General features: G+C 58.4%; 56 protein-coding genes and 1 tRNA gene (2 of these 57 cut by a window edge). 30 read left to right on the top strand and 27 right to left on the bottom strand.

The window, feature by feature from the left end; translation table 11 throughout:
* Nucleotides 1–131, bottom strand: the start of a protein-coding gene (locus G5149_RS10795) for a cupin domain-containing protein (RefSeq protein ID WP_005341995.1). 412 nt of this gene lie to the left of the window's left edge; the window shows 131 of its 543 coding nt (coding positions 1–131); it begins with the start codon at nucleotides 129–131; its stop codon lies beyond the left edge, outside the window.
* Between the two features lie 186 nt (nucleotides 132–317).
* On the opposite strand from G5149_RS10795, the gene G5149_RS10790 reads away from it, so the two are divergent.
* From G5149_RS10790 to G5149_RS10765, 6 genes are all read left to right on the top strand, one after another.
* Complete coding sequence (locus tag G5149_RS10790) at nucleotides 318–1,649, top strand: aspartate aminotransferase family protein (RefSeq protein ID WP_421212422.1); 1,332 nt, start codon at nucleotides 318–320, stop codon at nucleotides 1,647–1,649.
* Between the two features lie 81 nt (nucleotides 1,650–1,730).
* Entirely contained in the window at nucleotides 1,731–3,227 is a 1,497-nt protein-coding gene (locus G5149_RS10785; protein ID WP_167566080.1) for a CoA-acylating methylmalonate-semialdehyde dehydrogenase, read from the top strand.
* 86 nt (nucleotides 3,228–3,313) lie between these two features.
* Nucleotides 3,314–4,042 (top strand): glutamine amidotransferase-related protein, encoded by a 729-nt coding sequence (locus G5149_RS10780; RefSeq protein WP_421209099.1) that lies wholly within the window; start codon nucleotides 3,314–3,316, stop codon nucleotides 4,040–4,042.
* 155 nt (nucleotides 4,043–4,197) lie between these two features.
* The gene (locus G5149_RS10775) at nucleotides 4,198–5,169 is read left to right on the top strand and encodes a LysR substrate-binding domain-containing protein (RefSeq protein ID WP_033114758.1); all 972 of its coding nucleotides are present in this window, start codon (nucleotides 4,198–4,200) and stop codon (nucleotides 5,167–5,169) included.
* 106 nt (nucleotides 5,170–5,275) lie between these two features.
* Complete coding sequence (locus G5149_RS10770) at nucleotides 5,276–6,115, top strand: PfkB family carbohydrate kinase (RefSeq protein WP_216952307.1); 840 nt, start codon at nucleotides 5,276–5,278, stop codon at nucleotides 6,113–6,115.
* A 356-nt stretch (nucleotides 6,116–6,471) separates the two neighbouring features.
* A complete protein-coding gene (locus G5149_RS10765) occupies nucleotides 6,472–6,924 on the top strand; it encodes an Rrf2 family transcriptional regulator (RefSeq protein ID WP_005341983.1) in 453 nt (150 codons plus the stop codon).
* Nucleotides 6,925–6,992: 68 nt separating this feature from the next.
* Here the strand turns inward: G5149_RS10765 and G5149_RS10760 are convergent, their stop codons facing one another.
* Nucleotides 6,993–7,514, bottom strand: a complete 522-nt coding sequence (locus G5149_RS10760; RefSeq protein ID WP_216947716.1) for a ferredoxin-type protein NapF — start codon at nucleotides 7,512–7,514, stop codon at nucleotides 6,993–6,995.
* A 140-nt stretch (nucleotides 7,515–7,654) separates the two neighbouring features.
* Between G5149_RS10760 and G5149_RS10755 the strand changes: the two genes are divergently transcribed.
* A complete protein-coding gene (locus G5149_RS10755) occupies nucleotides 7,655–7,870 on the top strand; it encodes a hypothetical protein (protein WP_033114762.1) in 216 nt (71 codons plus the stop codon).
* Nucleotides 7,867–9,207, top strand: coding sequence for a DNA recombination protein RmuC (gene rmuC / locus G5149_RS10750; RefSeq protein ID WP_421212421.1), 1,341 nt, complete (start codon nucleotides 7,867–7,869; stop codon nucleotides 9,205–9,207). The genes G5149_RS10755 and rmuC overlap by 4 nt, the downstream gene beginning before the upstream one ends.
* 151 nt (nucleotides 9,208–9,358) lie before the next feature.
* Here the strand turns inward: rmuC and add are convergent, their stop codons facing one another.
* The 5 genes from add to glnA all read right to left on the bottom strand — a co-directional run bounded on the left by add (nucleotide 9,359) and on the right by glnA (nucleotide 15,172).
* Nucleotides 9,359–10,360 carry an adenosine deaminase gene (add, locus tag G5149_RS10745; RefSeq protein WP_421212420.1) on the bottom strand — a complete coding sequence of 334 codons (1,002 nt, stop codon included), beginning with the start codon at nucleotides 10,358–10,360 and terminating at the stop codon, nucleotides 9,359–9,361.
* Between the two features lie 141 nt (nucleotides 10,361–10,501).
* Nucleotides 10,502–11,920 carry a nitrogen regulation protein NR(I) gene (gene glnG / locus G5149_RS10740; protein ID WP_005339666.1) on the bottom strand — a complete coding sequence of 473 codons (1,419 nt, stop codon included), beginning with the start codon at nucleotides 11,918–11,920 and terminating at the stop codon, nucleotides 10,502–10,504.
* 9 nt (nucleotides 11,921–11,929) lie between these two features.
* Nucleotides 11,930–12,985 carry a nitrogen regulation protein NR(II) gene (gene glnL / locus G5149_RS10735; RefSeq protein ID WP_005356202.1) on the bottom strand — a complete coding sequence of 352 codons (1,056 nt, stop codon included), beginning with the start codon at nucleotides 12,983–12,985 and terminating at the stop codon, nucleotides 11,930–11,932.
* Between the two features lie 80 nt (nucleotides 12,986–13,065).
* Nucleotides 13,066–13,647 (bottom strand): DUF4124 domain-containing protein, encoded by a 582-nt coding sequence (locus G5149_RS10730; RefSeq protein WP_421212419.1) that lies wholly within the window; start codon nucleotides 13,645–13,647, stop codon nucleotides 13,066–13,068.
* 115 nt (nucleotides 13,648–13,762) lie between these two features.
* Nucleotides 13,763–15,172 (bottom strand): glutamate--ammonia ligase, encoded by a 1,410-nt coding sequence (gene glnA, locus G5149_RS10725; protein ID WP_005339672.1) that lies wholly within the window; start codon nucleotides 15,170–15,172, stop codon nucleotides 13,763–13,765.
* Nucleotides 15,173–15,523: 351 nt separating this feature from the next.
* Here glnA and typA point away from each other — a divergent pair, with 351 nt between their 5' ends.
* Complete coding sequence (gene typA / locus G5149_RS10720; protein WP_421212418.1) at nucleotides 15,524–17,335, top strand: translational GTPase TypA; 1,812 nt, start codon at nucleotides 15,524–15,526, stop codon at nucleotides 17,333–17,335.
* A gap of 239 nt (nucleotides 17,336–17,574) precedes the next feature.
* On the opposite strand, the gene G5149_RS10715 is transcribed toward typA, so the two are convergent.
* The 5 genes from G5149_RS10715 to def form a co-directional block, all read right to left on the bottom strand.
* A complete protein-coding gene (locus G5149_RS10715; RefSeq protein ID WP_421212417.1) occupies nucleotides 17,575–19,017 on the bottom strand; it encodes a TrkH family potassium uptake protein in 1,443 nt (480 codons plus the stop codon).
* A 96-nt stretch (nucleotides 19,018–19,113) separates the two neighbouring features.
* Nucleotides 19,114–20,490 carry a Trk system potassium transporter TrkA gene (gene trkA / locus G5149_RS10710; RefSeq protein ID WP_005339689.1) on the bottom strand — a complete coding sequence of 459 codons (1,377 nt, stop codon included), beginning with the start codon at nucleotides 20,488–20,490 and terminating at the stop codon, nucleotides 19,114–19,116.
* Between the two features lie 87 nt (nucleotides 20,491–20,577).
* Nucleotides 20,578–21,870 (bottom strand): 16S rRNA (cytosine(967)-C(5))-methyltransferase RsmB, encoded by a 1,293-nt coding sequence (gene rsmB / locus G5149_RS10705; protein ID WP_201947326.1) that lies wholly within the window; start codon nucleotides 21,868–21,870, stop codon nucleotides 20,578–20,580.
* Between the two features lie 60 nt (nucleotides 21,871–21,930).
* Nucleotides 21,931–22,875: a methionyl-tRNA formyltransferase gene (gene fmt / locus G5149_RS10700; RefSeq protein WP_005341962.1), complete on the bottom strand. Its 945-nt coding sequence runs from the start codon at nucleotides 22,873–22,875 to the stop codon at nucleotides 21,931–21,933.
* Between the two features lie 12 nt (nucleotides 22,876–22,887).
* Complete coding sequence (gene def, locus G5149_RS10695; protein ID WP_421212416.1) at nucleotides 22,888–23,400, bottom strand: peptide deformylase; 513 nt, start codon at nucleotides 23,398–23,400, stop codon at nucleotides 22,888–22,890.
* A 108-nt stretch (nucleotides 23,401–23,508) separates the two neighbouring features.
* Between def and G5149_RS10690 the strand changes: the two genes are divergently transcribed.
* The 9 genes from G5149_RS10690 to G5149_RS10650 all read left to right on the top strand — a co-directional run bounded on the left by G5149_RS10690 (nucleotide 23,509) and on the right by G5149_RS10650 (nucleotide 30,271).
* The gene (locus G5149_RS10690) at nucleotides 23,509–24,600 is read left to right on the top strand and encodes a LysM peptidoglycan-binding domain-containing protein (RefSeq protein WP_337073272.1); all 1,092 of its coding nucleotides are present in this window, start codon (nucleotides 23,509–23,511) and stop codon (nucleotides 24,598–24,600) included.
* Between the two features lies 1 nt (nucleotide 24,601).
* Nucleotides 24,602–25,717, top strand: a complete 1,116-nt coding sequence (gene dprA, locus G5149_RS10685; RefSeq protein WP_421212415.1) for a DNA-processing protein DprA — start codon at nucleotides 24,602–24,604, stop codon at nucleotides 25,715–25,717.
* Nucleotides 25,710–26,183 (top strand): DUF494 family protein, encoded by a 474-nt coding sequence (locus G5149_RS10680; RefSeq protein ID WP_005341954.1) that lies wholly within the window; start codon nucleotides 25,710–25,712, stop codon nucleotides 26,181–26,183. Before dprA ends, G5149_RS10680 begins: the two co-directional genes overlap by 8 nt.
* 55 nt (nucleotides 26,184–26,238) lie before the next feature.
* Nucleotides 26,239–26,796: a type I DNA topoisomerase gene (locus tag G5149_RS10675; protein ID WP_216979900.1), complete on the top strand. Its 558-nt coding sequence runs from the start codon at nucleotides 26,239–26,241 to the stop codon at nucleotides 26,794–26,796.
* A 74-nt stretch (nucleotides 26,797–26,870) separates the two neighbouring features.
* A complete protein-coding gene (gene purE, locus G5149_RS10670) occupies nucleotides 26,871–27,374 on the top strand; it encodes a 5-(carboxyamino)imidazole ribonucleotide mutase (RefSeq protein WP_005341951.1) in 504 nt (167 codons plus the stop codon).
* 133 nt (nucleotides 27,375–27,507) lie between these two features.
* A complete protein-coding gene (locus G5149_RS10665) occupies nucleotides 27,508–28,068 on the top strand; it encodes an L-threonylcarbamoyladenylate synthase (RefSeq protein ID WP_421212414.1) in 561 nt (186 codons plus the stop codon).
* A gap of 112 nt (nucleotides 28,069–28,180) precedes the next feature.
* A complete protein-coding gene (hemF, locus tag G5149_RS10660) occupies nucleotides 28,181–29,089 on the top strand; it encodes an oxygen-dependent coproporphyrinogen oxidase (RefSeq protein WP_216979902.1) in 909 nt (302 codons plus the stop codon).
* 103 nt (nucleotides 29,090–29,192) lie between these two features.
* Nucleotides 29,193–30,014 (top strand): shikimate dehydrogenase, encoded by an 822-nt coding sequence (gene aroE, locus G5149_RS10655; RefSeq protein WP_216979903.1) that lies wholly within the window; start codon nucleotides 29,193–29,195, stop codon nucleotides 30,012–30,014.
* The gene (locus G5149_RS10650) at nucleotides 30,011–30,271 is read left to right on the top strand and encodes a DUF1488 domain-containing protein (protein WP_019445781.1); all 261 of its coding nucleotides are present in this window, start codon (nucleotides 30,011–30,013) and stop codon (nucleotides 30,269–30,271) included. The genes aroE and G5149_RS10650 overlap by 4 nt, the downstream gene beginning before the upstream one ends.
* 775 nt (nucleotides 30,272–31,046) lie before the next feature.
* Here the strand turns inward: G5149_RS10650 and yihA are convergent.
* Nucleotides 31,047–31,703: a ribosome biogenesis GTP-binding protein YihA/YsxC gene (yihA, locus tag G5149_RS10645; RefSeq protein ID WP_005339709.1), complete on the bottom strand. Its 657-nt coding sequence runs from the start codon at nucleotides 31,701–31,703 to the stop codon at nucleotides 31,047–31,049.
* A 142-nt stretch (nucleotides 31,704–31,845) separates the two neighbouring features.
* Here yihA and G5149_RS10640 point away from each other — a divergent pair, with 142 nt between their 5' ends.
* The 4 genes from G5149_RS10640 to hemN all read left to right on the top strand — a co-directional run bounded on the left by G5149_RS10640 (nucleotide 31,846) and on the right by hemN (nucleotide 35,744).
* Complete coding sequence (locus G5149_RS10640) at nucleotides 31,846–32,463, top strand: c-type cytochrome (protein ID WP_005341942.1); 618 nt, start codon at nucleotides 31,846–31,848, stop codon at nucleotides 32,461–32,463.
* Between the two features lie 837 nt (nucleotides 32,464–33,300).
* The gene (gene yihI / locus G5149_RS10635) at nucleotides 33,301–33,888 is read left to right on the top strand and encodes a Der GTPase-activating protein YihI (RefSeq protein WP_337073276.1); all 588 of its coding nucleotides are present in this window, start codon (nucleotides 33,301–33,303) and stop codon (nucleotides 33,886–33,888) included.
* A gap of 11 nt (nucleotides 33,889–33,899) precedes the next feature.
* A complete protein-coding gene (locus G5149_RS10630; RefSeq protein WP_337073314.1) occupies nucleotides 33,900–34,340 on the top strand; it encodes a DUF2489 domain-containing protein in 441 nt (146 codons plus the stop codon).
* Between the two features lie 30 nt (nucleotides 34,341–34,370).
* Nucleotides 34,371–35,744, top strand: a complete 1,374-nt coding sequence (hemN, locus tag G5149_RS10625; RefSeq protein ID WP_337073277.1) for an oxygen-independent coproporphyrinogen III oxidase — start codon at nucleotides 34,371–34,373, stop codon at nucleotides 35,742–35,744.
* Between the two features lie 722 nt (nucleotides 35,745–36,466).
* Here hemN and G5149_RS10620 read toward each other — a convergent pair.
* From G5149_RS10620 to G5149_RS10610, 3 genes are all read right to left on the bottom strand, one after another.
* Nucleotides 36,467–36,835, bottom strand: a complete 369-nt coding sequence (locus G5149_RS10620) for a hypothetical protein (RefSeq protein ID WP_005339715.1) — start codon at nucleotides 36,833–36,835, stop codon at nucleotides 36,467–36,469.
* 1 nt (nucleotide 36,836) lies between these two features.
* On the bottom strand, nucleotides 36,837–37,484 hold the full coding sequence (locus G5149_RS10615) for an AAA family ATPase (RefSeq protein ID WP_005339716.1): 648 nt from the start codon (nucleotides 37,482–37,484) through the stop codon (nucleotides 36,837–36,839).
* A gap of 97 nt (nucleotides 37,485–37,581) precedes the next feature.
* Complete coding sequence (locus G5149_RS10610; protein WP_216979907.1) at nucleotides 37,582–37,758, bottom strand: hypothetical protein; 177 nt, start codon at nucleotides 37,756–37,758, stop codon at nucleotides 37,582–37,584.
* Nucleotides 37,759–38,505: 747 nt separating this feature from the next.
* Between G5149_RS10610 and arcA the strand changes: the two genes are divergently transcribed.
* The 4 genes from arcA (at nucleotide 38,506) to G5149_RS10590 (ending at nucleotide 43,329) form a co-directional block, all read left to right on the top strand.
* Nucleotides 38,506–39,726 (top strand): arginine deiminase, encoded by a 1,221-nt coding sequence (gene arcA, locus G5149_RS10605; RefSeq protein ID WP_139412110.1) that lies wholly within the window; start codon nucleotides 38,506–38,508, stop codon nucleotides 39,724–39,726.
* 62 nt (nucleotides 39,727–39,788) lie between these two features.
* Entirely contained in the window at nucleotides 39,789–40,715 is a 927-nt protein-coding gene (gene arcC / locus G5149_RS10600) for a carbamate kinase (protein ID WP_216979908.1), read from the top strand.
* A 79-nt stretch (nucleotides 40,716–40,794) separates the two neighbouring features.
* A complete protein-coding gene (gene argF, locus G5149_RS10595) occupies nucleotides 40,795–41,799 on the top strand; it encodes an ornithine carbamoyltransferase (protein ID WP_005339721.1) in 1,005 nt (334 codons plus the stop codon).
* A gap of 123 nt (nucleotides 41,800–41,922) precedes the next feature.
* The gene (locus tag G5149_RS10590; protein WP_005339725.1) at nucleotides 41,923–43,329 is read left to right on the top strand and encodes a YfcC family protein; all 1,407 of its coding nucleotides are present in this window, start codon (nucleotides 41,923–41,925) and stop codon (nucleotides 43,327–43,329) included.
* Between the two features lie 131 nt (nucleotides 43,330–43,460).
* Here G5149_RS10590 and G5149_RS10585 read toward each other — a convergent pair whose 3' ends face one another.
* The 5 genes from G5149_RS10585 to G5149_RS10565 all read right to left on the bottom strand — a co-directional run bounded on the left by G5149_RS10585 (nucleotide 43,461) and on the right by G5149_RS10565 (nucleotide 46,370).
* The gene (locus tag G5149_RS10585; RefSeq protein ID WP_005339728.1) at nucleotides 43,461–43,952 is read right to left on the bottom strand and encodes an arginine repressor; all 492 of its coding nucleotides are present in this window, start codon (nucleotides 43,950–43,952) and stop codon (nucleotides 43,461–43,463) included.
* A 200-nt stretch (nucleotides 43,953–44,152) separates the two neighbouring features.
* Complete coding sequence (pyrI, locus tag G5149_RS10580; protein ID WP_005339730.1) at nucleotides 44,153–44,617, bottom strand: aspartate carbamoyltransferase regulatory subunit; 465 nt, start codon at nucleotides 44,615–44,617, stop codon at nucleotides 44,153–44,155.
* A gap of 15 nt (nucleotides 44,618–44,632) precedes the next feature.
* Entirely contained in the window at nucleotides 44,633–45,553 is a 921-nt protein-coding gene (gene pyrB, locus G5149_RS10575) for an aspartate carbamoyltransferase (RefSeq protein WP_005339735.1), read from the bottom strand.
* Nucleotides 45,534–45,728 carry a hypothetical protein gene (locus G5149_RS10570; RefSeq protein ID WP_013724188.1) on the bottom strand — a complete coding sequence of 65 codons (195 nt, stop codon included), beginning with the start codon at nucleotides 45,726–45,728 and terminating at the stop codon, nucleotides 45,534–45,536. The genes pyrB and G5149_RS10570 overlap by 20 nt, the downstream gene beginning before the upstream one ends.
* A gap of 99 nt (nucleotides 45,729–45,827) precedes the next feature.
* Nucleotides 45,828–46,370: a hypothetical protein gene (locus G5149_RS10565; RefSeq protein ID WP_421212413.1), complete on the bottom strand. Its 543-nt coding sequence runs from the start codon at nucleotides 46,368–46,370 to the stop codon at nucleotides 45,828–45,830.
* A 201-nt stretch (nucleotides 46,371–46,571) separates the two neighbouring features.
* Between G5149_RS10565 and G5149_RS10560 the strand changes: the two genes are divergently transcribed.
* Both G5149_RS10560 and G5149_RS10555 read left to right on the top strand, forming a co-directional pair.
* Nucleotides 46,572–46,648: transfer RNA gene (locus tag G5149_RS10560), tRNA-Trp, on the top strand.
* A gap of 260 nt (nucleotides 46,649–46,908) precedes the next feature.
* Nucleotides 46,909–48,801 (top strand): methyl-accepting chemotaxis protein, encoded by a 1,893-nt coding sequence (locus G5149_RS10555; RefSeq protein ID WP_421212412.1) that lies wholly within the window; start codon nucleotides 46,909–46,911, stop codon nucleotides 48,799–48,801.
* A gap of 64 nt (nucleotides 48,802–48,865) precedes the next feature.
* On the opposite strand, the gene G5149_RS10550 is transcribed toward G5149_RS10555, so the two are convergent.
* The 6 genes from G5149_RS10550 to G5149_RS10525 form a co-directional block, all read right to left on the bottom strand.
* The gene (locus tag G5149_RS10550; RefSeq protein ID WP_421212411.1) at nucleotides 48,866–49,330 is read right to left on the bottom strand and encodes a gamma-glutamylcyclotransferase family protein; all 465 of its coding nucleotides are present in this window, start codon (nucleotides 49,328–49,330) and stop codon (nucleotides 48,866–48,868) included.
* Nucleotides 49,327–49,974 carry a pyroglutamyl-peptidase I gene (gene pcp / locus G5149_RS10545; protein ID WP_421212410.1) on the bottom strand — a complete coding sequence of 216 codons (648 nt, stop codon included), beginning with the start codon at nucleotides 49,972–49,974 and terminating at the stop codon, nucleotides 49,327–49,329. Before pcp ends, G5149_RS10550 begins: the two co-directional genes overlap by 4 nt.
* Before the next feature lie 14 nt (nucleotides 49,975–49,988).
* Nucleotides 49,989–50,912: a DUF979 domain-containing protein gene (locus tag G5149_RS10540; protein ID WP_421212409.1), complete on the bottom strand. Its 924-nt coding sequence runs from the start codon at nucleotides 50,910–50,912 to the stop codon at nucleotides 49,989–49,991.
* An 11-nt stretch (nucleotides 50,913–50,923) separates the two neighbouring features.
* Nucleotides 50,924–51,607, bottom strand: coding sequence for a DUF969 domain-containing protein (locus G5149_RS10535; RefSeq protein ID WP_421212408.1), 684 nt, complete (start codon nucleotides 51,605–51,607; stop codon nucleotides 50,924–50,926).
* A gap of 429 nt (nucleotides 51,608–52,036) precedes the next feature.
* A complete protein-coding gene (locus G5149_RS10530) occupies nucleotides 52,037–52,549 on the bottom strand; it encodes a lipocalin family protein (protein ID WP_005356301.1) in 513 nt (170 codons plus the stop codon).
* Nucleotides 52,550–52,564: 15 nt separating this feature from the next.
* The gene (locus tag G5149_RS10525) at nucleotides 52,565–53,467 is read right to left on the bottom strand and encodes an AraC family transcriptional regulator (RefSeq protein ID WP_421206339.1); all 903 of its coding nucleotides are present in this window, start codon (nucleotides 53,465–53,467) and stop codon (nucleotides 52,565–52,567) included.
* 157 nt (nucleotides 53,468–53,624) lie between these two features.
* On the opposite strand from G5149_RS10525, the gene yqhD reads away from it, so the two are divergent.
* Both yqhD and pntA read left to right on the top strand, forming a co-directional pair.
* Nucleotides 53,625–54,788 (top strand): alcohol dehydrogenase, encoded by a 1,164-nt coding sequence (gene yqhD / locus G5149_RS10520; protein ID WP_040070066.1) that lies wholly within the window; start codon nucleotides 53,625–53,627, stop codon nucleotides 54,786–54,788.
* A gap of 507 nt (nucleotides 54,789–55,295) precedes the next feature.
* Nucleotides 55,296–56,000: the beginning of a Re/Si-specific NAD(P)(+) transhydrogenase subunit alpha gene (gene pntA / locus G5149_RS10515; RefSeq protein WP_040070064.1), read on the top strand. 822 nt of this gene lie beyond the right edge of the window; 705 of the gene's 1,527 nt are visible here — the first part of the coding sequence; the start codon lies at nucleotides 55,296–55,298; its stop codon lies off the right edge, out of view.

Below are 56,000 nucleotides of genomic sequence, written 5' to 3'. Positions count from 1 at the left end.
ACTGACGGGCTCACCTGATTCTTTTCGATCTGGGAGATGAATCCGTTGGTCACGCCCGAACGTTTGGCCAGCTCACGCTGGGAGAGGGCCGCCTTGGTGCGAACCGCCTTGAGACGGTGACCGATATCCATCGATAGACACTCCTTGACTGTTTACTATTATTAAATTTGTGTTAAATATCTTATACCACCCTGTAGAGCCATCTAGCTAGGGGTGGCATCAGACAGGGCGATCATGAGCCCTTTTTTATGGATTCAGGTGTTTAATTTAATGGGCAATAGCCAATAGTTGCTAAACACCTTAAGGATGAGGTGACCATGAAACCGATCAGCGACATCAATACCCCCTCCGACATGTCCGCTTTCTGGATGCCGTTCACCGCCAACCAGCAGTTCAAGGCGGCGCCGCGCATCCTGAAGTCGGCAGAGGGGATGTATTATCACTCAGAGGATGGCCGCAAGATACTGGATGGCACTGCCGGACTCTGGTGTTGCAACGCGGGCCATGGTCGGCGCGAGATTGCCGAGGCGGTCTCCCAGCAGATTTCCCACCTCGATTTTGCCCCCACCTTTCAGATGGGCCACCCCCTGCCGTTCGAGCTGGCTAACCGGCTGGTGGAGATCGCTCCCCAGGGCTTTGGCCATGTCTTCTACACTAACTCCGGCTCAGAATCGGTCGATACCGCGCTCAAAATCGCACTGGCCTGGCAGCGGGCCCGTGGTCAGGGCACCCGTACCCGGTTGATTGGCCGCGAGCGGGGCTACCATGGCGTCGGTTTTGGCGGCATCTCGGTGGGGGGCATTCCCGGTAACCGCAAGTGGTTTGGCTCCCTGCTGACCGGCGTTGATCATCTGCCCCATACCCTCAACATCGCCAAGAATGCCTTCACCAAAGGACTGCCCGAGGAGGATGTGGCGCTGGCCGACGAGCTGGAAAAGATCGTCTTTCTGCACGATGCCAGCAATATCGCGGCGGTGATCGTCGAGCCCATCGCTGGCAGTACCGGTGTGCTGATGCCGCCCAAAGGCTATCTCAAGCGGCTGCGGGAGATCTGTACCAAACACGGCATCCTGCTGGTTTTTGACGAGGTGATCACCGGTTTCGGTCGTCTTGGCTCCCCCTTTGCCGCACAGGAGTTCGATGTCATCCCCGACATGATCACCTGCGCCAAGGGGCTCACCAACGGCGCTATCCCCATGGGAGCTGTGTTGGTGCAAAAGCATATTTATGACGACATGATGGCGGCAGGCAAAGGAGCCATCGAGCTGTTCCATGGTTACACCTACTCTGGCCATCCGGTGGCTGCCGCTGCCGGTCTCGCGACCCTCGAGATCTATCGCAATGAGAACCTGCTTAGCCGCGCCGCGGATCTGGCGGGCTACTGGGAGGAGGCGGCCCATTCGCTGAAGGGCTGCAAGCATGTGAAGGATGTGCGCAACTACGGGCTGGTGGCCGGTATCGAACTTGAATCCATGCCGGATGCGCCGGGCAAGCGCGCCTATGAGGTGTTTGTCCGCTGCTTCGAGAAGGGGGCGCTGATCAGGGTGACCGGCGACATCATAGCCCTGTCGCCACCCCTCATCATCGAGCGCAGCCAGATCGATGATCTCTTCACCCTGCTGCAGGATGCCCTGCAGGCACAACCCTAACCCATTGGATGGCCCCGCGCTGGCGGGGCCTTGCGTTGTCTTGTTCAGCGCAATCACCACATCAATTATCACGGAGGATACATGACATACAGGGTCAGCAACTTCATCAACGGCCAGCCGCAGGAGAGTCGTAGCGAGCGCCAGGGTGCCATCTTCAACCCAGCCTGCGGCAAGCAGCAGGGAAGCGTCGGGCTTTCCAGCGCCGCCGAGTGTCAGGAGGCGATCGCCATTGCCGAGCGCGCCTTTGCCGACTGGTCACAAACCCCGCCGCTGGTGCGGGCCCGGGTTTTTTTCCGCTTCAAGGAGTTGATGGAGCAGCACAGGGACGAGCTCGCCCAGCTCATCAGCCGCGAGCACGGCAAAGTCTTCTCCGATGCGCAGGGTGAGTTGACCCGCGGGCTGGAGGTGGTGGAGTTTGCCTGCGGCATCCCCCATCTGCTCAAGGGGGAGCACTCCCTCAACGTCGGTCGCGGGGTAGACAGCTACTCCATGATGCAGCCGGTCGGGGTTTGCGCCGGTATCACGCCGTTCAACTTCCCGGCCATGGTGCCGCTCTGGATGTTCCCGGTCGCCATCGCCTGCGGCAATACCTTTATTCTCAAACCCTCCGAGAAGGATCCCTCCCTCTCGCTGCGGATGGCCGAGCTGCTCAAGGAGGCCGGTCTGCCGGACGGGGTGCTCAACGTGGTGAACGGTGACAAGGAGGTGGTGGATGTGCTGCTGACCGACCCGCGGGTCGGCGCCGTGTCGTTTGTCGGCTCCACCCCCATCGCCCAGTACATCTATGCCACCGCCTCTGCCCACGGCAAACGGGTACAGGCGTTGGGCGGCGCCAAGAACCATATGGTGGTGATGCCGGATGCGGATCTCGATCAGGCGGTCTCCGCCCTGATGGGGGCTGCTTATGGGGCAGCGGGTGAGCGCTGCATGGCGATCTCGGTAGCCGTGGTGGTGGGGGACGAGACCGCCGATGCGCTGGTGGCCAAGCTGACGCCGCTGGTGGAAAAACTGCGGGTGGGCCCGGGGCTGGGCCAGAGCCCGGAGAACGAAATGGGGCCGCTCATCAGCAAGGAGCATCTGGCCAAGGTGCGCGGCTACGTGGATCAGGGGGTGGCCGAAGGGGCCGCGCTGCGGGTCGACGGTCGCACGCTGAGCCACGACGAGGGTTACTTTATCGGTGGCTGCCTGTTTGACGAGGTGACCCCCGAGATGCGCATCTACCGCGAGGAGATCTTCGGCCCTGTGCTCTCCATCGTGCGGGTGCCGGACTACGAGACGGCACTGCGCCTTATCAACGAGCACGAGTACGGCAACGGTACCGCCATCTTTACCTGTGACGGCGACACCGCGCGGGACTTCACGGCGCGGGTGCAGGTCGGTATGGTAGGGGTGAACGTTCCCATTCCGGTGCCGATGGCGTTTCACAGCTTTGGCGGCTGGAAGCGCTCCATCTTCGGGCCGCTCAACATGCACGGGCCGGATGGGGTTCGCTTTTATACCCGGATGAAGACGGTGACGGCGCGCTGGCCCCAGAGCCTGCGCAGTGGTGCCGAGTTCTCCATGCCAACCATGAAGTGATGAGCCCAGGGCTCACCACCATGATTTGATTCTCTTGCCCCCGCAGATCGCTGGTCTGCGGGGGCACTTCTGTAAAGGAGCAACAGATGCGATTGGGAATTCTCGATTGTGACCGGCTGGATCCCGATCTGGCGGATCGTTTTGGCCCCGTCTACTCCGAGATGTTTATCAGGGGGTTTCAGCCGCTGGCACCCGAGCTGGAGTTTCGGGTCTGGTCAGCCATCGATGGCGAGTTGCCGGAGGATATGCATGAGTGCGATGCCTGGCTCATCACAGGTTCACGCCACGATGCCTACAGCGATATCCCCTGGATCCAGGCACTGCGTGGCTGGATCCGCCATGCCCATGATGCCGACGTCAAGCTGGCCGGGATCTGTTTCGGCCATCAGGTGATCGCTCAGGCGCTCGGTGGCGAAGTGGTGAAATCAACCAAGGGGTGGGGGCTGGGGGTGTCGGTTCACCCCATGCTGGAAGATGCCCCCTGGATGGCGCCGGCGCGGGATCATATCCGCATTCTGGCGAGCCATCAGGATCAGGTGGCGTTGCTGCCACCCGGAGCAACCCGGCTGGCGGGCAACGATTTTTGTCCCAACTTCATGTTCCTGCAGGGGGACAACATAGTGGCCATTCAGGGGCACCCCGAGTTCTCTGTGGAGTACAACCGGGCGCTGATCGAACGGCGCCGTGGCCTGCTGCCCGACGAGCGTTACCAGAGCAGCCTCTCCTCGCTGGAGGGGGAGGTGGATTCGACCACCATGATGCAGTGGTTGCTGCAGTTTTTGGGGATCCTGCCGCTGCGGGCTGGCGCGGCCTGAGTGCGGTTTGTCAGCGACCCCCTTCGGGTGCTAGATTTTGTAGCAAAATGAAGGATCAAGCGCTGCGATGTCGGGATCGGATGATACACTGGCCGCCCTTTGTGGCGGCCTGTTTGTCTGGCGTGATCGCCGCACCAGCTTGAGAGGGTGAAGCCTTGAAACTACAGCAATTGAAGTACTTGATCGCGATCCGGGACCACAACCTCAACGTCTCGGTGGCGTCCGATGCGCTCTATACCAGCCAGCCCGGGGTCAGCAAGCAGATTGGCCTGTTGGAGAGCGAGCTGGGAGTGCGGATCTTCGAGCGCCGTGGCAAGCATCTGCACCGCATTACCCCGGTAGGCGAGGAGATCATCAAGTGTGCCGAGGCGATGCTCAATATCGAGAGCAAGATCAAGGCGATCTCCCGCGAGTATCTGGACCCGACCGTGGGCACCCTCAACATCCACACTACCCACACCATCGCCCGCTATCTGCTGCCCAAATCGGTTACCTACTTCACCAAGAAGTACCCCAAGATCTCGTTCCACCTCCATCCGGTGATGTCGGCGAGCAAGGAGCAGATCAGCAAGGGTTACTCCGATTTCTCCATCGTTGCCCACGAAATTGGCTTCGACAAGGAGCTGATCGCGCTGCCCGCCTACCTCTGGACCCTCTCGCTGGTGGTGCCGCAGGATCACCCGCTGGCCAAGGTGAAGAAGCCGACGCTGGAGCAGCTCTGCCACTACCCGATCCTCAGTTACGAGAGCGGAGCCACCGGTCGGCAGGTGCAGGACGAGGTGTTTCAGGCGGCGGGGCTGACCCCGAGCTACTACATGACGGTAATGGATGCCGGAGTGATCAAGCGCTACGTGGAGCTGGGCTTTGGCATCGGCATTATCTCCTCGCTGGTGGCCAACGACACCGACAGCCCCGGGCTGGTCTCCATCAATCTGGAGCACCTGTTCAAGCCCTGCCCGGCCCAGATCTGCTTCAGCAAGAGCATCCTGCTGCAGAACTACATGTATGACTTCATCAGCTCCTTCTCGCCCCACCTCACCAAGGAGGTGATCCAGAGCGTGATGCAGCAGCCGACCCAGGCGCGCATCGACGAGCTGCTGGCCGGGGTGGAGCTGCCCATCTATTGATCCTGATCGGATTCCCGATCGCTGCCGGTTGTCTCTTCTGTCAGGCTGGGCTCTACTCGGGGTTCAGCCTGTCTCTTTTGGGCTATATCCATCGTCCGAGGTCTCTATGTCCCGTATTCTGCTGCTTGCCAATCTCAACTGTGATCATGTGCTCTCCCTCTCCGAGCCGCTGGTGGCGGGGGCCCGGCTGCAATACGTGGATCAGGGACGCAGGCTGGGAGGTGGTGCCGCCAATACCGGCATCGGGCTGGTGTGGGCGGGTCACGAGGTGACCATTGCCTCACGCATCGGGCTGGACGAGACCGGCGACTGGCTGCTGGAGCAGGCGGCCGGTTACGGGCTGGATTGCAGCCATGTGGAGCGCTTTGGCGGCGAGACCGGCGAGTTGCTGATCCTGGTTGACTCCACCGGCGAGCGCACCATACTTCGCCGTCCCCGTCGTCCCGATCTGCCCGGTGATCTGCCACAGGAGGGGATCGACTGCCTCTACGTGAACTATCCCGGCACCGCCATCATCAGCTACATGCGCCAGATGCTCGGCAAGAGCTTCGTGGTGGCCCAGTATCCCAAGGGCGGCCAAGCGCGCCGTCCCTGCCATGTGCTGGTGGCCTCCCGCTCCGATCTCGGCGAGGTGAGCGACCCCTGGCAACATGCCCGCCAGTTGGCGGGGGATCAGCTCGAATGGTTGGTGTTGACCGAAGGCAAGGCGGGCGCAGTGGCCATCCATGGCGAGGAGCAGATCAGGGTCGCCGCCCGGCCGGTTTCAGTGGTTGATACCACGGGGGCAGGGGATGCTTTCGCTGGCGGCTTGATCCATGGTCTGGCACGAGGCATGGCGATCAAGGATGCGTTGCAGTGTGCGGTGGACTGGGGCGCGTTTGCCGTCGCCTCCGAGAGTTCCATCCCCTCGGTCGCGCTGAAAAACTGGCTGAAACAGCCCCACTGAACCACCTCTCTACTGGTCGATTGAGGGGCGGTTCGCAGGCCATATGACTGCTGGTCGAAGGGGCTTGACGAGGGGGACTATTCGGGAGATTTACCCGCCATAAAGCGGGCAAACGCCCGGCTAACCCGGCAAGTTTGCGATCAATCAAAGAAAGTGTCGATTTATGTGCATCTTCATCGACACCCGGTTGTGCTGCTCTTAACCTGTGACTCCGCAACTCAGATTAAGAGACAGGCCCACCCTCTGGCGAACCAATGGCGAACCAATGGCGAACAGAGGCAAACCGGTTGTCTCCTGCCTCTTAGCTCAATGTTGTCGTCCTGATTCCTGGCTTGTAGTAAGAGGCAAGTGCGACCATGCAACTGACACGATTTACCGACTACGCCCTGCGTACCCTGACCTTCCTGGCGGTGCAGCCGGGCGATCGCCTGTCGACCATTACCGAAGTGGCCGATACCTTCGGCATCTCTCGCAACCACGTGGTCAAGATAGTGCACCAGCTCGGCATCAAGGGGTACATCGAGACGGTGCGTGGCAAGCACGGTGGCATCCGCCTCGGTCGCTCCGCGGTCTCCATCAACCTGCGCGATGTGGTGATGGACATGGAGCACGTGCTCTGTCCGGTCGACTGCAAGCGCGAGAACTGCCGTCTCTCCGGTGGCTGCCGCATTCAGGGCATTTTGCGCCGCGCCATGAACGCCTTCCTCGAAGTGCTGGGTGAGTACACCCTGGCTGATGCGGTGCGCGACCCGACCCGTCTCTGTCACCTGCTGGGCATTGAGCAGGAGTCCATTCTGGCGATGGCCTGACTGGTAGAAAACAAGAACAGATATAGAAGGGGCCTGATGGCCCCTTTTGCTTTTGTACGCAGGTGGTTTTAACGACTGCCCGGCTGGCGGATCAGGGTGATGGCGCCGTGCAGACAGGCGAGGCCACAGGCGCCGCAGCCATTGCAGGCATCCATATTGACGTTGATACCGTCGGCTGTGGCCTTGATCGCCTGCTGGGGACAGGCATCTTCACAGAGCAGGCAGTAGAAGCCCTGCCGTGCCTGACAGCTCTCTTCAATCTGGACCCGGGTCTGCACCTGACGACCCAGCTGCAGGTCGAGGGCGCCGGTGGGACAGGCTCTGGCGCAGCTGCCGCAGTAGCTGCACTGGCCACAGGCGAGATCGAGTACCGGCGTACCGGCGATGGGGCTCCCCTCGTACTCCTCCTGGGTGGCCGGTTTGAGCAGACCGCGCGGGCAGGCCTTGAAACACTCGCCACAGCGGCTGCAGAGGGAGAGGTACTGGGACTCCTCGATGGCCCATGGCGGGCGCGCTTCATGGCAAACCACTGCGGGCTTGCGGGAAGCTTGCCAACCTTGTGTCAGCCAACGGAGGAAATAGTGAGTCATGCTCGCCCCTTATACCTATTAGGGGTTAATTTTATCGAAGTTTCGGGAAGCAGGCCAGAGAATAGCGGCTGTCAGGATCGCAAGCGCAGTTGCCCTTGTGTAAGCTAGGCGGGTCTTTTTACGTGGTTGAATGAAAACATATGTGGCTATTTCTCTGGCGTTCGTCCCTGCTCTATATCTTTCCCCTGCTGATGTGGGGCTACTGCCGCATCAAGGGCATCGAGTTCGTCGAGCTCGATACCGGGGTTAACAGCCACAAGTGGGTGGTGCTCGCCGCCTACCTCATCTACGTGCTGCTCTGGCTGCTGGCCAACCGCTATCTCGAACTCTTCCTGCGCCAGCGGAGCCGTAAATGATCGAGCCCGGGCTCTGGGTCATCCTGCTGCCAGCCGCCGTGCTGGCCCTCGGGCTTGGCTGGCTGATCGGGCGACGGGCCGCCACGGCACAGGCTCAGGAGCTGATGCTGGCGCAGGAGCGGCATCAAGCGTTGCAGGATCGCTTCGACGAGTTGCAGGATGAGCGCATGCAGGGCCAGCAGAAGCTGGATCAGCAGCAGACCCTGCTCATCAAACTCACCGCCCGACTCAAGGATGCGGAAGCGACCCTGCGCAGCGAGCGGCTGGCTGCCGCCGAGAAGCTGCAACTGCAACAGGAGGCGGAGCAGCGCCTCAGCCAGCAGTTCGAGAACCTTGCCAACCGGATCTTCGAGCAAAACTCCGGCAACTTCCGTGAACTCAACCAGAACAGCCTCGATCTGCTGCTCACGCCACTCAAGGAGCAGCTCGAGGGCTTTCGTCGTCAGGTGGGGGAGACCCACGCCCAGGAGACGGCCCAGCGCCACAGCCTCAAGTTCGAGCTGGAGCGCCTCGCCGAGCTCAATGCCCGCATGACCGAGGAGGCGGCGGCGCTGACCCGCGCCCTCAAGGGCGACAGCAAGCAACAGGGCAATTGGGGGGAAGTGGTGTTGGCGCGGATCCTCAGCGAATGCGGCCTGCGCGAGGGCCACGAGTACCACACCCAGGTCAATATCGAGGTGGAGAAGGGCAAGCGCTACCAGCCCGATGTGATTGTCCACCTGCCGCAGGAAAAAGACATCATCATCGACGCCAAGGTGTCGCTGACCGCCTACGAGCGCTGGTATAACGCCGGGGACGAGCTGGAGAAGGCTGTGGCGCTCAAGGAGCACGTCGCCTCGGTGCGCAACCACATCCGCGAGCTGGGCCGCAAGGATTATCAGCAGTTGCCCGGTGTGCGTACCCTCGACTATGTGCTGATGTTCGTGGCGGTGGAGCCCGCCTTCCTCAGTGCGATGGAGGCCGATCCTTCGCTGGTGCGTTATGGTCTCGACAACAACATCCTGCTGGTGAGCCCCACCAATCTCATGGTGGCGCTGCGCACCATCGAGAACCTGTGGCGCTACGAGCGGCAGAACCAGAATGCCCGCCAGATTGCCGAACGGGCCGGTCGCCTCTACGAAAAGCTGCGGCTGTTTGTCGAGGAGATGCAGCAGATGGGCGGCAGCCTGCACAAGGCGCAGGAGAGCTACGACAAGGCGATGGGGCGGCTGGTCAACGGCCGTGGCAACCTGATTGCGCAGGTCGAGCGTTTCCGCGAGCTGGGGGTTGAGGTGACCAAGAGCCTGCCCGAGCCCCTGGTTGAGCGGGCGCTGGAGCGAGATAAGGAGCGGGAGTAGTTTTCCCCTGCATCGCCATCAGCAAAAGGCCCAAACACGGTTTGGGCCTTTTGCTATCTGTCAGTTGGCCCAGTGCTTACCAATCATCAGAAATCCGCAACACAAACGGCCCACCGAAGTGGGCCGTTGTTATTTGCACTGCCGGTGTTAATCAGCGGCTGGCGGCGCGGGCGCTCAGCTCGGCTTTCTCGCTATCGCTCAGGAAGGCCAGGGTCAGGCCGTTCTGCTGGGCGGTGCGGATTTCGCTCGCGGCCATGCCGGCGGCCGGAGCGGCCACTTCATATTCGTGGGGCAGGTCGATCCCTTCCACCGCCGGATCGTCGGTGTTGAGGCAAGCCAGCACGCCAGCGGCCAGGAACTGGCGGATCGGGTGTTCGGTCAGGCTCGCCACCGTGGTGGTCTGGACGTTGGAGGTGAGGCAGGCTTCGATGCCGATGCGGTGCTCGGCCAGATAGGCCATCAGGGCCGGATCCTGAATCGCTTTGACGCCGTGGCCGATACGCTCGGCGCCCAGCTCGCGAATGGCTTGCCACATGCTCTCGGGGCCAGCGGCTTCACCTGCGTGTACGGTGACGCGCATGCCTGCATCGCGCACCTGACGGAAGTGATCGACAAAGAGTTCCCCCGGGAAACCCAGCTCGTCACCGGCCAGATCGATGGCGACCAGCTTGTCGCGGTGGGCCAGACAGGCGGCCAGCTCCCGATTGCACTGCTCGGTGCCGAAGGTGCGGCTCATGATGCCGATCAGGTTGGTCTTGATACCGAAATCGCGGCTGCCCGCGGCCACGCCGTCGATGATGGCTTCTACCACGCCCTGCGGGTGCAGCTTGTGGGCCATCGCCATATAGGCCGGACTGAAACGCAGTTCGGCATAGTCGATACCGGCGCGCAGCAGATCTTCCACGTTCTCGTAGGCGACCCGGCGGCAGGCATCATAGTCGGCCAGCACGGCAACACCCCAGTCCAGCTTCTTCAGGAAGGCGACCAGGCTCGGCTCGTTCTCGACAATCTGTACGTGGGGGCGCAGCGCCTCCAGCTCGAAGGCGGGCAACTGAATGTTGTGTTGGCGACCCAGCTCGAGGATGGTTTGCGGGCGGATGTTGCCGTCCAGATGGCGGTGCAGGTCGGTCAGGGGGAGAGATCTGTCAATCATGGGGGCGCCCTCGTCGAGTCAGGTTTGAAAGCCTGCCATTCTAGGCGGGGCTTTCAAAAAAGATACCCCGTTTATCGTTAAACGGGGTTCTGGCGGGCGGTGATTTGTCAGGGCGTGATGGGAATCGTTTTTCCCCGGGACTCAGGAGAGATCGAGTTCCTTCAGCTTGCGGGTCAGGGTGTTGCGACCCCAACCGAGCAGGCGCGCCGCCTCCTGCTTGTGGCCGTGGGTGTGTTCCAGCGCCGTTTCCAGCATGATCCGTTCGAACTGAGGCATGGCATCTGCCAGGATGTCTGTCTCTCCCAGCGCCAGCTTGCTGGCCACCCACTCTTGCAACTGTTGCTGCCAGCAACCGGGCAACGCCGGTTGGCCCGGTTCGGCGTTGTGGGTGATGGGAGTGAGCAGCTCGGCAGGCAGGTCGCCGACCAGCACTTCTTGCCCCGAGGCCATCACGGTAAGCCAGCGGCAGACGTTCTCCAGCTGGCGCACGTTGCCCGGCCAGGGCAGGCGGCTGATATAGGCCTGGGTATCCGGGTGCAGGCTCTTGGCCTCGACGTTCAGCTCTTTGGCGGCGCGCAGCAGGAAGTGACGTGCCAGCTGGGGGATGTCCTCACGGCGCTCCTTGAGGGCGGGGATGTGGATGCGGATGACGTTGAGACGGTGGAACAGATCCTCGCGAAACTCGCCATCGGCGACCCGTTTCTCCAGATTCTGGTGGGTGGCGGCGATGATCCGTACATCCACCTGCACCGGCTGGTGGCCACCGACCCGGTAGAACTGGCCATCGGCCAAGACCCGCAGCAGCCGAGTCTGCACATCCAGCGGCATGTCACCGATCTCGTCGAGAAACAGGGTGCCACCGTCGGCCTGCTCGAAGCGGCCGTGGCGGATGTTGTTGGCGCCGGTGAAGGCCCCCTTCTCGTGACCGAACAGCTCGGATTCGATGAGATCTTTCGGGATAGCCGCCATGTTGAGGGCGATAAAGTTCTTGTGGGCGCGCGGGCTGTGCTTGTGCAGGGCGTGGGCGACCAGCTCCTTGCCGGTACCGCTCTGACCGTTGATCAGCACCGAGATGCTGGAGCGTGACAGGCGGCCTATGGCGCGGAACACCTCCTGCATCGCCGGTGCCTCACCGATGATTTCGGGAGTGGCGGTGGCTTCTTGCTGACGAGACTTGCGCTTGGTGCGCTGCTCCTTGAGATGATTCTCGGCGCGGCGCACCAGGGTCACGGCTTCGTCGATGTCGAACGGTTTGGGCAGGTACTCGAAGGCGCCGCGCTGGTAGGCGTTGACCGCACTGTCGAGATCCGAGTGGGCGGTCATGATGATGATGGGCAGATCGGCCTGACGGCGGTGGATCTGCTCCAGCAGGCTCAAACCATCGATGCCGGGCATCCGGATATCGGAGAGGATGACATCGGGCGATCGCAGCTCAAGGGCGTGCAGCAGGGCTTCGCCATCGGCAAAGCTCTCGCAGTTGAAGCCTTCGCTGCCGAGAGTGCGCTCCAGCACCCAGCGGATAGAACTGTCGTCATCGACGATCCACACTTTGGCGGTCATGGGGTTCCCTTACTTGCGAAGCGGTAGAAAAATGGTGAATTCGGTGTGACCCGGCCAGCTGATGCAGTCAATCCGCCCCTTGTGCTGGTCGATCAGGTTCTGGGCGATGGAGAGGCCGAGCCCGGTTCCCCCCTCCTTGCCGGTGATCATGGGGTAGAACAGGGTGTCGCGAATGGCATCGGGAATGCCGGGGCCGTTGTCGATGATCTTGATCTCCGCCGCCAGCCGGTAGCGCTGGCCGTGGATGGTGATCTGGAACGCGGTGCGGGTCTTGATACGGATAAGCCCGGTCTGATCGCCCAGTGCTTCGGCGGCGTTGCGCACTATGTTGAGAAACGCCTGCTGCAGCTGATCCGGCTCCATCTCGAATTCGGGGATGCTGGGATCGTAATCCCGCTCGATGCGAACAGAGGGAGGGAGTTCGAGCTCCACCAGTCGGCGTACCTGTTCCAGTACCGAATGGACATTGTGCATCTGGTGACGGCCGGGGCGCTGGGGGCCGAGCAGGCGATCGACCAGTACCCGCAGCCGATCGGCCTGTTCGATGATGATGCCGGTATATTCGCGCAGCGCCGGGTCGGGCAGCTCTTTTTGCAGCAGCTGGGCCGCGCCACGCAGGCCGCCGAGGGGATTCTTGATTTCGTGTGCCAGGCCGCGCACCAGCTCCTTGGCCGCCAGCTGCTGGGCATGTTGCTGCTGCTCCTGACTGATCTTCTTCTGCTGGTCGATCTTGCGCAGCTCCACGACCAGCAGACGCTGTTCGTGGTCGGCCATGGGGGTAGCGCTCAGCTCCACCAGTCGCGGTTCTCCCTCTACCACCAGAGTCACTTCGCTATCGGTAAAGCCTTGCCCTGAAACGAGGCACTGCTTGAGCCGTTGCAAATCGAGGGAGATATGTTCCAGCAGATGAGGCAGTTCGATGCCGATCAGCCGGCGTTCACTGAGGGAGAGCAGCTGTTCAGCCGCCGGGTTGACGAACTGGATGCAGAGCCGTTCATCCATCAGGATCACGGCGGTCAGCAAATTATCCAAGAGTGTTTTGGCGTTGTCCGAGCGGGTTGGCACAGGTTTCTCCCTAAAACGGTGCTACACACCTATTATGCACCGATATGGTGCATAGAGTTTACCCGCATCGGTGCGCTATATCACCCTTGGTTGGCTTTGGGGGTGGGTTTGGGAGCCGGAGTCACGGTCGCTCTATGCAGGTAAAAGGTGACTGGTGTAGATTTAGCAAGGATCGTACCGTCTTTGGCGAGCAGCTCGAGCTGAGCTTCGTGGGCACCGCGATCGACATTTTCGACCCGGATAGAGAGGCTGTTGCTGACGATGGGGGCTGCCTTGCCATCCAGAGTCAGGCGCACATCATACTGGGTTGGCGGTTTGGGGCTGATTTGACCCTGAAAGACGATATTGCCTGTGTTGTCGCGCAGGGTGCTGCCCTGTTCAGGGGAGAGCAGCTCGATCACCAGTTTGGCCGCCTCCTGCTCCTTCTTGACATCGGCGCCAGTCAGGCTGTTGAAGTTGTCTACCTGTACCGAGCTGGGGGCGCTACCCAGCAGGGGAGCAGCCCGCAGATCCACCTCCTTTACGTTTTTGCCGGGAGGAGGGGCATCCGTGTAGTGGGTAATGCCATTGCCATCGACCCAGGAGTAGACCTTGGCCGCATGAGTACTGAATGAGGTCAGTAACAGGAGGGTAATTGCTCCTATGCCATGTATCTTGTTCATCCATCTCTCCTTGACGGTATCTTGCTTAATCCTATCAGAGAAAAAACCCGCCATCTGGCGGGTTTTGTCACGATTCGGCAAGCTGCCCCAATCTAAATGGGCTGTCTGCTGCGACTTAGACGGAGTAGTACAGTTCGAACTCCAGCGGGTGCGGAGTCATGCGCACACGGTCAACATCCTGCTGTTTCAGTTCCAGATAGGAGTTGATGAAGTCATCGCTGAACACGCCGCCACGGGTCAGGAACTCGCGGTCAGCATCCAGAGCAGCCAGTGCTTCGTCCAGAGAACCGGCAACGGTCGGTACTTCTGCAGCCTCTTCCGGCGGCAGGTCGTACAAGTTCTTGTCCATGGCATCGCCCGGATGGATCTTGTTGATGATACCGTCCAGACCGGCCATCAGCTGGGCAGCGAAGGCCAGGTACGGGTTGGCAGCCGGATCCGGGAAGCGCACTTCGATACGACGAGCTTTCGGGCTCGGTACCACCGGGATACGGATGGAGGCAGAACGGTTGCGGGCAGAGTAAGCCAGCATGACAGGGGCTTCATAACCCGGAACCAGACGCTTGTAGGAGTTGGTGGTCGGGTTGGCGAAGGCGTTGATGGCCTTGGCGTGCTTGATGATACCGCCAATGTAGTGCAGCGCCATCTCGGACAGACCGCCATACAGGTCCCCGGCGAACAGGTTGACGCCGTTCTTGGCCAGAGACTGGTGGCAGTGCATGCCGGAGCCGTTGTCACCGAACATGGGTTTCGGCATGAAGGTGACGGTCTTGTTGTAGGCGTGGGCCACGTTGTGGATCACGTACTTCAGTACCTGTACTTCATCTGCTTTCAGCGTAAGAGTGTTGAAGCGGGTAGCGATTTCGTTCTGACCGGCAGTGGCCACTTCGTGGTGGTGAGCTTCAACGACCTGGCCCATCTCTTCCAGCACCAGACACATGGCGGCACGGATATCCTGGGAGGAGTCGACCGGTGCAACCGGGAAGTAACCGCCTTTCACGAACGGACGGTGACCCTTGTTGCCATGCTCATAGGCAGTGCCGGAGTTCCATGCGGCTTCTTCAGATTCGATTTTCACGAAGCTGTGGCCCATGGTGTTGGAGAAGGTGATGTTGTCGAACATGAAGAATTCCGGCTCCGGCCCGAACAGCACGGTGTCAGCGATGCCGCTGGACTTCAGGAAATCTTCTGCACGCTTGGCGATGGAGCGTGGATCGCGGTCGTAGCCCTGCATGGTGGCAGGCTCCAGTACGTCACAAACGATGTTCAGGGTGGTCTCTTCGGTGAACGGGTCCAGCTTGGCGGAGGCTGCGTCCGGCATCAGTACCATGTCGGATTCGTTGATGCCCTTCCAGCCGCCGATGGAGGAACCATCGAACATCTTGCCGTCTTCGAAGAAATCTTCATCAACCTGGTGAGCAGGGATGGATACATGCTGCTCTTTACCCTTGGTGTCGGTAAAGCGCAGATCAACAAACTTGACTTCGTGTTCCTGGATCAGGGCCAAAACGTTCTGGGCTGACATGCTAAGTAACCTCCGGTGTTAAAACTCTCTGGGTGAATGCGTCGTCGTATTCACATAAGCCAGTATCGTGCCAAGTTTGTGACAGCTTGATTTCAGGGCAATCTCGCTGAAGATGCTCCCCAAAATCAGGCGATCTCGACTCGCGTTGCATCAATTTAGTGCGATGGTGGATCGTTTTGGTGCACTGTAATGGTGCGCGAAATACGGTCACCGCCCATCTAAGCAGGGTTTGTCAGAGAGGTCTATGATCCAGATCTGTTGTTATGCGCGAATGTACTGCAATTCTGCTAGGCAGATCACAAAGGCAAGAGTACAATTAGCGCCCAATTTTACCCGGTGATTGAGGCGAGAATGTTAGAGAATTTACGCAATATTGCGATTATTGCGCACGTTGACCACGGCAAAACGACTCTGGTTGATAAGCTGCTGCAGCAGTCCGGCACCCTGGACCGCTCCACGGAAGGCCAGGAACGGATCATGGACTCCAATGATCTGGAACGGGAACGTGGCATCACCATTCTCGCCAAGAACACTGCGATCCGCTGGAATGACTACCGCATCAACATCGTTGATACCCCGGGTCACGCCGACTTCGGTGGTGAAGTAGAGCGCGTACTGTCCATGGTTGACTCCGTGCTGCTGCTGGTTGACGCCGTAGACGGCCCGATGCCGCAAACCCGTTTCGTGACCCAGAAAGCGTTCGCTCAGGGTCTGAAGCCGATCGTGGTCATCAACAAGGTTGACCGTCCGGGTGCTCGTCCTGACTGGGTAATGGATCAGGTATTCGACCTGTTCGACAACCTGGGCGCGACTGACGAACAGCTGGATTTCAAAGTTGTTTACGCCTCTGCACTGAACGGTTGGGCCACCCTGGATCAAGATGTCGAGTCCGACAACATGGAACCCCTGTTCCAGGCCATCGTTGACAACGTTGAAGCGCCGAAGGCTGATGCCGAAGGTGGTTTCCAGATGCAGATCTCCCAGCTGGACTACAACTCCTACGTGGGCGTTATCGGTATCGGCCGCATCACTCGTGGTCGCGTCAAGACCAACCAGCAAGTCACCATCGTTGGTGCTGACGGCAAGACCCGTAATGGTAAAGTCGGTCAGGTGCTGGGTTACCTGGGTCTGTCCCGTACTGAAGTTGCCGACGCGCAAGCGGGTGACATCATCGCTATCACCGGTCTGGGCGAGCTGAAAATCTCCGACACCATCTGTGACAACGGTGCCGTTGAAGCCCTGCCGCCGCTCTCCGTTGACGAGCCGACCGTGAACATGACCTTCCAGGTCAACACTTCACCGTTCGCCGGTAAAGAGGGCAAGTTCGTGACCTCCCGCAACATTCTGGAGCGTCTGAACCAGGAGCTGGTCCACAACGTGGCCCTGCGCGTGGAAGAGACTGATGATCCGGACAAGTTCCGTGTATCCGGTCGTGGTGAACTGCACCTCTCCATCCTGATCGAAAACATGCGTCGCGAAGGTTACGAGCTGGCGGTATCCCGTCCGGAAGTAATCCTGCGTACCGTTGACGGCGAACTGCAAGAACCGTTCGAAACTGTAACTGTGGACGTTGAAGAAGCGCACCAAGGTTCCGTGATGGAGCAGCTGGGTCTGCGTAAAGGCGAAATGACCAACATGACCCCGGATGGCAAGGGTCGTGTCCGCCTGGACTTCATGATCCCGAGCCGTGGCCTGATCGGCTTCCAGACCGAGTTCATGACCATGACCTCAGGTACCGGTCTGCTGTACCACACCTTCGACCACTATGGTCCGCACAAGGGTGGCAGCATTGGTGAGCGTCAGAACGGCGTGCTGATCTCCAACGCTACCGGTAAGGCACTGACTTACGCCCTGTTCGGTCTGCAAGACCGCGGTCGTCTGTTCATCGGTCACGCGACCGAAGTGTACGAAGGTCAGGTGATCGGTATTCACTCCCGTTCCAACGACCTGACTGTTAACTGCCTGAAAGGCAAACAGCTGACCAACATGCGTGCCTCCGGTACCGACGAAGCTCAGGTTCTGACTCCGCCGATCCGCATGACTCTGGAACAGGCTCTCGAGTTCATCGATAACGATGAACTGGTAGAAGTGACTCCGAAGAACATCCGTATCCGCAAGAAATTGCTGACCGAGCTGGATCGTAAGCGCTCTGGCCGTGGTTAATGCCATGTGTTGAGTCTCGGCAGCCCTCGCGGCCGCTGACGGTTCACTGATAAACGGACCCAAACCTCTGGTTTGGGTCCGTTTTTTTATGCTTGTGATCCGCTCTGGCCATGCCGATGAGGTCGTTCAGGCCACCGGTAATGGGGCTGATGAGCGTTGAGGGAAAGTCGTGGGGATGGACGAGATAAAAAAGCCGCAGCGGGTGAACGCTGCGGCTTTTTGCTTGCTTACGGTGAGCGTTACTGGCGCCAGAAGGAGGGGAAGAAGAGCACGGCGACCGTCAGGATCTCCAGTCGTCCCAGCAGCATGCCGAATGACAGCAGCCATTTGGCCGATTCCGGCAGGCTGGCAAAGTTGGTGCTGGGGCCGACCACCGGGCCCATGCCCGGGCCGACGTTGGCAACGGCGGTGATGGAGCTGGATATGGCTGTCAGGGGGTCAAGCCCGATGGCGCCCAGCAGTGCGGCTATCATCAGAATGATGGCGAAGTAGGCCAGCACGAAGGAGATCATTGAGCGGATGATGGCGTCATTGACTGTCCGGCCGTTGTACTTCTGGGGAAATACGCCGGAAGGGTGCATCAGTTGGCGCATCTGCTTCTTGAACAGGGCAAAGGCCACTTGTACCCGGAAGATCTTGAGGCCGCCCGCAGTGGAGCCAGAGCAGGCCCCAAGAGCCAGCAGCACGATGAAGACGATGCTGGCGAGCGGCCCCCAGGTGCCGAAGTCACCAAGACCATAGCCGGTGGTGGTGAGTACCGAGACGATGTTGAAGCAGCTGATGCGCAGGGCATCCCAGAAGCCGAACAGATCTCTCTCCCACAGATAGAAGGTCATGATGACTGTGACCCACACCACCAGCCAGAAGAAGCCGCGCACCTGGGCATCCTTGAGCAGGCTGTAGTCCCTGTGGTTCAGGCTCTGCACATAGAGTAGAAAGGGCAGGCCGCCGAGGAACATGAACAGGGTGCCAATCCAGTGTGCCGAGTTGGAGAAGTGGGACATGGATTGATCGGAGGTGGAGTAGCCGCCGGTACTGAGGGTGGTCATGGCGTGGTTGATCGCCTCGAACATATTCATGCCGCTGGCCCAGTAGGCCATGAAGCAGAGCATGGAGAGCACCAGATAGACCACAACGATGTTGTTGGCGACCGTCTTGGCACGCGGGGCGCTTTTGTCTGACCAGTCCGAGCTCTCGGTCTGGAACAGCTTCATGCCGCCGACGTTGAGATAGGGCAGTACGGCAACCGCCATCACGATAAAGCCGACTCCGCCCAGCCACTGCAGGATGGAACGCCACAACAGGATGCTGTGGGCCATGTTGTCGAGGCCGGAGAGCACGGTAGAGCCTGTGGTGGTCACCCCCGACATAGTCTCGAAGTAGGCGTCGGTGAAGTTGATGTGGGTGATGAAAACAAACGGCAGGGCGCCGAAGGCGCAGGCAACCACCCAGACCGAGGTGGTGAGCAGGAACATCTCCCGCACCCCCAGATGAAAATCCGCCTTACGACCGTAGTGGAGGCAGAGCAGGGCGGCGCCGTGGGTGATCAGCACGGACTTGAGAAACTCGACAAATCCCTCTGACCCGGTGAGCAGTGCCAGCAAGGTGGGTAGCCACATGAAGAGCGCCAGCTTGGAAAGCACCAGCCCGAGGGTGAAGATAATGGGACGCAGCTTGATCATGTTCGATAACCTGGTCGTTGATTAACAAAAGACCCGGACCATCCCCTTGGGGGAGCTGAGCCGGGTCTGATTTGACAGCCTGTGCGCATGAAGACGTTACAGGAAGAAGGGGCTGGGCTGGAACAGCCGCTCCACTTCCGGGATGTACTTCTTGTCCACCAGGAACATGACCACGTGGTCATCCTGCTGGATCTTGGTGCGATCGTGGGCGATCAGCACTTCATCCCCGCGCACCACGGCACCGATAGTAGTGCCCGGCGGCAGCTTGAGCTCGCCTACCGTCTTGCCGACCACCTTGGAGGTGTTCTCGTCACCGTGGGCAATCGCCTCGATCGCCTCGGCAGCACCGCGGCGCAAGCTGTAGACGTTGGCGATATCTGCCCGGCGTACGTGGGTAAGCAGGGCCGAGATGGTGGCCTGCTGCGGCGAGATGGCGATATCGATAGAGCCACCCTGCACCAGATCCACGTAGGCGCCGCGCTGGATCAGCACCATGGTCTTCTTGGCGCCCATCTTCTTGGCGAGCAGCGCCGACATGATGTTGGCCTCGTCCTCGTTGGTCACGGCGATGAAGACATCGATCTGGTCGATGTGTTCCTCGGCCAGCAGCTCCTGATCCGCCGCATCGCCGCAGAAGACGATGGTGTTCTCCAGCAGTTCGGAGAGCTGCTCCGCCCGCTTCTGGTTGCGCTCGATAAGCTTGACGCTGTAACGCTTCTCCAGCTGACGGGCGAGGCCTGCGCCAATGTTGCCGCCACCGACGATCATGATGCGGCGGTAGGGGCTCTCGAGGCGCTGCAGTTCAGACATCACGGCACGGATATGGCCCGCGGCGGCGACGAAGAAGACCTCGTCATCCGCTTCGATGATGGTGGTGCCTTGCGGACGGATCGGGCGGCCCTGACGGAAGATGGCCGCTACCCGGGTCTCGATGTTCGGCATGTGTTCGCGCAGGGTGGAGAGAGCATTGCCCACCAGCGGGCCACCGTAGTAGGCCTTGACCGCCACCAGACCGACGCGGCCACCTGCAAAATCAACCACTTGCAGAGCTCCCGGGTATTCGATCAGGCGACGCACATAGTCGGTCACCAGCTGCTCCGGCGCGATCAGGTGATCCACCGGCACCGATTCTGGCAGGAACAGGCGATCCCGCTCGGTCAGATAGGCCGGCGAGCGGATCCGCGCGACCTTGTTCGGGGTGTTGAACAGGGAGTAGGCCACCTGACAGGCGATCATGTTGGTCTCGTCACTGTTGGTGACGGCGACCAGCATGTCTGCATCCTGAGCCCCCGCTTCGCGCAGCACCTTGGGGTGGGCGCCATGACCGTTGACCACCCGCAGGTCAAACTTGTCCTGCAGTTCGCGCAGGCGTTCGCTGTCGGTGTCGACGATGGTGATGTCGTTGTTCTCCCCGGCCAGGTTCTCGGCCAGGGTGCCGCCGACCTGGCCGGCTCCCAAAATGATGATCTTCATAGGGAACGTTTACTCACGTTGATGCTGTAAAGGGGGGCGCCAGAACGGATCTGGCGGCTCTCCCGAATGAGGTTGGTCATGCCCGGCTCAGAGCTTGACCAGTTTGGCGTAGTAGAAGCCATCCATCTCGGCTTCACCCGGCAGGAACTGGCGACCCGGGCAGTCCGGGGTATCCTGTTCGTGCAACGGTACCAATTTGGCATCTTTGGTCGCGGCAAGGAAGGTGCGGATCTGTTCGCGGTTCTCTTCCGGCAATACGGAGCAGGTGGCGTAGAGCAGGGTGCCGCCGCTCTTCAGCTTGCCCCAGAGGGCGCTCAGAATACGGCGTTGCAGCTCGGCCAGCTCGCGAATGTCCTGATCCCGGCGCAGCCACTTGATGTCTGGGTGGCGACGAATGACGCCGGTGGCGGAGCAGGGGGCATCCAGCAGGATGCGGTCAAACTGACCCTCCGGCCACCACTGTTCCGGCGCCGCAGCATCGCCATGGATCACCTTGGCCGTCAGGCCGATGCGGTCCAGGTTCTCCTGCACTCGCTTGAGGCGGTTTTCGTCGGCATCGACGGCAACCACGCCAGCCAGCCTGGGCTGACGCTCCAGCAGGTGGGCAGTCTTGCCGCCGGGGGCTGCGCAGGCATCCAGCACCCACTCGCCCGGTTGCGGGTCGAGCAGGGCGGCAGCCTGTTGTGCTGCACCATCCTGTACCGAGCAGTCACCCACTTCGAAGCCGGGCAGCTTGGTCACATCACAAGGACGCTCCAGCAGTATGCAATCCTCACCCTCTTCACCGGCCACGGCATTGATGCCGGCTTCGGCCATGCGAGCCAGCATGGCATCGCGGCTCTGGCGCTGGCTGTTGTTGCGGATCCACATGGGGGGGCGCTGGTTGTTCGCCTCCATGATGAATTCCCACTCATCGTGATAGGCCTGACGCAGGCGCTTGGTGAGCCACTCCGGATGACCGAGGCGAATGCTGGGAACGCGGTCGATACGCAGCAGAATGACTTCGGCGCTGCGCTGGAAGTTGCGCAGCACGCCGTTGATGAGGCCACGCAGGGAGGTGCCCTTGAGCAGTTTGACGGCGTTGACGGTCTCGGCCACCGCGGCGTGAGCCGGAATGCGGGTGTAGATGAGCTGATAGAGACCGACCAGAATGAGGTAGTGGAAAATGCGGCTCTTGTTCTTGAGCGGCTTGTCCATCATCTCGTTAACTGCCGCATCGAGGCGGGGCAGCCAGCGCAGGGTGCCGTAGCAGAGTTCTTGCAGGAGAGCGCGATCGCGAGGCGCGACCTTCTCCTGGGCAGCAGGCAGAACAGCGGAGAGGGATTGGCCCTGATCCAGCACCTGTTGAATAACGAGAGCGGCCTGTGCACGTGTTTTCATAGAGTTACCTTAGATGCGCAAGTCGGGGCCTGAGCCCCGCTTGTGTCAATTCAATCCAGTTCAATTCAATTGCGTGCCGGGTTCAAACCAGTCGCGGCGAGAGTTGAGCAGATCCGAAACGGACATCGCCTTCTTGCCGGGCGGTTGCAGGGTCAGCAGGCGCAGTACCCCTTTGCCGGTAGCGATATCGATCCCCTGCTTGTCGGCCTTGAGCAGGGTGCCGGCGGGTTGGCCGTGGTCGCTGTCAATGACGGCGGCTTGCCATACTTTGACGGTCTGGTCAGCCACTTCAAACCAGCTGATGGGCCAGGGGTTGAACGAGCGGATGCAGCGCTCGATGGCAACAGCATCCATCGACCAGTCGATGCGGGCCTCTTCCTTGGAGAGCTTTTCGGCGTAGTTGGCCAGCGCATCATCTTGCGCCTCGGCAGCGGTTTCACCGGCAGCCATGGCATCGATGGTGTCGACCAGAGCCTGCGGACCCAGCTTGGCCAGCTTGTCATAGAGGCTGGCGGAGGTCTCGTCGGCGGCGATGGGGCAGCTAACCTTGCGGATCATGGCGCCGGTATCCAGCCCCACATCCATCTGCATGATGGTGACGCCGGTTTCGCTATCGCCCGCCCAAATGGAGCGCTGGATCGGTGCCGCGCCACGCCAGCGCGGCAGCAGGGAGCCATGGACGTTGATGCAGCCCAGACGCGGGGTATCGAGTACCGCCTTGGGCAGGATCAGGCCATAGGCCACCACGACCATCAGGTCTGCACCAAGGGCGGCCAGTTCGGCTTGCGCCTCTTCCTTGCGCAGGGTTGCCGGTTGATAGACCGGTAGATTGTGGGCCAGTGCCAGCTCTTTTACCGGACTGGCAGTGAGCTTCTGACCACGGCCAGCGGGCTTGTCCGGCTGGGTATAAACGGCAACGACCTCATGGTCGGAAGACAACAACGCCGCCAGATGACGGGCGGCGAAGTCGGGAGTACCGGCAAAAATCAGTTTCAGCTTATTCAATGGAGCAGATCCTCAGAGGACTTTGCGATCTTCGCGGGCCATCTTTTCCAGCTTCTGGCGAATGCGCTGGCGCTTGAGCGGGGACAGGTAATCCACAAACAACTTGCCGACCAGATGATCCATCTCATGCTGGATGCAGATGGCGAGCAGATCGTCGGCTTCCAGCTCGAACGGCTTGCCGTGGCGATCCTGTGCGCGGATCTTGATCTGCTCGGCACGCGGTACCAGAGCACGGCTGCCGGGCACGGAGAGGCAACCCTCTTCAATGCCGGTGCTGCCACACTGGGAGATCACTTCCGGATTGATCAATACCAGAGGATCTTCACGGTTTTCAGAGACATCGATCACTATGATGCGTTGATGAATATCCACCTGCGTTGCGGCCAGGCCAATGCCCTCCTCCGCATACATGGTTTCGAACATATCATCTACAATTTGTTGTAACTCGGGTGTAAAGGTCTCGACAGGGGCTGCGACGGTACGCAGACGCTCATCGGGGAAACGCAATACATCTAGAATGGCCATAGTTTTTTCTTTAGTTTCGTATAAATGCAGTCAATATTGGCGTAATTCTAGTCATTTACGCCAACAAAAAACAGCAACACTTTGCGTGCAGAGGTAACAGGGAGTGTTATGTATCTGAAGCAAACCATCCTCACCTGCCTGATGGTGACTATGAGCCAAGCCGCTCTGGCCGATCAGCTGAGGTTGAAAGCGGGTTATCCCGAAAGCTATGTAGTGCAAAAAGGTGACACCCTGTGGGATATCTCCGGCAAATATCTCTCTGAGCCCTGGCTCTGGCCCCGTCTCTGGAACATCAATCCGCAGATTGCCAATCCTCACTGGATCTACCCCGGTGATGTACTGCATCTGAGCTGGGTCAATGGTGAACCCCGGCTCGGCAAGGCGATGCAGGGTGGCAAGCAAGTCATCCGTCTTGGCCCGAAAACCCGTTACGAGAACAAGGCCAACCCCATTCCGACCCTGCCTATCAGCGAGATCGGCCCCTTCCTGCAAACCGACCATATTCTGGCTGACAGCCAGCAGCAGAAAACCTTGCCCTATCTGCTGGGGTCGGATCAGAAACATATCGGCATGCTGGAGGGGGACACCCTCTATGTGCAGGGCTCCCTGACGCCGGGGCAGGTTTATGGCATTTATCACCCCGGAGTGGTCTACAAGGATCGCGAAACCGGTGAACTGCTGGGCCAGGAGGCGATCTTTGCCGGTGTGGTGCGGGCCGTGGCGCGTCTTGATGGCGATCGGACTGAAGTTACCCTCACTCATAACCAGCGCGAAGTGCTGCAGGGCGACAAGGTGATGCCGCTGCCGGCTCAAGAGAACATGCCCGCCGTCTTCACACCGAAAGCGGCACCTGCCATCACGCCGGGCTATATCATCGATTTGCCGAACAAGACCCGGGGCGGTGGCAAGTTTGATGTGGTGCTGATCAACCGGGGTGGCCGCGATCAGCTAGTCGCCGGGGATGTATTGGATGTCAGACGACCCGGTGCTGCTCTGGTTACCAAGAATGGTGCAGTGCAATACAAGGAGCTTTCCTCTGTCTACGACAAGGTGTTCTACAGCGGTAACCAGAAGGAGTCACTCCCTTCAGAAGCGATTGCCAGGGTTATGTTGTTCAAGGTGTATGACAAGCTGAGTTATGGCCTCATCATGCAAAGCAAGGACATGGTGAGCTCGGGTTATCAGGTCACTCACTTCTGACGTGAACTACCCCGACGGGCGTCTAGCTCTCTGGCTAACCCTCAATGCGGTCATCGGCATAGGTCCGGTGACCGCCGCTCGGCTGCTGGAGCAGATCGGCGGTTCGATTGATGCCCTGTTTCAGAGCGATGAAACACAGCTGCACGGTATGGGGCTGTCGTCAGAGCAGATCAGGCAACTGCGCTGGCCCTCGCCGATTGTTGAGCAGAGTCTGGCTTGGGCCGCGTTACCTGGCAATCTCCTTATTCCGCAAGATCACCCTCTTTATCCGCCCTTGTTGCGTGAAATTCCCGCGGCCCCCCTGTTGCTCTACTGCCGTGGCGATCTTGAAGCGCTGTCGCTACCCCAGCTGGCGATGGTGGGGACACGTCATCCCACCAATGCAGGCAAAGATAACGCGTCCCGTCTCTGTAGCGAACTGGTTAGATGCGGGTTCGCCATCACCTCGGGCCTTGCGCTCGGTATCGATGGTGTTTGCCATCAGCAGACGCTGGCTTGTGGTGGTATCACCCTTGCCGTGTTGGGCTCCGGGCTGGATTGCCTCTACCCCAAACGCCATCAGGGACTGGCAGGTCAGATTCTGGAGAAAGGTGGTTTGCTTATCTCCGAACTGGCGCCGGATAAAGGGCCGCTGGCTGAACATTTTCCTCGTCGCAACCGTATTATCAGTGGTCTGTCGTTGGGAACTCTGGTGGTGGAGGCGACCGAGCAGAGTGGTTCGCTGATCACCGCTCGCTATGCACTGGAGCAGGGGCGCGAAGTGTTTGCGGTACCCGGCGCCCCGCAAAATGGCCAAGCGATAGGATGCAACAGATTAATTCAGCAGGGGGCCAAACTTGTGCTGAGTGTGGCCGATATAGTGGAAGAGCTGCCGGAGTGGGGGGCACGGCTAGATCCGTCGGCCATACCATCTGAGCAACAGCATAATAGCGAATTGCCTTATGCTGATTTGTTGGATAACGTAGATTACGAGACCACGAGCGTGGATACCGTTGCCGAGCGGACCCAGCTTCCTGTCGAAGTGGTATTGGGCAGGTTGGTAGAGCTGGAGTTGGTCGGTGCAGTGATGGCGGTAGCCGGTGGATACGTCAGAGCGAGGAGGGCGAATCATGTTTGATGTATTGATGTACCTTTTCGAGACCTACATCCACAGCGATGCAGATGTGATGGTCGAGCAGAATGAACTCACCGAAGAGTTGAGCCGAGCCGGTTTTGACAAGGAGGAGATCGACAAGGCGCTCGACTGGTTGGAGCGACTGGCCAATCTGCATGATAGCGAGCGGGAGGTCTATGTGGCCGCCAGCGCGCAAGGCTCGATGCGTATCTATGCCCCGCAAGAGCTGGCACGCCTCAGCACCGAGTGCCGCGGGTTCCTGCTCTTTCTGGAACAGGCCCAGGTACTGAATGCCGAAACCCGCGAGATCTGTATCGAGCGTCTGCTCGAGTTGGACAAGCCGGATATCGAGCTGGATGACCTGAAGTGGGTCGTAATGATGGTGCTGTTCAACGTACCGGGCAGTGAAAATGCCTACCAGCAGATGGAAGAGCTGGTGTTTGATGAGTCAGACGGCGTCATTCACTGACAGTCCGGTGCCGCGCTGGTAGAATTCAGGCCATCTGGATTTCAAGGCGCGGCCCATGTCAAAAATCGATCATCACCTCTTTTCAGCCCACGAACATGCCTTCGAGCGCGAGCCGTGCCCGCAGTGCGGGGCCGAGCTGGTGATCCGCCAGGGCAAACATGGCCCCTTTCTCGGCTGTTCTGCCTATCCTGCCTGTGATTACATCCGCTCCCTGACGCCATCCGGCCGCGACATCGAAAAGGTGCTCGAAGGCTCTGCCTGTCCCGATTGCGGACAGCCGCTGGCGATCAAGAAGGGGCGTTACGGTCTGTTTGTCGGCTGCACTCAGTATCCGGCCTGTCAGCACATCGAATCCCTGCAGGAGAGCGATGATACCCAGATCCTCTGCCCCGAGTGCGGCAAGGGTCATCTGGTGAGCCGGACCTCCCGCTACGGCAAGCAATTTTACTCCTGTGATGGCTATCCCCATTGCAAATATGTGGTGAACGACAAGCCGATCCCCATGCCTTGTCCCTCGTGTGGTTGGGGCATCATGGTCGAGAAAAAAGTGAGGGGAACGCTGCGTTGGGTCTGTCCGCAAAAGAAATGCGGCCACCAAAGTGAGCAGGTATAATCCCGCCGCCGCAACCGGATTGAAACGTTTTCGGTGAACTTCAACCCCCCACTTGGAGTAAGGAAATTCCCACCATGAATAAACCCTTTGTTGCCGTATTGATGGGCTCTGATTCTGATTTCCCCGTGATGCAGAGTACTCTCGAGGTGCTCAAGTCATTTGATATCGCAGTGGAAGTCAAAGTCACCTCCGCGCACCGCACGCCGGCTGCGACCCATCAGTATGTGACCGATGCCGAGGCCCGTGGCTGCAAGGTCTTTATCTGTGCTGCCGGTCTGGCTGCGCACCTGGCGGGTGCCGTAGCCGGCATCACGACTCGTCCTGTGATCGGAGTGCCCATCGATGGTGGCCCGCTCAAGGGGCTGGATGCGCTGCTCTCTACCGTGCAGATGCCGGGTGGTGTACCGGTGGCTACCGTGGCGATCGGCAAAGCCGGTGCCAAGAACGCAGGTTATCTGGCAGCCCAGATGCTGGCAGTAGCCGATGATGAACTGGCGGCCAAGGTTCGGGCCGAACGCCAGAAGAATGCCGAAGAGGTGATGGCCAAGGATGCCGCCCTGCAGGCTCAACTCAAGTAAGTGAACGGGTGGCGATCCGGAAGTGTCGTATTTTCTGTGCTACAGCAACACGTCACTTTGCCATGGTCGCCGCCATACGAATTCAACTTGCTACCAAGTGACGAGGCGGCAGCCAGGCTGCCGCATTTTTCCTATGCCAAATGAAATTGAACAGGCGGTTGCCGCCCTCCAGCAGGAAGGGGTGATCGCTTATGCGACCGAGGCCGTGTTTGGTCTGGGTTGTGATCCCGACTCCGAAGTGGCGGTACAGCGATTGCTGGCCATCAAACAGCGTCCGGTAGATAAGGGGTTGATCCTGATTGCTGCCGACGTGGCGCAATTACAGGATTACATCGATCTGAGTCAGCTTAGCGGTGAGCAGTTGGCTCGGGTTGAAGCCAGCTGGCCCGGTCCTTTTACCTGGATCATGCCTGCCCGTGCAACGACGCCGGCCTGGCTGACCGGGCAGTTCGAGACCCTGGCGGTGCGCGTGACGGCTCATCCTCAGGTACAGGCGTTGTGCCGTGCCTTTGGCAAGCCGCTGGTCTCTACCAGCGCCAACCTGACCGGTGAGGAGCCTGCCCGTCGGGTGGCCGATATCGGTGAGCGGCTGGCAAGCAAGTTAGCCCATATCCTGCCCGGTGAAGTGGGTGGTCAAGCCAATCCATCAGAGATCAAGGACGCCCGAACTGGCGCCATTATTCGCCCCTCCTGAGCTGGCGGATACGTCATGATTTGCCATCAATCCGCTGAGCGGTGAGCTCACCGGATTGATTTAACTATAAAAATGGACAGGGCGTTCACGATCCTGCCTGACTGGAGACAAGATGAGCAAACCGGATGTGGCCCAGGTCAAGGCCTTCCTGTTGCAGTTGCAGGACGAGATCTGCCGTGGTCTGGAGCAGGCCGATGGCAGTGGACACTTTGTGGAAGATGCCTGGAGCCGTGAAGGCGGTGGCGGTGGTCGCACCCGTGTGCTGCGCCACGGCGCGGTGATCGAGCAGGGGGGCGTCAACTTCTCCCATGTCTATGGCGATGCCATGCCTGCCTCTGCTACAGCACATCGGCCCGAGTTGGCCGGTCGCAAGTTCGAGGCGATGGGCGTGTCGCTGGTGATCCATCCGCATAACCCCTATGTGCCGACCAGCCACGCCAACGTCCGTTTCTTCATCGCCGAGAAGGAAGGCGAAGAGCCCATTTGGTGGTTTGGCGGTGGCTTCGATTTGACGCCCTTCTATCCGTTTGCCGAGGATGTGCAGCTCTGGCATCAGGTCTCCCGTGATCTCTGCCAGCCGTTCGGTGATGAGATCTACCCCGAGTTCAAATCTTGGTGCGATCGCTACTTCTTCCTCAAGCACCGCAACGAGACACGGGGGGTGGGCGGTCTCTTCTTCGACGATCTGAATCGCTGGCCCTTTGCCGACTGCTTTGCCTTTATGCAGGCGGTAGGTCGGGGTTATCTTGATGCTTACCTGCCGATCATTGAACGACGCAAGGTTCTACCCTATGGCGAGCGGGAGCGGGAGTTCCAGCTCTATCGTCGCGGCCGTTATGTGGAGTTCAATCTGGTGTATGACCGTGGCACCCTGTTCGGGTTGCAGACCGGCGGACGTACCGAGTCGATCCTGATGTCGATGCCACCGCTGGCCCGTTGGGAGTATGACTGGCAGCCGGAGGCGGGCACTCCTGAAGCCTTGCTCTACACCGATTACCTCACGCCGCGAGAGTGGCTGTGACCAGAGGGACCATGATGGTCCCTTTTTACTGGCCGTTATTCGGCTTGTTCCCGAGAGTGAAAACCCGTTAAATCGGAATATTGCCCTCTGATGGAACTCTTTGATGGATCGTTATCTGGTTTTTGGCCACCCTGTGCGCCACAGCAAGTCCCCCTTCATTCACACCCTGTTTGCCAGACAAACCCAGCAAGAGCTGGAGTATGGGCTGGCTGAACCTGCCGTCGACGAGTTTGCCCAAGCCCTGCGCACCTTCTTTGACCAAGGGGGCAAGGGATGCAATGTCACCGTTCCCTTCAAGGAGCAGGCATTCACTCTGGTCGATCGCTTGAGCCCGAGGGCCAAGCGGGCTCAAGCGGTCAATACCATCAAGCTGACCGATGATGGCGTGTTGCTGGGGGATAATACCGATGGCGCCGGTCTGGTCGCCGATCTCAAGTCCCATGGTGTGACGCTGGCGGATAGCCGGATCCTGCTGCTGGGTGCCGGTGGCGCGGCTCGTGGTGCATTGGTGCCGCTGCTGGCTGAGTTGCCGAGCGAGCTGGTGATCGCCAACCGCACCCACACAAAAGCGCAACAGTTGGCTGCCGAATTCTGCGATCTGGGGCCTGTGACTGCCCAGACCTATGAGCAGTTGGCAGGGCCATTCGATCTCGTCATCAATTCGACTTCTGCCAGCCTGCAAGGAGAGCTGCCGCCGTTGGCCCTCACCCTGATCCACACGGATATTGCTATCTACGACATGATGTATGGCGCCTCGGATACGGTGTTTATCAGTTGGGCCAAACAGCATGGGGCCCGTCAAACCATGGATGGACTCGGCATGCTGGTGGAACAGGCCGCCGAAGCGTTTACCGTGTGGCGCGGAATTCGTCCTGGGACTAAACAGGTATTGAGAGAGTTGAAGCGTAACTTGGGGGTGATATGAACCAGGGTATTCTGTTTCCTGACCTGATGGAGTGGCAGGCTGACGAACAGCGGGTGCGTTTTCCTGCCCAGCAGATGGGGGCGTTGATAGATTGTTACATCAGCCAGCGGCGACTGGAGAGAATGACAGGTCTGGCGCTGACGAGAGAGGATGACATCGTCAGAGCCTTCGAAAGTGTGCGTTTTGATATTGAAGATATGGCTGAAAAACTCATTGAAGAACAAGAGTTTGCTGAAGATGGCGCTATCTATCTCTGATTTTTCAAAGTTTTTTTGTTTTGTAGCGGAACTACTTTGAAATGGCGCTGACTAACTAGATAGTTGAGGAAGTGCTAGCTAGTCACCTTTATAACTCCCCGGTGTTCGTACTGGGGATTTTTTTATCTGCATGAAAATAAAAGATTTTTTCTTAATCTGTAAGTTGTGAAACTAAATTACATAAATTACTTTCACTTTCTGCTGCTTTGCTGTACAGTTGTCTGCGTAGGGTACAGAGGTAAGATGTTCTATCTTTCAGACCTTTTATTTCACGTAATTGAATGTGGCTGAATAGCTGCCCCGATGAGGTTCTCGTCGGGGTGTTTTTTTATGCGCATCATTTAGAGTAAATGCTTTAAATTGACGATGCATTTGATAGAATGAGGCTGCTTCTTGAGGAATACCTGTCGTCTGGTACTCAAGATTCAGCTTCTTCCCAATTTTTGAACTTATTATTTCAGGCTGGATGGCATCACTGTCGTCCGGCCTCATTTTTATCCCTTTCGGTTAGGAATTGTAATTAAATTTCATTTTTGTCTCTTTTTGTAATTCTGGTTCGTTTTGAAAGAACGAATTTGAAAACGCTATCAACGCCTACTTAAGTTAATTCTTTGTGTGAATTAACTGCCTATCTATATGAACTGTAAGCGGTAATGGATATAGCCGGGGAGGCGAATGCGGGGTGTTTGTCGTGAGGCAGGTGAAAGCGGCAATCTGAAACCCTTTCAATCAGCGGAGGAGTGCTCCGCCAATTGCAAGGAGAGCGAGGAGTAGATTACTCCTCGGCAGGTTGTTGTTCGTCAGCGTTCAGCAGGTCGGTATCGTCACCACTGACATACCATTCGGTCAGGGTTTGCGCCAGCTTCTCCACACCGATATTGGTGAGAGAGGAGAATGCTTCGACCTGGATCTGGGAACCGAGGTTGGCAACGGCCTGGCGCACCTTGATTACCTGGTTGTTGCGCGGGCCGGGGCTCAATTTGTCAGCCTTGGTCAGCAGCAGCATGACGGGCAACTGACGGTGCGAGCTCCACTCCAGCATGTTCATGTCGGTATCTTTGAGCGGGTGGCGGATGTCCATCAGGATCACCAGACCTTTCAATGACTCACGGCGCTGCAGATACTCTGCCAGTGACTTTTGCCACTTGAGCTTCATTTCGAGCGGAACTTGCGCATAACCATAACCCGGCAAGTCGACCAGACGCTTGCCCGGTTCCAGCTCAAACAGGTTGATCAGCTGGGTACGTCCGGGTGTCTTACTGGTGCGCGCCAGGTTCTTGTGTTTGGTTAAGGTGTTCAATGCAGATGACTTACCGGCGTTGGAACGGCCGGCAAACGCGATCTCGACACCCCCATCATTTGGCAGGTGACGGATGTCGGGTGCGCTGGTCACAAAATGCACCTTATTGAAATTCAGAGTTTGTGTATCCAACGTAAATTCCCCATGGAGATAGAGGGTTATAGAGTTACTTTTTTGTAAAATGGTGTAAAATAGCGTCGCTTAAACGCGTTTATTTTAACATGCCTTCAGCGGCATGGGATCTGGAAGCCTAATAACGAAAAGTTGGAACGCCATGAAGAACCTAGTCATTACTCTTGCTCTGATGGTTGGCGTAACGGGGATGGCACAAGCCAAGGGCGATGCCGCTGCGGGACAGACCAAGGCTGCCGTTTGTGCGGCTTGTCATGGACCGGACGGAAACAGCCTGGTTGATATGTACCCCAAAATTGCTGGTCAGCACGCATCATATATCAAAAAGCAGTTAGTTGAACTGAAGGCTGCCGCTTCTGGTCAAATTGGCCGGGTTGCGCCAGTGATGGGGCCGATGGCGTTACCTTTGTCGGAACAGGACATGGATGACCTGGCGGCTTACTTCTCCGGTCTAAAGGTTACCCCTATCGCGGTCCCTGACGACGTGGTCGAAGCGGGCAAGGCACTCTATATGGGCGGTGACATGAGTCGCGGTCTGGCTGCCTGTACGGCTTGCCATGGTCCCCGTGGCTCAGGTGTCGAGCAGGCGAAGTATCCAAGCCTGTCCGGCCAGCATCCTGCCTATATCAAGGCCCAGCTCACCGCATTCCGTGCCGGGACACGTGACAACGATCCGAATGGCATGATGCGGGACGTTGCCAAGAAACTGACTGATCAGGATATCGAAGCCCTCTCCAAATATGTAGCGGGTCTGCACTGATATAGTCGATACGGTCTATTCGAGTTGAAACGGGGAGCCTTTGCTCCCCGTTGTTTTTATGGTGTTCAGATAATTCTCGGTTTAATCCCCCCGTTCTGTAAGAGATCTCCCATTCTCAAGGCAGGCCAAGGCTCATAAAATTGCATAAAATATTAAATATCCATTATTTATCAATTGATTATGTGAATATTGAAATTTTTCGAGATGTTGAGAATCTTTTGGGTGGATTGAGCTGTTTTATAGAGTTGATACAGTAGACTTAATGGATTCACCCACGGATTGGGTGATGGTTTCACAACAGGGTGTTGTGAGCAGAGGATGGCAGGCGTGGCGGGATGCCATGGGCTCGTATGAGCTGGCAAAGGATTGAAGGATCAGGATGGTGACCATCTCCGGAGCGGGATGGGGTTGCGGGATGCAGGCTCCCCAGCACGATGGCAGGATGCGGTCGAGACGGGTCAAACAGGCACACGCACATTCAGGAACGACCAATATAAGGTCAGGATGACCACACAACGATATGCTGCGGCGACAAGTTGTCACGGAGAGGACGAAACAGACTGTTTTGCCATTCAGGATGGCGCACGCATGAACATATCAAGGCAGCTTCGGCTGCCTTTTTTCTTTTGGGTCATTAACCCGATTAGCCATTCTGTGTCAAAATACCAGCAACATGCCCAGAGGATACCGATCCTGCGGTGTTCAGTGGCCTGATCGGGCCGGATTGGTGCGGGATCCTGCTCTTGTTCCAGCCTTACTGTTCCTCGCATCGTATCCCACCGGGTGAGATCATCCCGGGTACGGGTCAAACCAGTTATTTTTCGGAGTTAGCCATTCATGTCTGCTAAACAACCCACTCGCAAGCCTACTGGCAAGCGCAAAGAATCTGATGTCAGTGCTCAGGAAGGCCGTGAGCGTAAACGGGCTGCCAAGCGCAAGGGCCTGAAGGCTGGTTCTCGTCAGCAAGTTGAACAGCCGAAGAACAAGTCTGGCAACAGCCAGTCCAAAGATCCGCGTATCGGTTCCCGCAAGCCGGTAGCACTGGTGGTAGATGACAAACAGAAGAAGACGGCAGCACCCAAGGCGGTGAAAGAGAAGAAGCTGGTGATGACGCCCGAGCAGGAGCTGGCTTCCATCGAAAATGATGACCGCTTGAATGATCTGCTGGATCGTCTTGATGCCGGTGAAACCCTGGAAGTGGCCGAGCAGGCCTGGGTTGATCAGCGCGTCGACCGTTATCAGGAGCTGATGGATGAGCTGGGCATCATCGACAACGACGATGATGAAGATGACGAGCTGCCGTTTGATGATGGCGATGACGCCGAGTTCGACGAGCAGAAACCAGCTTCCGAAGAGGAGCTGTGGGACCGTTTCAACCAGGTCGATTTCAAGCCGGAGCCCAAGCCTGAGCCGAAGAAAAAGTGATGAGTAGATGGATGCTGGCCGCCCTGTTGGGCGGCCTGATTTTGTCAGGATTGGCCATCTATGCAGGCATGCTGCTGGCCAGACTGAGGCGACAGCAAGCGATGCAGTGGCAGGCGATAACTGCTCGCAACGAGCGAATTCTTGATAGCGTGCGGGTCATTGCCCATGCGGTGCAGGAGGGGCAGTGTGATTACTCAGAAGGTGCTATTCGGCTGACCAATCTGCTCGATGCGTTGCAGATCAAGGGCGGACGGAGATTTGCTACCGAATTTCCGGGTCTCTACGGACTGTACGAGAAGGTGAAAGATATGCCGACTCACGAGGCAAGACGAGCACTTAAACGCAATGAAGTGATGAAGATGGATCTCGAACGCAGCGGCTACGAGGCCGAGCTGGAGGCACAGATCCTCAAGGATGTAGCCCAACTGAAGGATTTTCAGTTAGGCCGATGAGCCAACAATAACAATAGAGAGGAAGCGAACGTGCAAGCAGAACAGATTGTGTGGGATCAGGCTCTGATCGAAAAATATAACTACAGTGGTCCGCGATACACCTCGTATCCCACCGCGCTGGAGTTTAACGAGAGCTTCGGCTATACGGACTTTGTCCGTGCAGCTGGTCAGTATCCCGAGCGCAACCTGTCGCTCTACGTGCATATCCCTTTCTGCCATAAGCTCTGCTACTACTGCGGCTGCAACAAGGTCATTACCCGCCATCAGCACAAGGCTGACGAGTACCTCGACTATCTGGAACAGGAGATCCAGGCGCAGGCTCCGCTCTTCAAGCAGCGGCTTGTCACCCAACTGCATTGGGGTGGTGGTACGCCCACCTATCTGGATGCAGCGCAAACACGCCGACTGATGGCCATGCTGCGTGAGCACTTCCATTTCGCCGAAGAGGGAGAGTTTAGCATCGAGGTCGATCCGCGTGAGATTGCCATTACCATGCTGGATGTGCTGAGAGAAGTCGGCTTCAACCGCATCAGCCTTGGTGTGCAAGATTTCAACAAGGATGTGCAGGTCGCGGTCAACCGTGAGCAAGACAACGACTTTATTAAAGCCATGTTGGAACGGGCCCGTGAGCTTGGCTTCCGCTCGACTAACCTCGACCTTATCTATGGCCTGCCACATCAAGATCGTGCCAGTTTCCACCATACGCTGGAAGAGGTACTCAAGACGGATCCGGCGCGCCTTTCCATCTTCAACTATGCCCACTTGCCGAGCCGCTTTGCCGCCCAGCGCAAGCTGAAAGAAGACGACATGCCTGCTCCGCAGGAGAAGCTGGCCATGCTGCAGGACACCATCGCCTTCCTCACCGATCAGGGTTACCAGTTTATCGGGATGGATCATTTTGCCAAACCCGATGACGAGCTGGCGGTGGCGCAGCGCGAGGGCAAGCTGCACCGCAACTTCCAGGGCTATACCACTCAAGGTGATTGCGATCTGCTGGGATTGGGGGTCTCCTCCATCAGCATGATCGGTGATGCCTACTCCCAGAATCAGAAAGAGCTCAAGGCCTACTACGCACAGGTTTCAGAGCTGGGTCATGCCCAGTGGAAAGGCTGCTCGCTCAATCAGGATGACCTGATCCGCCGTGAGGTGATCAAGCGGCTTATCTGCGATTTTCGTTTGAATTTTGCTTCGGTCGAGCAGGCGCACGGGCTCAATTTCAGAGAGTATTTTGTTGACGATCTCAAACTGCTGCAGACCTTCATCAACGATGGACTGGTGCGCATGACGGAGGATGGTCTGGAGGTATCCTCCACAGGACAGCTGCTGATCCGTAATATTTGCATGTGTTTCGATGTCTATCTGCGCAACAAGGCACGCCAGCAGCAGTTCTCTCGCGTGATTTAAGCTTGTTTGCTGATCAAAAAATAGAGAAGGGCACCATCGTGGTGCCCTTTTCATATCGACTGGTGCTTAAACAGCGGGCCGAGAAGGTTCTGGCAAGAAGGCGCTGGGCTGAGGTAAGCGATGGGGATGTGAAACTCAGATAAAAAGATGGGGGCGACTTGCGTCGCCCCCGGTAGTCGTATCGCTCAGATCCTTGAACGAAGTTGCTCCCTGCAATCCCTGACTGTTTACCTCTTCCTTTAGGTTTCCCCTTCCCAATCCTTTGGGGTGTCCTTTAGCCATCTTGGCCTGACGAGTCATCCTGTCCCGTCGCACTTTCTCCGTCCTGGGAGGTGTCCTTTACCACATCCTGTGGTGAGTCCATTTGCCCAACCCTGGCAGCCAGTCTTCCTGACCGACTTCATTGCGTCCGTGCATGAGTAACTATAAGGATTTTCTAACCGGCTACAACGCCAGATTGGAAAACGTTTTTGTCATTAGCTATTTCGAAAGTGATGAGTTTCAATTTATTCATTTATAAACAGCTAGTTAAGTATATCTTCTTCATGTTTTAAGATCTTATCTTCCGATTATCTCGGGGATCTTTTAGGCTGTTGACTTACATGTGGAATGGCAGATCTCTTACGCGGCATTTTGGTTGCTTCAGAAACAGATGTTGCAGTCTGATGATGGTCATTCGGGGTGAGTTGGCGAGGCAGAAAAAGAGCGGCTGAATGGAGAAATTATGAACGCTGGTTGAGCCGCTCATAGATGGTCTGGCGCTCTTCAGGAGTCAGCGAAGAGAAGTAGTGGGTAAAGAGGCGCAGCAACAGGGACTTGTTCATGCCATCTTGCTGGGTCAGATTACCCAGCTCGTCGATGGCCACCGTGCTCATGGAGAAGGTGGCTTTTTTGTAGCTGGGTTTCAGGTGCTCGCCGCTCTCGATAAAGGCCAGCGCCGACAAGGCTTCGTCACGATGCAGGCCCAGTTCAAGGCTGACCACCTTGGGTTTGCCCTTGGCATAGAACTCCGCATCTTCGATAAATTCGTCGACGGTGAACTTCTTCTGGTGATGCAGCTGGTGCTTTTTCTTCAGATCGGCCAGACCCATCTCACACCCCCACTTGCAGGAACTCTTTGGCGATGGCCCGGATCTCTTCGGCGGATTTGCCATCCGGCTCTATCTCCATCACCGACAGTCCCTTCTCTTCGCTGTCGTCATAGACGTTGCGGCCATAGGTGATGGCGTTTAGGACGTCGACACCGAACGAGGAGCAAACCTCTTTCGCTTCCAGAATGCGTTTTACCTGATTGGGCAGGGCGGGGCACTGGGTCAGCACTACGGCTGCATTGAGGGTCGGGTTGACCATCTTGCAGGTGGTGATGAGATCTTCCATGTGGGGCAGGGTCTTGAGGTCACGGCGTTTCGGGCGCAAGGGGATCAAGGCGTGGGTGGCGACAGCCATGGTGGATCGCAGTGCCCGGTTGTCTTGCCCGCCGCAATCGACGATGACGTAGTCGTAGCGGTTTTTCAGGCTGAGCAGGTCGTTGCGAATATTGCCATAGAGCTGCACGCAGTTGATTTGTGGTAGCTCCGGGTTGTCGTTGCGCTCCTGAATCCAGTCAGAGGTGGTGCGCTGCGGGTCGCAGTCGACCAGTAACACCTCCCCCTGAAATTGGGATCTGAGGTAAACCGCCAGATTTTGTGCCAAGCAGCTCTTGCCACTCCCCCCCTTCTCTCCACCGACCAACAAGATCATGACGTTCCCCTATCCATGAGAAAACCGCTGATTTCAGTATAGGAGGGGGTTGGCTCATCACAAGGCGAGAGGAGTGATGCTCCTCTCGTTCTGCAGGTTAATAGTGAACACTGCCTCCATGCCAGCGGCAGACATAGTCGGGCACCAGCATCTGGGGGGCCTTGTCGACATGGCAGACCACCATGGGCATGGCAGGGGCACCTTCAGCCTGGCTGAGGGTGGGGAGCGCAGAGAGCAGCAAAGTCGCGAGCAACAGCATGGGTTTCATCTTCATAACAACTCCTTGGTAGTGCCATTCCTGTGTGATCTGGATCACTTTCTGAGTTAAGTCGAGGTTGGCGCCAGCGCAAGGTGAGACGAATAAATTCAATTAATGAAAAAAGTATCAAAAGGCGTTGTGGTGACCGACGAGGATGGTTGCCCACCTTGATGCGGACTTTGTGCATATTAAGTTGAACCGCACAAAGAGGTGGTGACTTATGGGGCTGAGCCTGATGGGGTTGGCATCAATGCCATGATCTGGAACAAGAAAAGATTTATGCAGTGAATGTGGTCGATGTGAGTATTTATTTCTCCCGCATTCCTCCCGTCACGGCGATGTATTCAATACCTAGGGAGTAATATTCAAATTATATTTGAAATCTTGCTTATTGTAATGATTTTTAACGGTTTTTGTTATTTGCATTTAATCGTCACAGTGAACTGGCATGAATAAAAAATGAATCAACCTGAAATATAGCGGGGTGGTTTTGCATGATTATTCGGTGAGCTTTGTGTGGAAAATGCGCAATTTGCTACCGGGGTCATAGATTGGACGGTGAATATATTCAGTTCTGAGTGAATGTGATCAATGTCTAAGTTTGTCGTGATTAGCAGGGCTAACCTCGGTCTCGAAAGGCAAGGGCAGGATAGAACACAAGCCGATTACCCTACATAAAGAATATCCCGCCTTAGCCACGAGCATGAATAGAAGGAATCTATTCAATCACTCGCAGGGACCACTGCTAGACGGAATATAATCATGAGCAAATTTTATGTAGGTTCTGAAGTTGGCCAATTGCGCCGTGTCATGTTGCACCGCCCCAACCTCAGTCTGAAGCGTCTGACTCCTTCCAACTGCCAGGATCTGCTGTTCGATGACGTCCTGTCTGTTGAACGTGCCGGTCAGGAGCACGACAAATTCGCTCAGGTACTGCGCGATCAGAATGTCGAAGTTTTCCTGCTGACCAATCTGCTGGCCGAAACCCTGGATGTGCCGGAAGCCAAAACCTGGCTGCTGCAACATCAGGTCTCCGACTATCGCCTCGGCTCTTCTTTTGCCAACGATGTGCGCTGCTTCCTGGCTGACATGCCGCACCGCGAACTGGCCCGCATTCTCTCTGGCGGTCTGACTTACTCCGAGATGCCCTACAGCGGCGTCAACATGGTAGTAGGCATGCACGCACCGACCGATTTCATCATTGAGCCGCTGCCCAACCACCTCTTTACCCGTGATACCTCCTGCTGGGTTTATGGCGGCGTCTCCATCAACCCCATGGCCAAGCCAGCCCGTCGCCGCGAGACCAACCACGTGAAGGCTATCTATCGCTGGCACCCGATGTTTGCCGGTCAGGACTTCATCAAGTACTTCGGTGACGAGGATCGTGACTACGACAACTCCACCATCGAGGGTGGCGACGTACTGGTTATCGGCCGCGGCGCCGTGCTGATCGGCATGTCCGAGCGCACCACCCCGCAAGGTGTCGAGCATCTGGCTCGCAGCCTGTTCAAACATGGTCAGGCCAAACAGGTCATCGCCATGGAACTGCCGAAACACCGCAGCTGCATGCACCTGGATACCGTCATGACCCATATGGATATCGACACCTTCTCCGTCTATCCGGAAGTGATCCGCAAGGATGTGCAGTGCTGGAGCCTGACTCCGGGCGGCGCCACCGGCATGAACATCAAGGAAGAGGGTTACTTCGTCACTGCTATCGAGAAAGCACTGGGCGTGGATCAGCTGAAGATCATCACCACTGGCGGTGACAGCTTCGAAGCCGAACGCGAGCAGTGGAACGACGCCAATAACGTGCTGACCGTGCGTCCCGGCGTGGTGGTGGGCTACGAGCGCAATACCTACACCAATGAGAAGTATGACAAGGCCGGTATCACAGTTCTCTCCATCCCGGGTGATGAACTGGGCCGTGGCCGCGGCGGCGCCCGCTGCATGAGCTGCCCGATGGAACGCGACAGCATCTGATGAGACGGCGTGGCGCCGGCAGAGGCTGGCGCCACACAGAACCAAACTCGAGATTAACCACTATGAAAAAACCAACTGTCGTCGTCGCTCTGGGTGGCAATGCTCTGCTCCGTCGTGGTGAGCCACTGGAAGCGGATATCCAGCGCAAGAATATTGCAACTGCCGCCAAGACCATCGCACTGATCGCTCAGGAGTACAACGTGGTGCTGGTGCATGGCAACGGCCCGCAAGTCGGCCTGCTGGCCCTGCAAAACAGCGCCTACACCAAGGTATCCCCCTATCCGCTGGATGTGCTGGGTGCCGAGTCTCAGGGCATGATCGGCTACATGCTGATCCAGGAGCTGAAAAACCTGATGCCGAGCCGCAACGTCACCGCGCTGCTGACCCAGGTGCAGGTCGATCCCGAGGATCCGGCATTTGCCAATCCGACCAAATTTATCGGCCCCGTCTATGAAGAGGCTGAAGCCCGCACCCTGGCAGAAGAGAAGCACTGGGTGGTCAAGGCTGACGGCAAGTTCTTCCGCCGTGTAGTGCCGTCCCCGCTGCCCCAGCGCATCGTTGAAGGCGACGCCATCGAAACTCTGATTGCCCAGGGCCACCTCATCATCTGTACCGGTGGTGGCGGCATCCCGGTGACTTGGGATGGCCAGAGCCTGACCGGTATCGAAGCCGTCATCGACAAGGACATGTCTGCCGCCTATCTGGCCAAGCAGATCAAGGCCGACGCCCTGCTGATCCTGACCGATGCCGATGCCGTCTATCTGGATTGGGGCAAACCGACCCAGCGTCCGCTGCGAGTCACCAGCCCGGACGAGCTGGCCGGGGTCAAGTTCGATGCCGGCTCCATGGGGCCGAAAGTCGAAGCCTCTTGTGAATTTGTCAAAGCGACCGGCGGCATGGTCGGCATCGGCTCGCTGGAAGATGGTCTTGCCATCCTCAAAGGTGAAGCCGGCACCAATATCGTCGCCACCCGCACCGTACATGCGTAATTACCGATATCTGTACTGAGAATGCGTAGTCAACACTACTGCCCGAACTGGTCTGAAACATATATAGAGAGAACTCATCATGGCTTTTAATCTGCGTAACCGTAACTTCCTGAAACTGCTGGACTTCACCCCGCGCGAAATCCAATACATGATCGACCTGGCCATCGACCTGAAAAAAGCCAAATACGGTGGCTACGAGCGCAAGCATCTGGTCGGCAAGAACATCGCCCTGATTTTCGAGAAGACCTCCACCCGTACCCGCTGTGCGTTTGAAGTGGCGGCCTTCGACCAGGGCGCGCAAGTCTCCTACCTTGGCCCAAGCGGTTCCCAAATCGGTCACAAAGAGTCCATGAAGGACACCGCCCGTGTACTGGGTCGCATGTATGACGGTATCGAATACCGCGGCTACGGTCAGGAGATCGTGGAAGAGCTGGGCGCCTACGCCGGTGTCCCGGTCTGGAACGGCCTGACCAACGAATTCCACCCGACCCAGATCCTGGCCGACTTCATGACCATGCTGGAGCACGGCAAGGGCAAGCGTCTGGATCAAATCAAGTTCGCCTACCTGGGTGATGCCCGCAACAACATGGGCAACTCCCTGATGGTCGGCGCCGCCAAAATGGGCATGGATATCCGCCTGGTTGCGCCGAAAGCCTTCTGGCCGGAAGAGGAGTTGGTTGCCAAGTGCCGCCTGATCGCCGAAGAGACCGGCGCACGCATCACCCTGACCGAAGATGTGAAAGAGGGTGTGCTGGGTGCTGACTTCCTCTACACCGACGTCTGGGTATCCATGGGTGAAGCGAAAGAAGCCTGGGATCAGCGCGTCAAACTGATGACTCCGTATCAGGTCAACATGGATGTCATCAACGCCACCAAGAACCCGGATGTGAAGTTCATGCACTGCCTGCCGGCGTTCCACAACGACGAGACCACCATGGGCAAGGAAGTGGCTGACAAATATGGCATGAAAGGCCTGGAAGTGACCGAGGACGTGTTCGAATCCGAGCACAGCATCGTGTTCGACGAGGCCGAAAACCGGATGCACACCATCAAGGCAGTGATGGTTGCTACGCTGGGCGACTAAGGTCGCAGTAGTGGTGCCGGGGGGCGACCCCCGGCTTTTCGACCATGTGACAGCGGCATAATACCTCTAACCCTACAACCCGCAGCCTGCATGGATACCACACCCACAGAAGGAAGCTGGACCATGACCAAATTCAAGTTCCCGTCAGCCTACACGATACTGTTTGTGCTGATCGCCCTGGTGGCCGCCCTGAGCTGGATAGTGCCGGCCGGCAAATACGAGATGACCATGAACGAAGCCCTCGGCAAAGAAGTGCCGGTGGCGGGTACCTACAAACTGGTGGAGGGGAATCCCCAGGGGATCGTCGATGTGCTGCTGGCACCTATCGATGGCCTCTATAACCACGACACCTATGAGGCAGGCGCCATCGACGTCTCCCTCTTTATCCTGATCATCGGTGGTTTTCTTGGCATTGTGACCAAGACCGGTGCCATCGATGCCGGTATTGAACGTGTGACCGACCGCCTGCGCGGCCGTGAAGAGTGGATGATCCCGATCCTGATGGCGCTGTTTGCCGCAGGTGGCACCATCTACGGGATGGCCGAAGAGTCGCTGCCTTTCTACACCCTGCTGGTGCCGGTGATGATGGCCGCACGCTTCGACCCTGTGGTGGCGGCTGCAACCGTATTGCTGGGTGCTGGTATCGGTACTCTCGGTTCCACCATCAACCCGTTTGCGACCGTGATTGCCGCCAATGCGGCCGGTATCTCCTTCACCGACGGTATCTGGCTGCGCGTCGCCATGCTGGTCGCCGGTTGGCTGCTCTGCGTTGCCTACGTCATGCGTTACGCCAAGATGGTGCGCAGCGATCCGAGCAAATCCCTGGTAGCTGACAAGTGGGAAGAGAACCGTGCCCACTTCCTTGGCAACAAGAGCGACCAGATGCTGGAGTTCACCCTGACCCGTAAAATCGTGCTGGGTATCTTCGTCGCCGCCTTTGCCGTGATGATCTACGGTGTGGCCGTGCTGGGCTGGTGGATGGCGCAGATCTCCGGCGTGTTCCTGGCTGCCGCCATCATCGTTGGTCTTATCTCCCGCATGAGCGAAGAGGAGCTGACCTCCAACTTTATCGATGGTGCCCGCGACCTGCTGGGTGTGGCGCTGATCATCGGTATCGCCCGCGGTATCGTGGTGGTAATGGATAACGGCATGATCACTCACACCATTTTGCACAGTGCAGAAGGGATCGTGACCGGCCTCTCCACTATCGTCTTTATCAACGTGATGTTCGTGCTGGAAGTGGTGCTCTCCTTCCTGGTGCCGTCCTCCTCCGGTCTGGCTGTACTGACCATGCCGATCATGGCGCCGCTGGCCGACTTCGCCAACGTGGGCCGCGATCTGGTGGTGACTGCTTACCAGTCTGCCTCCGGTCTGGTGAACCTGGTGACCCCGACCTCCGCCGTGGTCATGGGTGGTCTGGCCATCGCCAAGGTGCCTTATGTGCGCTGGCTGAAATGGGTGGCTCCGCTGCTCGGTATCCTGACCGTGCTGATCGTGGTCTGCCTGAGCCTGGGTGCCGTGCTCTCCTGAGGGATGACATGCAAGATGAAGCGGGAGCCTGCGGGCTCCCGTTTTTTATGGGCGCAAGAAGTGATGGACACAAAGTCGCAGGCAACAAAAAGGCGACCCGCAGGTCGCCTCGATGCATTCGATGGAAGGGGTTAGCGGGCCTGCGCCAGGGTGCGCACCACGGCGGCGTGGGCCTGACGGGTGCGGCTGATATGGCGCGGCGCGACCAGCACAACGTCATTGCCCGCGACGGCGCCCATGATCTCGGGATTGGCGTTGCGATCCAGCAGGCGAGCCACCACGGTGGCGGCTCCCGGAGTGGTGTGGATCAGCACCATCTGCTGGTTGTGTACCACTTCGCGCACCATGTCGTGGATCGAGCGGGTGCTGCCGGCGGGTTCCAGCTGCTCGTCGACCAGGGTGTAGACCTTCTTGCCGTTGGCATTTTGGGCCTTGGCCACGCCGAGGCGGCGCAGCAGGCGGGAGATGGTGGACTGGCTGATGTCGGCAAAGCCGCGCTCCGACAGCTCGCGGCGGATCTCTTCCTGGGTGCTGTAGCAGTGCTGACCGATGATCTGGCGACAGGCATCCAGCTGGGCCAGATCGGGCTCTTGGGCAACGGGACGACTGAGGGTTTTGACCACGGCGAATTCCTTTGATGATGACCGGAGGTAAACGCGCTATATCTGCCATAGCAGTCAGTTATCAGGTAAAAACACTGATAATCAGCCTATATGCAGGGAATGAGCGGGCATTACCATCTTGCGATGGCAAATTATAGCTGACTGGAAATTCGGTGATGTGACAGGGTTCAAAAATGGGCCCCGCGGGGCCCAATCAGATATCAGTAACGCTCGCTGACGATGTCCTGAGTGAAGGACTTCTCGCAATATTTGCACTTCATCCGTACCACGCCTTTCACTTCGCGCACCCGGAAGTAGCTGTCAACCGGCTCGTTATGGGAGATGCAGTTGGAGTTGGGGCAGTGGAACACCCCGGCGATGAACTCCGGCAGCTCCAGCTGGTGCTTCTTCACCACATTGAAGTCTTCGATGATGTTGACGGTCGCTTTCGGGGCGAACAGCGCCAGCTGGTTGGCCTGCTGTTCGGTCAGACGGGTGTTCTCAATCTTGATGAGATCCTTCTTGCCCAGCGCACCGGATTTCAGGTTGAAGCCGACGGTGATCCGCTCCTGGGTTTCGACCAGCTGGAACAGCTTGAGGATCTTGATGCCCTGGCCAGCGGGGATGTGATCGATGACGGAGCCGTGACGGATGGCTTCGACTTGCAGTTGGTTCTTGTCAGACATGATATTCCCCTAAGCTCAGACAGTTTCGTTCAGTACCAGTGCCAGCAGCGCCTGGCGTGCATAGACCCCGTTCTCCGCCTGCTGGAAGTAGCAAGCGTGGGGAGTCTTGTCGACCGCTACATCGATCTCGTCGACGCGGGGCAGGGGATGCAGGATCTTCATGGTGGGCTTGGCACCTTCCAGAGTCGCCAGTTCCAGAATGAACTTGGCGGCCATGTGCTTGTATTCAGTCTCGTCGAAGCGCTCTTTCTGGACGCGGGTCATGTAGAGGATGTCCAGCTCCGGCATCACCTCTTCCATGGTCTGGTGGACGCTGAACTGGATGCCCTTCTCTTCCAGCTCTTCGCAGATGTAGTCCGGCATCGCCAGCGCTTCCGGGGAGATGAAGAAGAAGCGGCAGTTGAACAGGCTGAGGGCCTGGGCCAGCGAGTGCACGGTGCGGCCATATTTCAGGTCACCGACGAAGGCGACGTTGAGGTTGTCCAGACGGCCCTGGGTCTCATGGATGGTGAACAGGTCGAGCAGGGTCTGGCTCGGATGCTGGTTGGAGCCGTCGCCGCCGTTGATGACCGGCACGCGGGAGAACTCGGAGGCCAGACGGGCCGCGCCCTCTTTCGGGTGGCGCATCACCACCGCATCGGAGTAGGAGCCGATGATCTTGATGGAGTCAGCCAGCGTCTCGCCCTTCTTGGCGCTGGTGTTGCCACCGTCGGCGAAGCCGATGATGTTGCCGCCAAGGCGCTGTACCGCGGTCTCGAACGAGAGGCGGGTGCGGGTGGAGGCTTCGAAGAAGCAGCTGGCAACCAGCTTGTCTTTCAACAGGCTGGTGTCAGGTTCAGCCTTCAACCGTTGTGCGGTTGAGACTACCAGTTCCATTTCTGACCGGGTCAGGTCCGAAATGGAGATGACATGTTTCTTATAGAGTGGATTGGTCATCGTCTGCATTCCCTTTGACATCATTGGAGGTTTTTCGGGCACAAAAAAAAGCCCCTGAAACAGGGGCTTTTTTTAAAAATAACTGGGGATCGTTGGGGTGGGAACCGGAAACAACGGGGCCGCTCTGGTGCGCACCACCCGTCTGCAAGGCTGTTTTCTGAATCAAAAACTGCATCGTTTCGTCCCGACCTTTTTCAAAACCGGACAGATTATAGGGCCGCTTTTTTAATTGTCAAAATTTTATTTACGATGCCAATTTCAGCATGAAAAACGTTTAAGTAACGGAAACATGACGACAAATCCACACCTTGTGCGTCTCTTGCAGCGATTCCCCATCGCGGGCCATGGCGCGCAAATAACCGAGTCTGTGGTGTCCTTCCAGCAGGCAGTAGGGGCGGGGTAGGGGATGACCGTTCGGGTAGCTGGCTCCCTCTTCCGGCACCAGCACGATGACAGGTTCGGGCCAGGTGCCTTCGCTCAGCATCTTCTCGCCGAGCCAGGAGCGACGCACATAGCGGTTGCTGCGCAGCATCTCGCCCCAGCGCTCGATCACCTCCATATGGCGGGAGTCCACCTGATCCACCAGTTGGGCGGTGGGCCAGCTTTCACAGGTGAACTGATGGTTGGCGAGATCGATAAAGCTCCAGTTGGACTCAAAACCGCGCCAATGACGGTAAATCCACTGGGAGAGCACATTTTCAGGAATAAAGGGCACCAGTGGTGCGACCCGTTCAAGATAGGCGGGCAGGGACTCTGTTTTGCGTTCATCCCTGAAGTTGAGGGGCGCCAGTTGTTGGAGCAGTCGGTAATTGAGCATAAGTGGCCTCCCGGTACCTGATTTCACCCTACCCCCATTTATGTCCCATTCCTACCCCGGTAGGGCTGCAAATACAGCAAGTTATCCCGCTTCGCTGCATAAACAACCGCGACTTGTTCGGGATTTGTGCAATCGCATCGAAAGCGTAAAAAAAGCCTTTACCTTTGAGCTCCACTTTGTATACTACGCCTCGTTTGTTGCAGGGGCGTAGTTCCAATTGGTAGAACAGCGGTCTCCAAAACCGATGGTTGCGGGTTCGAGTCCTGCCGCCCCTGCCATTTTCATAAATGCCAGCTCATTGAGCTGGCATTTCGCATTTCCGGCGTTCACCGTCTGTCCCTCCCGCCCCCTGTTTCTTCTCCTGATTGCTCCACTGCTGGATAGCATGGAATAGCGAGCAACCAACTTATGGTAGCAATCTCTGTTGTTGATAGATGTAAAAATATACGGATTCACTAAAGTCTGTTCATATTGCGGCCGATAGCCTTTGATACATCAGGGTTTTCCCTGCCTGACACAACAACAAGGATTCGTCGTCATGACCCTCTCTCTGCGCGGCAAGCTGCTGGCCACCAGTCTTGGCGTAGTGCTGCTGATGGCATCACTGCTCGGCATCGTTGCCTTTCACACCCTCAAATCCCGCACCATGAGCGCCATCCAGAGCGAGGCGGTCAACTATGGTCACGCCTACTCGGTCGCCATCGGCGACTGGATGGCGGATCGCAAGAACACGGTGCACGCGCTGGTGAACCTGATCGCCGACAACCCGCAGGCCGAGCTGGTGCCACACCTGAAGCAGGCCTACACCTCGGGCGGCTTCGGCCTCACCTACTTTGGCTCCACCCAGGGGGTGATGACCCGCCAGGATCCCTCCCTCAACACCGGCAACTATGACCCGCGCGAGCGCCCCTGGTATCAGGATGCGGTGAAGGCGGGGCAGCTCATCGTCACCGCTCCCTATGTCAGCGTCACCATGCAGAAGCTGGTGGTCACCCTCTCCGAGCCGGTGCGCCATCAGGGCGAGCTGGTTGGCGCCGTGGGGGCCAACCTGGCGCTCGACAAGCTGATCGGCGAGGTGCTGGCGATGCAGGTGCAGGGCGAGGGGTACGCCATGCTGCTCGACAGCAGCGGCCTCATCGTCGGTCACCCCAACAAGGAGCTGGCGCTCAAGCCCATCGCCGAGCTGGCGCCGGGACTCTCTGCCGCCACCTTCCAGCAGTGGGGCCGCGAGAACAACGAACTGCACGCAGCTACCCTCGACGGGCGCGACGTGCTGCTGGCGGTACAGCCGGTGCCGGGCACCGACTGGCTGCTGGCCATGGTGATGTACCGCGACGTGCTGGAGGCGCCGCTCGCCTCCCTGCTGTGGCAGCTGGTGGGGCTGACGCTGCTGCTGATGCTGGTGTTCAGCGCCCTGCTCACCGCCATGTTCAAGTATCTGTTTGCCGATCTGGGCCGGGTGGCCGGTGCGCTGCACGACATCGCTCACGGCGAGGGGGATCTCACCGTCCATATCGACACCCGCAGTCAGGATGAGGTGGGTCAGCTGGCACGCAACTTCAACCAGTTCGTGGCCCGGTTGCACGGGATTGTCAGCCGGTTGCGCGATGTCACCGTCGAGCTGGCGGCCCAGTCCCGTGCTCAGGCGGCCGGCGCCCACTCCCGCAGCCAGCGGGTGCGTCAGCAGCAGGACGAGATCGTGATGGTGGCGACCGCGGTGACCGAGATGGCCTCCGCTACGCAGGAGATCGCCGGCAACGCCGAGTTTGCCGCTACCACCTCCGGCGAGGCGGTCAAGCTGGCGGTCGCGGGTCAGTCGCAGGTCGGTCAGAGCCAGCGCAGCATTACCGGGCTCGCGGATGAGGTGGCTGATGCCAGCCAGATCATCAACGAGCTGGATGCCCATGCCCAGAAGATCAGCGGCATTCTGGCCACCATCAGCGGCATTGCCGAGCAGACCAACCTGCTGGCGCTCAACGCCGCCATCGAGGCGGCGCGGGCCGGTGAGCAGGGCCGTGGCTTCGCGGTGGTGGCGGACGAGGTGCGGGTGCTGTCGCGCCGCACCCATGACTCCACCGACGAGATCCAGCAGATGATCGAGACCCTGCAGCAGACCACCCGCCGCGCTGTGGGTGGCATGGAAACCAGTCGCCAGCTGGCGGGCACCAGCGTCGAGGATGCGGAGTCCGCCAACCAGAGTCTGGCGCGGATCAACGAGGCGATCGGCTCCATCAGCGACATGGCGACCCAGATCGCGGCGGCGGCCGAAGAGCAGACCTCGGTCACCAGCGAGATCAGCCGCAACACCGAGAACATCCGCCACGTCTCGCAGGAGCTGGCCGAGCAGGCCAATCAGGAGGCGGCGCAGGCGGCAGAGCTGAAGGCGCTGACCGAGCGGCTGGAACAGGAGATCGGCCGTTTCCGGCTATGATCCTCAGGCCATCTTCCATGAAAAGGGCAGCCCGCGGGCTGCCCTTTGTTATTGTCGCTGACCGTCAGGCGGCGCTCTCCAGCTGCGCCAGATGGAAGGCACGCCAGTTGCCGTCGGGCAGGTAGTGCTTGCCCTGCTGCCATTTGGGATCGTGCTGCACCACGTAGCGGTAGTGGTAGGCCTGCTGCTGGCCGACATAACGCCCCTGCACCGGGTCGAAGATCTCCACCTCGATGAGCTGGCGCAGATATTCGCTCTGGGGATCATCCTCGCCGTGGAAGTTCTCCATCTCGTCGAGGGCCGCGATGGCGGCAGGGAAGTCGTCCAGCACAAACAGCTCGCCATAGACCCAGTCATCCCCTTGCAACAGGGCTGGGTAGCCCTTGTGCTGCAGGTGATAGAGAGCGCCGCGCACCCGGGCGCGCTGGGGCGTCTGGCTCACGTGGTGAGCCAGATAGCGGCGGTAGTTGAACAGCCCGTCCATCAGGCTGCCATAGACGAACAGCGGGTGTGGCTGGCAAAGGCTCATGAGATCTCGCCGCCCACGACCTTGATATCGCCATCCTGCTGCAGCACCACCGCCTCGATGGCCAGCGCCAGCGCGCGGGTAATCTCGCTCATGGCGAGGCAGGGCTGGTTCACCTTGTCCGCTACCTGCTCGGTGATGTAGGGAACGTGGATAAAGCCGCCGCGCACCGCCGGGAACTCTTTCTCGATCAGGTAGTGCAGCTGGTACATGATGTGGTTGCAGACGAAGGTGCCGGCAGTGTTGGAGACCGCCGCCGGAATGCCGTTCTCCTTGATGCGCTGCACCATCCCCTTGAGGGGCAGACGGGAGAAGTAGGCCGGTGCGCCATCGGCCTGAATCACTTCGTCGATGGGCTGCTGCTGCTCGTTGTCGGGGATGCGGGCATCGTCGATGTTGATGGCGACCCGCTCCGGGGTAATGGCGAAGCGGCCGCCCGCCTGACCGACGTTGATCACCACGTTGGGCTGGTACTGGCGCATCAGCTCTGCCAGCAGGGTGGCTGACTTGCCAAAGACGGTGGGGATCTGCGCCTTGATCACTGTGGCGTCCAGAATGGTTTCCGGCAGGCGTTTGACCGCCTCCCATGCCGGGTTGATGGGCTCGCCGCCGAAGGGGTCAAAACCGGTAATCAGTACTTTCATCATCTTCTCCCGAATGGTCAGAATGCCCAGAAATACATGAGGGCGATATGGATCAGCACCAGCGTCAGCGCCATCGGCACCTGCACCTTGATCACCTTGTTGAGATCCTTCATCTCCAGCAGGGCGGCGGGCAGGGCGTTGAAGTTGGCGGCCATGGGGGTCATCAGGGTGCCGCAGAAGCCGGCGGTCATCGCCAGCGCACCGGCTACCACCGGGTCACCGCCTTGGGCGATGACGAAGGGGATGCCGATGCCGGCGGTGATGACGGTGAAGGCGGCATAGGCGTTGCCCATGATCATGGTGAAGACCATCATGCCGAGGCAGTAGGCCACCACCCCGACGAAGGGGCTGCCGACCGGCACTACGGTTGAGATCCCGTGGGAGATGACATCGCCGACGCCGGATGTGTTGAAGATCACCCCGAGCGCAGCCAGCAGTTGCGGCAGAATGCCGGTGATGCCGACCTGCTGGATCATCCGGTCGGAGTCACCCACTACGGTGGAGGGGGTGGCCCGGGTCAGCAGTACCGTGATGACGAAGGCGATGACCGCCGCCAGACCGATACCGACCTGACCGCCAAGGGGGGTGAACTGGGCGATCACCACCGCCAGCACGGCCAGCAGGATGCAGGGGAGGAAGATCCGGTTGCCGATGCGGTTGGCGTGGCGCTGGGACTCCTCCTCGCTCGCCTGCTCCAGCTTGCCGATCTTCACCTGCTTGAGCAGGGTGATGGCCCCCATGGCGAGGATCAGCACGCCATTGATGACATTGGGGATATAGCTGCCGAAGGCGAACAGCACACCCAGGATGGTCCAGAACAGGGCGGTGCCGATCTTGGCCGGGTGGCTGGGGTCACGCAGGACGCGCCAGGCGCTGCTGAACAGGATGACGCCGATCAGCACATAAAAGAATTCGAGCATGTTGGGGATGAGAGTCGCCATTATTGTTGCCCCTACTTGTCGCTGCTCACGGTATATGTCTTGGCCATCTGGCGGTCAAACCACATATTGGAAATAGCCACCATCAGCAGGGCAATAATGGCTATTGGCATGGATGCCTTGGCAATATCGACGGCAGAGACGCTATATCCAAGAGATTCAAATGTACCGACGATCAGCAATACCCCGGCTGAGGCGACGAAGGTATTCTGGGCAAAGAAGTTGCCGTAGTTTTCGGTGGCGGAAACCCGCGCCTTGATATATTCCTCATCCTCTTCGCTTAATTTTCCGTGCACCTTGGTAGCAGCAGCCTGAGTCATAGGGTTGACCAGCGGACGAATAAACTGGGTGTGACCCTGAACCCGCACCGAGAAGAGGCCGGCCAGTTCGCGGATAAACATATAGAGGGTCATGAACTTGCCCGGGGTGAGTTTCTTGATCCGCTCGATCAGGGTGACTGCCTGCTGTTTCAGACCGTAGCGTTCACAGATGCCGATCATCGGCAGGGTCAGCAGAAACAGCGTCACCATGCGGTTGGAGACGAAGGCTTCACCCAGCAGGGAGAGGCAATCGGTCATGGATAGGCCGGAGACCAGCGCCGTGGTGACGGCGGCCACCAGTACGACGGCCAGAGTGTCGAGTTTGAAATAAAATCCCAATAAAATAATAAGAATTCCGCTTAATTTAATAAATTCCAATTAATCACCTCGTTAAAGTGAATATTTATATGCATTTTGGGGTGGCCGAGCTGTTTATCATCTGGTTACTGCGATGGCAACAAAAAATCCCCAAAAAGGGATTCGATTGGTTTCTTGTTGGGGCTTTTTGTCGGTTTATCGTTCGTTGGTAAATGGTGAGTCCTGCACCGTCCAGGCTATTTTGTTGCCCCCTAATCATTCATTCAGATTATTTTGGGGAGCCTGGTGACAATAAATATTGGGCTGACAATATGATCGCTATTCTCTTCCATTGATGGGTGATGGATGATGGGGATTGTTGCGCAATGTCTATCTGGCAACCGTCAGCGAATGGCTGGGTATGGCGGTGGTTGTGCGGAGCAGGGTTGAGGAACTCGAGAGGGAAAGGCGGAGAGAACCGGTGGCGATGGCATCGCCACCGGTGCTGTCTCAGGGGGTCTGCTTGACCCAAATCAGCTGGTCGGTGGCAAAGCCCAGCGACTTCGCCTTGGCGACCAGCGCATCCACCTTCGCCTTGGGCGGGTTGGGTGAGCGGGAGAGGATCCAGAGGTAGTCGTGGTTGTAGCTGGTCACCAGCGAGAGCTGGTAATCGGGATCGAGATCGATGACGTTGTAGCCGCCGTAGAAGGGGCCGAAGAAGCTCACCTTGAGCCGCGCCTCGTCCGGGTTGCCGACGAAGTAGGCCTTGCCCTCGGCTTCGCGCCAGCTGCCATCGCTCTGCTTGCCGCGGTTGAGCACCTTGACGCCGCCATCGTCCCGCAGGCTGTAAGTGGCGCTCACCTGCTCCAGCCCCCGCTCGAAGCTGTGGTCGAGGCGGGCGATTTCGTACCAGGTGCCAAGATAACGGTCGAGCTGGAAGCCGGTAACGGGGCGAATGCCGTCGGCAATCCCGGTACAGGCCGTCAGCAGTAAAGCGGTGAACAGGCAAAGCAGTGAACGCATAAGTAATCCCTCCTGTTATCCCTCAATGATGCGAAGCTGGCCATCCCGGAAGCGGGAGGCCTGATCCGTCGGCGTGCTGCCGAAGAAGCGCTTGTACTCCCGACTGAACTGGGAGTTGCTCTCGTAACCGACTCTGGCCGCCGCGGTGCCCGCCTTGATGCCGTCGTGCAGCATCATCATTCGCGCCTTGTGCAGGCGAAACGACTTGATGTACTGCAACGGCGAGGTAGCGGTGACCGCCTTGAAGTGGTGGTGAAAGGCGGAGACGCTCATGTTCACCTCTCGCGCCAGCTCCTCCATGGTGAGGTTGTCGGCATAACGGGACTCTATCATACGCAGCACCCGGGCGATCTGGCCCACATGGTTGTGGCGATTGGCGAGCGCCTGCAGTGCCGGGCCGCCCCCCTCGGTGAGGGCGTGGAACAGCATCTCCCGCACCGTTTGCGGTCCCAACACCCTGGCGTGCAGCGGATTGTCCATCAGCTCGATCAGCCGCTCGGCGGCGCAGAACATGGTTTCCGACAGGGGGACCGAGTGGACGCCGCTCTTTTGCGGCGCGGGGGCGGGCAGGGCATCGCCCAGCTCCAGCAACAGCTCCTGCAGGATGACCAGATCGATCTCGATGGAGAAACCGATCAGGGGCTGCTCGGGGGAGGCGAAGCACTCGCACTCGCAGGGCAGCGGCAGGGTCATCAGCAGGTAGTGGTTGGGGTCGTAGCGAAATACCTGATCCGCCAGATAACCCACCTTGTGCCCCTGCAGGATCACTATCATCCGCGGTTGGTAGAGCACCGGGGTGCGGCCATGGTGTTCGGTGGTATAGATGAGGTTGACCTGTTTCACCGGTGATGGGGTGATGCCGGGGGCGGTGACGTGGCGGGTCAATCTGGTTGCGAGGTCGCTGTAACGGTTTTGCATGGGGGCTCTTTGATTCGACAGTTCCGGTTTTCGCTGCTTTGTAGAAATAGGCAAGAATCAAGCAGGATGTTGCCTTGATGGTAGGATAGTTCTGGAGAAAAATGCAATCACGATTTCGCGGCCAGGCCGCCCTGACTATCAGAAGAAGGCAATGTCGATGAACAACTTTACTCTCCATACCCCGACCAAAATCCTGTTCGGCCAAGGGCAGATCGCCCAGTTGCGCGAGCAGCTCCCGAGCGATGCCCGCGTCATGATCACCTACGGTGGTGGCAGCGTGGTACGCAGCGGCTTGCTGGAACAGATCCGTAACGAGCTGGCTGGCATGACCCTGTTTGAATTTGGCGGCATCGAACCGAACCCGGCCTACGAGACCCTGATGGGGGCCGTGGAGCTGGCCCGTGCCGAGCGGGTCGACTTCCTGCTCGCCGTTGGCGGTGGTTCCGTGCTCGATGGTACCAAGTTTATCGCCGCTGCCGCGCACTACGATCTGGCCAAGGATCCCTGGCACATTCTCGAGACCGTCGGCAGCGAAGTGCGTTCCGCCATCCCGCTCGGTTCCGTGCTGACCCTGCCGGCGACCGGTTCCGAAATGAACATGGGTGCCGTCATCACCCGTCGCAGCAGTGGCGACAAGGTGCACTTCTTCTCGCCGTTCGTGATGCCGCGCTTCGCCGTGCTGGATCCGGTGCTCACCTACACCCTGCCCGAGCGTCAGGTGGCGAACGGGGTGGTGGATGCTTTCGTCCACATCGTGGAGCAGTACCTCACCTATCCGGTCAACGCCAAGGTGCAGGATCGCTTCGCTGAAGGCTTGCTGCTGACCCTGATCGAAGAGGGCCCCAAGGCGCTGGCCGAGCCGCACAACTACGAGGTACGCGCCAACATCATGTGGAGCGCCACCATGGCGTTGAACGGCCTGATCGGTGCCGGTGTACCGCAGGATTGGGCCACCCACATGCTGGGTCACGAGCTGACTGCCCTGCACGGCCTCGACCACGCCCAGACTCTGGCGGTGGTGCTGCCTGCCCTGCTGCAGGCCAAGCGCAAACAGAAACATGCCAAGCTGCTGCAATACGCAGAGCGGGTGTGGGGGCTGAACAGCGGCAGCGAAGCGGAGCGCATCGATGATGCCATCGCCGCGACCCGCGACTTCTTCGAGCGGATGGGGGTCAAGACCCGACTGCGCGACTACGGTCTGAAAGATCTGGGTATCGACACTCTGATCGGCAAGCTGGGTGAGCACGGCATGACCCGTCTGGGCGAGCACGGCGATATCGATTTGGTGCAGAGCCAGCATATTTATGAAGCGGCCTGGTAAGGGCCGCCAATCGGCGCCAAACGGGCGAAACGATTGAATTGTCGGGGCCCTCTCCCGCCATATGGCGGCTGAGCGGTCCCGCTTTTGTTGGGAAAATGTTACTTTTCGGCGTTTCGCTGCGAGAAGTGAGACGAAAGCGGATTTCGTAAGAACAAAAAACGCTAAGATAGAGGGCCGGTAAAACATTTTTTTTGACTGGTTGGATCACTTTTTTCAGCCGTTTTTACTGGTATAAGCCTCTAATTTGGTTTGTTTTTTTTAATCGTAGCCAGGGATGGGCTGAATTCTGTACGAGTGCCGTCGGGACTGCGGTTGTAATAAAACTCCAAAATTTGATACTAATCACCTTCGCGCCTGAAAAGCGGGGGCCTGACCATGACAGGAGGTTGAGGTAAAGCCTACTGATTTTCATAACAAAGAGCCCTGGACCTGCACTTTGGTCATGTCTTGTTTCGTCAGAAGTGAGACACTGGGCAGCGATTGTTTATTAACCATCAGGGAATAGTCATGCAGATTGGAATACCGAGAGAGAGTCTCGCCGGTGAGACCCGGGTCGCAGCGACCCCGGCTACCGTCGAGCAGCTGAAAAAGCTCGGCTTCGAGGTCGCCATCGAGACCGGCGCAGGCCTGTCGGCCAGCTTCGATGATGCCGCCTTCGAGGCTGCCGGTGCCAGCGTGGTGCCGAATGTCTGGCAAGCCGACCTTATCTTCAAGGTCAATGCGCCGACCGATGCCGAGATCGCACAAATTAAAGATGGCGCCACTCTGGTGAGCTTCATCTGGCCTGCCCAGAACCCTGAGCTGGTCAAGAAGCTGTCCGAGCGCAACATCAATGTGATGGCGATGGATATGGTGCCGCGGATCTCCCGTGCCCAGTCCCTCGATGCCCTCTCCTCCATGGCCAACATCGGTGGCTATCGCGCCGTCGTTGAAGCTGCGCACCAGTTCGGTCGCTTCTTCACCGGTCAAATCACCGCAGCCGGTAAAGTGCCGCCTGCCAAGGTACTGGTGATCGGTGCCGGCGTAGCCGGTCTGGCTGCCATCGGTACGGCCGGTTCCCTCGGTGCCATCGTGCGTGCGTTCGATACCCGTCTGGAAGTGGCCGAGCAGATCGAATCCATGGGTGGGGAATTCCTCAAGCTGGACTTCGGTGGCGAAGACGGTGCATCCAGCGATGGTTACGCCAAAGTCATGTCCGATGAGTTCATCAAG

The sequence above is a fragment of the Aeromonas sp. 600479 genome (assembly GCF_049175515.1).
Classification (GTDB): domain Bacteria; phylum Pseudomonadota; class Gammaproteobacteria; order Enterobacterales; family Aeromonadaceae; genus Aeromonas; species Aeromonas veronii_A.
This window is presented reverse-complemented; position numbering and strand designations above follow the sequence as displayed.

Excerpts from the sequence above, each read along its gene's own strand:
- G5149_RS10640 (WP_005341942.1), top strand. The coding sequence starts at position 31,846 with ATGAAGAACCTAGTCATTACTCTTGCTCTGATGGTTGGCGTAACGGGG.
- rmuC (WP_421212421.1), top strand. The coding sequence starts at position 7,867 with ATGATCGAGCCCGGGCTCTGGGTCATCCTGCTGCCAGCCGCCGTGCTG.
- G5149_RS10680 (WP_005341954.1), top strand. The coding sequence starts at position 25,710 with ATGTTTGATGTATTGATGTACCTTTTCGAGACCTACATCCACAGCGAT.
- pyrI (WP_005339730.1), bottom strand. The coding sequence starts at position 44,617 with ATGTCTGACAAGAACCAACTGCAAGTCGAAGCCATCCGTCACGGCTCC.
- G5149_RS10790 (WP_421212422.1), top strand. The coding sequence starts at position 318 with ATGAAACCGATCAGCGACATCAATACCCCCTCCGACATGTCCGCTTTC.
- aroE (WP_216979903.1), top strand. The coding sequence starts at position 29,193 with ATGGATCGTTATCTGGTTTTTGGCCACCCTGTGCGCCACAGCAAGTCC.
- G5149_RS10650 (WP_019445781.1), top strand. The coding sequence starts at position 30,011 with ATGAACCAGGGTATTCTGTTTCCTGACCTGATGGAGTGGCAGGCTGAC.
- G5149_RS10590 (WP_005339725.1), top strand. The coding sequence starts at position 41,923 with ATGACCAAATTCAAGTTCCCGTCAGCCTACACGATACTGTTTGTGCTG.
- G5149_RS10525 (WP_421206339.1), bottom strand. The coding sequence starts at position 53,467 with ATGCAAAACCGTTACAGCGACCTCGCAACCAGATTGACCCGCCACGTC.
- hemF (WP_216979902.1), top strand. The coding sequence starts at position 28,181 with ATGAGCAAACCGGATGTGGCCCAGGTCAAGGCCTTCCTGTTGCAGTTG.
- G5149_RS10785 (WP_167566080.1), top strand. The coding sequence starts at position 1,731 with ATGACATACAGGGTCAGCAACTTCATCAACGGCCAGCCGCAGGAGAGT.
- G5149_RS10615 (WP_005339716.1), bottom strand. The coding sequence starts at position 37,484 with ATGATCTTGTTGGTCGGTGGAGAGAAGGGGGGGAGTGGCAAGAGCTGC.
- yqhD (WP_040070066.1), top strand. The coding sequence starts at position 53,625 with ATGAACAACTTTACTCTCCATACCCCGACCAAAATCCTGTTCGGCCAA.
- G5149_RS10620 (WP_005339715.1), bottom strand. The coding sequence starts at position 36,835 with ATGGGTCTGGCCGATCTGAAGAAAAAGCACCAGCTGCATCACCAGAAG.
- G5149_RS10765 (WP_005341983.1), top strand. The coding sequence starts at position 6,472 with ATGCAACTGACACGATTTACCGACTACGCCCTGCGTACCCTGACCTTC.
- argF (WP_005339721.1), top strand. The coding sequence starts at position 40,795 with ATGGCTTTTAATCTGCGTAACCGTAACTTCCTGAAACTGCTGGACTTC.
- G5149_RS10770 (WP_216952307.1), top strand. The coding sequence starts at position 5,276 with ATGTCCCGTATTCTGCTGCTTGCCAATCTCAACTGTGATCATGTGCTC.
- purE (WP_005341951.1), top strand. The coding sequence starts at position 26,871 with ATGAATAAACCCTTTGTTGCCGTATTGATGGGCTCTGATTCTGATTTC.
- G5149_RS10730 (WP_421212419.1), bottom strand. The coding sequence starts at position 13,647 with ATGAACAAGATACATGGCATAGGAGCAATTACCCTCCTGTTACTGACC.
- pyrB (WP_005339735.1), bottom strand. The coding sequence starts at position 45,553 with ATGACCAATCCACTCTATAAGAAACATGTCATCTCCATTTCGGACCTG.
- G5149_RS10780 (WP_421209099.1), top strand. The coding sequence starts at position 3,314 with ATGCGATTGGGAATTCTCGATTGTGACCGGCTGGATCCCGATCTGGCG.
- G5149_RS10530 (WP_005356301.1), bottom strand. The coding sequence starts at position 52,549 with ATGCGTTCACTGCTTTGCCTGTTCACCGCTTTACTGCTGACGGCCTGT.
- yihI (WP_337073276.1), top strand. The coding sequence starts at position 33,301 with ATGTCTGCTAAACAACCCACTCGCAAGCCTACTGGCAAGCGCAAAGAA.
- G5149_RS10570 (WP_013724188.1), bottom strand. The coding sequence starts at position 45,728 with ATGCAGTTTTTGATTCAGAAAACAGCCTTGCAGACGGGTGGTGCGCAC.
- def (WP_421212416.1), bottom strand. The coding sequence starts at position 23,400 with ATGGCCATTCTAGATGTATTGCGTTTCCCCGATGAGCGTCTGCGTACC.
- G5149_RS10630 (WP_337073314.1), top strand. The coding sequence starts at position 33,900 with ATGCTGGCCGCCCTGTTGGGCGGCCTGATTTTGTCAGGATTGGCCATC.
- pcp (WP_421212410.1), bottom strand. The coding sequence starts at position 49,974 with ATGATGAAAGTACTGATTACCGGTTTTGACCCCTTCGGCGGCGAGCCC.
- G5149_RS10610 (WP_216979907.1), bottom strand. The coding sequence starts at position 37,758 with ATGAAGATGAAACCCATGCTGTTGCTCGCGACTTTGCTGCTCTCTGCG.
- G5149_RS10675 (WP_216979900.1), top strand. The coding sequence starts at position 26,239 with ATGTCAAAAATCGATCATCACCTCTTTTCAGCCCACGAACATGCCTTC.
- arcC (WP_216979908.1), top strand. The coding sequence starts at position 39,789 with ATGAAAAAACCAACTGTCGTCGTCGCTCTGGGTGGCAATGCTCTGCTC.
- rsmB (WP_201947326.1), bottom strand. The coding sequence starts at position 21,870 with ATGAAAACACGTGCACAGGCCGCTCTCGTTATTCAACAGGTGCTGGAT.
- G5149_RS10565 (WP_421212413.1), bottom strand. The coding sequence starts at position 46,370 with ATGCTCAATTACCGACTGCTCCAACAACTGGCGCCCCTCAACTTCAGG.
- G5149_RS10540 (WP_421212409.1), bottom strand. The coding sequence starts at position 50,912 with ATGGCGACTCTCATCCCCAACATGCTCGAATTCTTTTATGTGCTGATC.
- trkA (WP_005339689.1), bottom strand. The coding sequence starts at position 20,490 with ATGAAGATCATCATTTTGGGAGCCGGCCAGGTCGGCGGCACCCTGGCC.
- G5149_RS10555 (WP_421212412.1), top strand. The coding sequence starts at position 46,909 with ATGACCCTCTCTCTGCGCGGCAAGCTGCTGGCCACCAGTCTTGGCGTA.
- G5149_RS10690 (WP_337073272.1), top strand. The coding sequence starts at position 23,509 with ATGTATCTGAAGCAAACCATCCTCACCTGCCTGATGGTGACTATGAGC.
- G5149_RS10665 (WP_421212414.1), top strand. The coding sequence starts at position 27,508 with ATGCCAAATGAAATTGAACAGGCGGTTGCCGCCCTCCAGCAGGAAGGG.
- glnG (WP_005339666.1), bottom strand. The coding sequence starts at position 11,920 with ATGACCGCCAAAGTGTGGATCGTCGATGACGACAGTTCTATCCGCTGG.
- arcA (WP_139412110.1), top strand. The coding sequence starts at position 38,506 with ATGAGCAAATTTTATGTAGGTTCTGAAGTTGGCCAATTGCGCCGTGTC.
- typA (WP_421212418.1), top strand. The coding sequence starts at position 15,524 with ATGTTAGAGAATTTACGCAATATTGCGATTATTGCGCACGTTGACCAC.
- G5149_RS10755 (WP_033114762.1), top strand. The coding sequence starts at position 7,655 with ATGTGGCTATTTCTCTGGCGTTCGTCCCTGCTCTATATCTTTCCCCTG.
- G5149_RS10550 (WP_421212411.1), bottom strand. The coding sequence starts at position 49,330 with ATGAGCCTTTGCCAGCCACACCCGCTGTTCGTCTATGGCAGCCTGATG.
- G5149_RS10715 (WP_421212417.1), bottom strand. The coding sequence starts at position 19,017 with ATGATCAAGCTGCGTCCCATTATCTTCACCCTCGGGCTGGTGCTTTCC.
- glnA (WP_005339672.1), bottom strand. The coding sequence starts at position 15,172 with ATGTCAGCCCAGAACGTTTTGGCCCTGATCCAGGAACACGAAGTCAAG.
- add (WP_421212420.1), bottom strand. The coding sequence starts at position 10,360 with ATGATTGACAGATCTCTCCCCCTGACCGACCTGCACCGCCATCTGGAC.
- G5149_RS10760 (WP_216947716.1), bottom strand. The coding sequence starts at position 7,514 with ATGACTCACTATTTCCTCCGTTGGCTGACACAAGGTTGGCAAGCTTCC.